Annotated in this window: 56 protein-coding genes and 1 riboswitch (2 of these 57 cut by a window edge); of the genes, 33 read left to right on the forward strand and 23 right to left on the reverse strand. The window is 71.2% G+C overall.

Going from position 1 to position 54389, the window contains the following annotated elements; all coding sequences use genetic code 11:
* Both ABZW11_RS15675 and thiD read right to left on the reverse strand, forming a co-directional pair.
* A protein-coding gene (locus ABZW11_RS15675) for a TenA family protein (protein ID WP_355417029.1) crosses the window boundary here: on the reverse strand, positions 1 to 436 show its 5' portion. Its footprint begins 239 nt before the window's first position; the window shows 436 of its 675 coding nt (coding positions 1-436); its start codon is at positions 434 to 436; its stop codon lies beyond the left edge, outside the window.
* Positions 437 to 464: 28 nt separating this feature from the next.
* Positions 465 to 1274: a bifunctional hydroxymethylpyrimidine kinase/phosphomethylpyrimidine kinase gene (gene thiD / locus ABZW11_RS15680; protein WP_355417032.1), complete on the reverse strand. Its 810-nt coding sequence runs from the start codon at positions 1272 to 1274 to the stop codon at positions 465 to 467.
* A riboswitch (TPP riboswitch) is annotated at positions 1262 to 1357 on the reverse strand. It overlaps the preceding gene by 13 nt.
* Before the next feature lie 57 nt (positions 1358 to 1414).
* On the opposite strand from thiD, the gene ABZW11_RS15685 reads away from it, so the two are divergent.
* Together ABZW11_RS15685 and ABZW11_RS15690 are read left to right on the forward strand one after the other, a co-directional pair.
* Complete coding sequence (locus tag ABZW11_RS15685; RefSeq protein ID WP_355417035.1) at positions 1415 to 2359, forward strand: ATP-dependent DNA ligase; 945 nt, start codon at positions 1415 to 1417, stop codon at positions 2357 to 2359.
* A gap of 172 nt (positions 2360 to 2531) precedes the next feature.
* Positions 2532 to 3131, forward strand: a complete 600-nt coding sequence (locus ABZW11_RS15690; RefSeq protein WP_355417038.1) for a PA domain-containing protein — start codon at positions 2532 to 2534, stop codon at positions 3129 to 3131.
* 41 nt (positions 3132 to 3172) lie between these two features.
* Here the strand turns inward: ABZW11_RS15690 and ABZW11_RS15695 are convergent, their stop codons facing one another.
* Both ABZW11_RS15695 and ABZW11_RS15700 read right to left on the reverse strand, forming a co-directional pair.
* Entirely contained in the window at positions 3173 to 4618 is a 1446-nt protein-coding gene (locus tag ABZW11_RS15695) for a M28 family peptidase (protein ID WP_355417041.1), read from the reverse strand.
* A 162-nt stretch (positions 4619 to 4780) separates the two neighbouring features.
* Entirely contained in the window at positions 4781 to 5395 is a 615-nt protein-coding gene (locus ABZW11_RS15700) for a hypothetical protein (protein WP_355417044.1), read from the reverse strand.
* Positions 5396 to 5602: 207 nt separating this feature from the next.
* Here ABZW11_RS15700 and ABZW11_RS15705 point away from each other — a divergent pair, with 207 nt between their 5' ends.
* Together ABZW11_RS15705 and ABZW11_RS15710 are read left to right on the forward strand one after the other, a co-directional pair.
* A complete protein-coding gene (locus tag ABZW11_RS15705; RefSeq protein ID WP_355417047.1) occupies positions 5603 to 6880 on the forward strand; it encodes a hypothetical protein in 1278 nt (425 codons plus the stop codon).
* Positions 6881 to 7211: 331 nt separating this feature from the next.
* Entirely contained in the window at positions 7212 to 7895 is a 684-nt protein-coding gene (locus ABZW11_RS15710; protein ID WP_355417050.1) for an HIT family protein, read from the forward strand.
* On the opposite strand, the gene ABZW11_RS15715 is transcribed toward ABZW11_RS15710, so the two are convergent.
* Positions 7877 to 8608 carry a class I SAM-dependent methyltransferase gene (locus ABZW11_RS15715; RefSeq protein WP_355417053.1) on the reverse strand — a complete coding sequence of 244 codons (732 nt, stop codon included), beginning with the start codon at positions 8606 to 8608 and terminating at the stop codon, positions 7877 to 7879. The genes ABZW11_RS15710 and ABZW11_RS15715 overlap by 19 nt on opposite strands.
* Before the next feature lie 332 nt (positions 8609 to 8940).
* On the opposite strand from ABZW11_RS15715, the gene ABZW11_RS15720 reads away from it, so the two are divergent.
* The 4 genes from ABZW11_RS15720 to ABZW11_RS15735 are packed head-to-tail and all read left to right on the forward strand — an operon-like array spanning position 8941 to position 12419.
* Positions 8941 to 9696 carry a hypothetical protein gene (locus ABZW11_RS15720; protein ID WP_355417056.1) on the forward strand — a complete coding sequence of 252 codons (756 nt, stop codon included), beginning with the start codon at positions 8941 to 8943 and terminating at the stop codon, positions 9694 to 9696.
* Entirely contained in the window at positions 9693 to 10775 is a 1083-nt protein-coding gene (locus tag ABZW11_RS15725; RefSeq protein WP_355417059.1) for a sulfotransferase, read from the forward strand. The genes ABZW11_RS15720 and ABZW11_RS15725 overlap by 4 nt, the downstream gene beginning before the upstream one ends.
* Complete coding sequence (locus tag ABZW11_RS15730; RefSeq protein ID WP_355417062.1) at positions 10702 to 11124, forward strand: NUDIX domain-containing protein; 423 nt, start codon at positions 10702 to 10704, stop codon at positions 11122 to 11124. The genes ABZW11_RS15725 and ABZW11_RS15730 overlap by 74 nt, the downstream gene beginning before the upstream one ends.
* Before the next feature lie 53 nt (positions 11125 to 11177).
* A complete protein-coding gene (locus tag ABZW11_RS15735) occupies positions 11178 to 12419 on the forward strand; it encodes a hypothetical protein (RefSeq protein ID WP_355417065.1) in 1242 nt (413 codons plus the stop codon).
* Positions 12420 to 12472: 53 nt separating this feature from the next.
* On the opposite strand, the gene ABZW11_RS15740 is transcribed toward ABZW11_RS15735, so the two are convergent.
* Together ABZW11_RS15740 and ABZW11_RS15745 are read right to left on the reverse strand one after the other, a co-directional pair.
* On the reverse strand, positions 12473 to 12598 hold the full coding sequence (locus ABZW11_RS15740) for a hypothetical protein (protein WP_355417068.1): 126 nt from the start codon (positions 12596 to 12598) through the stop codon (positions 12473 to 12475).
* Between the two features lie 65 nt (positions 12599 to 12663).
* Entirely contained in the window at positions 12664 to 13725 is a 1062-nt protein-coding gene (locus ABZW11_RS15745; RefSeq protein ID WP_355417071.1) for a ThiF family adenylyltransferase, read from the reverse strand.
* Positions 13726 to 14014: 289 nt separating this feature from the next.
* Here ABZW11_RS15745 and ABZW11_RS15750 point away from each other — a divergent pair, with 289 nt between their 5' ends.
* Positions 14015 to 14512: a sigma-70 family RNA polymerase sigma factor gene (locus ABZW11_RS15750; RefSeq protein WP_355417230.1), complete on the forward strand. Its 498-nt coding sequence runs from the start codon at positions 14015 to 14017 to the stop codon at positions 14510 to 14512.
* Between the two features lie 34 nt (positions 14513 to 14546).
* Positions 14547 to 15242: a zf-HC2 domain-containing protein gene (locus tag ABZW11_RS15755; RefSeq protein WP_355417074.1), complete on the forward strand. Its 696-nt coding sequence runs from the start codon at positions 14547 to 14549 to the stop codon at positions 15240 to 15242.
* Positions 15243 to 15271: 29 nt separating this feature from the next.
* Here the strand turns inward: ABZW11_RS15755 and ABZW11_RS15760 are convergent, their stop codons facing one another.
* From ABZW11_RS15760 to ABZW11_RS15780, 5 genes are all read right to left on the reverse strand, one after another.
* Positions 15272 to 17581: a hypothetical protein gene (locus tag ABZW11_RS15760; protein ID WP_355417077.1), complete on the reverse strand. Its 2310-nt coding sequence runs from the start codon at positions 17579 to 17581 to the stop codon at positions 15272 to 15274.
* The gene (locus ABZW11_RS15765; protein WP_355417080.1) at positions 17578 to 19278 is read right to left on the reverse strand and encodes an ABC transporter permease subunit; all 1701 of its coding nucleotides are present in this window, start codon (positions 19276 to 19278) and stop codon (positions 17578 to 17580) included. Before ABZW11_RS15765 ends, ABZW11_RS15760 begins: the two co-directional genes overlap by 4 nt.
* Positions 19279 to 19327: 49 nt before the next feature.
* A complete protein-coding gene (locus tag ABZW11_RS15770; protein WP_355417082.1) occupies positions 19328 to 20563 on the reverse strand; it encodes a hypothetical protein in 1236 nt (411 codons plus the stop codon).
* A complete protein-coding gene (locus tag ABZW11_RS15775) occupies positions 20547 to 21176 on the reverse strand; it encodes an ATP-binding cassette domain-containing protein (protein ID WP_355417085.1) in 630 nt (209 codons plus the stop codon). Before ABZW11_RS15775 ends, ABZW11_RS15770 begins: the two co-directional genes overlap by 17 nt.
* 97 nt (positions 21177 to 21273) lie before the next feature.
* Entirely contained in the window at positions 21274 to 21882 is a 609-nt protein-coding gene (locus ABZW11_RS15780; protein ID WP_355417088.1) for a dienelactone hydrolase family protein, read from the reverse strand.
* 98 nt (positions 21883 to 21980) lie between these two features.
* On the opposite strand from ABZW11_RS15780, the gene ABZW11_RS15785 reads away from it, so the two are divergent.
* Together ABZW11_RS15785 and ABZW11_RS15790 are read left to right on the forward strand one after the other, a co-directional pair.
* Positions 21981 to 23207 carry an aromatic acid exporter family protein gene (locus ABZW11_RS15785; protein WP_355417091.1) on the forward strand — a complete coding sequence of 409 codons (1227 nt, stop codon included), beginning with the start codon at positions 21981 to 21983 and terminating at the stop codon, positions 23205 to 23207.
* Positions 23208 to 23291: 84 nt separating this feature from the next.
* Positions 23292 to 23969 (forward strand): hypothetical protein, encoded by a 678-nt coding sequence (locus ABZW11_RS15790; RefSeq protein WP_355417094.1) that lies wholly within the window; start codon positions 23292 to 23294, stop codon positions 23967 to 23969.
* On the opposite strand, the gene ABZW11_RS15795 is transcribed toward ABZW11_RS15790, so the two are convergent.
* The 3 genes from ABZW11_RS15795 to ABZW11_RS15805 form a co-directional block, all read right to left on the reverse strand.
* A complete protein-coding gene (locus ABZW11_RS15795; protein ID WP_355417097.1) occupies positions 23947 to 24315 on the reverse strand; it encodes a hypothetical protein in 369 nt (122 codons plus the stop codon). The two genes, ABZW11_RS15790 and ABZW11_RS15795, sit on opposite strands and share 23 nt — an antisense overlap.
* A gap of 105 nt (positions 24316 to 24420) precedes the next feature.
* Positions 24421 to 27873 carry a tetratricopeptide repeat protein gene (locus ABZW11_RS15800; protein WP_355417100.1) on the reverse strand — a complete coding sequence of 1151 codons (3453 nt, stop codon included), beginning with the start codon at positions 27871 to 27873 and terminating at the stop codon, positions 24421 to 24423.
* A 116-nt stretch (positions 27874 to 27989) separates the two neighbouring features.
* Positions 27990 to 28697: a response regulator transcription factor gene (locus ABZW11_RS15805; protein WP_345395235.1), complete on the reverse strand. Its 708-nt coding sequence runs from the start codon at positions 28695 to 28697 to the stop codon at positions 27990 to 27992.
* A gap of 176 nt (positions 28698 to 28873) precedes the next feature.
* Between ABZW11_RS15805 and ABZW11_RS15810 the strand changes: the two genes are divergently transcribed.
* The 9 genes from ABZW11_RS15810 to ABZW11_RS15850 all read left to right on the forward strand — a co-directional run bounded on the left by ABZW11_RS15810 (position 28874) and on the right by ABZW11_RS15850 (position 33575).
* On the forward strand, positions 28874 to 29125 hold the full coding sequence (locus ABZW11_RS15810; protein WP_355417103.1) for a MoaD/ThiS family protein: 252 nt from the start codon (positions 28874 to 28876) through the stop codon (positions 29123 to 29125).
* An 84-nt stretch (positions 29126 to 29209) separates the two neighbouring features.
* Positions 29210 to 29875, forward strand: coding sequence for a DUF2993 domain-containing protein (locus ABZW11_RS15815; RefSeq protein WP_355417106.1), 666 nt, complete (start codon positions 29210 to 29212; stop codon positions 29873 to 29875).
* A 37-nt stretch (positions 29876 to 29912) separates the two neighbouring features.
* Positions 29913 to 30425: a sigma-70 family RNA polymerase sigma factor gene (locus ABZW11_RS15820; RefSeq protein ID WP_355417109.1), complete on the forward strand. Its 513-nt coding sequence runs from the start codon at positions 29913 to 29915 to the stop codon at positions 30423 to 30425.
* Complete coding sequence (locus ABZW11_RS15825; RefSeq protein WP_355417233.1) at positions 30425 to 31336, forward strand: zf-HC2 domain-containing protein; 912 nt, start codon at positions 30425 to 30427, stop codon at positions 31334 to 31336. The genes ABZW11_RS15820 and ABZW11_RS15825 overlap by 1 nt, the downstream gene beginning before the upstream one ends.
* A 129-nt stretch (positions 31337 to 31465) precedes the next feature.
* A complete protein-coding gene (locus ABZW11_RS15830) occupies positions 31466 to 31837 on the forward strand; it encodes a thioredoxin family protein (protein WP_355417112.1) in 372 nt (123 codons plus the stop codon).
* A 79-nt stretch (positions 31838 to 31916) separates the two neighbouring features.
* Positions 31917 to 32000, forward strand: coding sequence for a putative leader peptide (locus ABZW11_RS15835; RefSeq protein WP_350668905.1), 84 nt, complete (start codon positions 31917 to 31919; stop codon positions 31998 to 32000).
* A gap of 59 nt (positions 32001 to 32059) precedes the next feature.
* On the forward strand, positions 32060 to 32440 hold the full coding sequence (locus ABZW11_RS15840) for a DUF4395 family protein (protein WP_355417115.1): 381 nt from the start codon (positions 32060 to 32062) through the stop codon (positions 32438 to 32440).
* Positions 32437 to 33276, forward strand: a complete 840-nt coding sequence (locus ABZW11_RS15845) for a sulfurtransferase (protein ID WP_355417118.1) — start codon at positions 32437 to 32439, stop codon at positions 33274 to 33276. Before ABZW11_RS15840 ends, ABZW11_RS15845 begins: the two co-directional genes overlap by 4 nt.
* Positions 33276 to 33575 carry a DUF1416 domain-containing protein gene (locus ABZW11_RS15850; protein ID WP_355417121.1) on the forward strand — a complete coding sequence of 100 codons (300 nt, stop codon included), beginning with the start codon at positions 33276 to 33278 and terminating at the stop codon, positions 33573 to 33575. The genes ABZW11_RS15845 and ABZW11_RS15850 overlap by 1 nt, the downstream gene beginning before the upstream one ends.
* A 52-nt stretch (positions 33576 to 33627) precedes the next feature.
* Here ABZW11_RS15850 and ABZW11_RS15855 read toward each other — a convergent pair whose 3' ends face one another.
* Positions 33628 to 34179, reverse strand: coding sequence for an XRE family transcriptional regulator (locus ABZW11_RS15855; protein WP_355417124.1), 552 nt, complete (start codon positions 34177 to 34179; stop codon positions 33628 to 33630).
* Positions 34180 to 34341: 162 nt separating this feature from the next.
* Between ABZW11_RS15855 and ABZW11_RS15860 the strand changes: the two genes are divergently transcribed.
* Positions 34342 to 35643, forward strand: a complete 1302-nt coding sequence (locus ABZW11_RS15860; RefSeq protein ID WP_355417127.1) for a hypothetical protein — start codon at positions 34342 to 34344, stop codon at positions 35641 to 35643.
* 9 nt (positions 35644 to 35652) lie between these two features.
* On the opposite strand, the gene ABZW11_RS15865 is transcribed toward ABZW11_RS15860, so the two are convergent.
* The 3 genes from ABZW11_RS15865 to ABZW11_RS15875 form a co-directional block, all read right to left on the reverse strand.
* On the reverse strand, positions 35653 to 36486 hold the full coding sequence (locus ABZW11_RS15865; RefSeq protein ID WP_355417130.1) for a hypothetical protein: 834 nt from the start codon (positions 36484 to 36486) through the stop codon (positions 35653 to 35655).
* A 790-nt stretch (positions 36487 to 37276) separates the two neighbouring features.
* On the reverse strand, positions 37277 to 37927 hold the full coding sequence (locus tag ABZW11_RS15870; RefSeq protein WP_355417133.1) for a hypothetical protein: 651 nt from the start codon (positions 37925 to 37927) through the stop codon (positions 37277 to 37279).
* Positions 37924 to 38589, reverse strand: a complete 666-nt coding sequence (locus ABZW11_RS15875; RefSeq protein ID WP_355417136.1) for a hypothetical protein — start codon at positions 38587 to 38589, stop codon at positions 37924 to 37926. Before ABZW11_RS15875 ends, ABZW11_RS15870 begins: the two co-directional genes overlap by 4 nt.
* A 170-nt stretch (positions 38590 to 38759) precedes the next feature.
* Between ABZW11_RS15875 and ABZW11_RS15880 the strand changes: the two genes are divergently transcribed.
* The 5 genes from ABZW11_RS15880 (at position 38760) to ABZW11_RS15900 (ending at position 46767) form a co-directional block, all read left to right on the forward strand.
* Complete coding sequence (locus ABZW11_RS15880) at positions 38760 to 40703, forward strand: hypothetical protein (protein ID WP_355417139.1); 1944 nt, start codon at positions 38760 to 38762, stop codon at positions 40701 to 40703.
* A gap of 212 nt (positions 40704 to 40915) precedes the next feature.
* Complete coding sequence (locus ABZW11_RS15885) at positions 40916 to 43780, forward strand: ATP-binding protein (protein ID WP_355417142.1); 2865 nt, start codon at positions 40916 to 40918, stop codon at positions 43778 to 43780.
* Positions 43781 to 43898: 118 nt separating this feature from the next.
* A complete protein-coding gene (locus tag ABZW11_RS15890) occupies positions 43899 to 45128 on the forward strand; it encodes a MurT ligase domain-containing protein (protein WP_355417145.1) in 1230 nt (409 codons plus the stop codon).
* On the forward strand, positions 45118 to 45837 hold the full coding sequence (locus tag ABZW11_RS15895) for a glutamine amidotransferase (protein WP_355417148.1): 720 nt from the start codon (positions 45118 to 45120) through the stop codon (positions 45835 to 45837). The genes ABZW11_RS15890 and ABZW11_RS15895 overlap by 11 nt, the downstream gene beginning before the upstream one ends.
* 138 nt (positions 45838 to 45975) lie before the next feature.
* Positions 45976 to 46767 carry a metalloregulator ArsR/SmtB family transcription factor gene (locus ABZW11_RS15900; protein WP_355417151.1) on the forward strand — a complete coding sequence of 264 codons (792 nt, stop codon included), beginning with the start codon at positions 45976 to 45978 and terminating at the stop codon, positions 46765 to 46767.
* A 5-nt stretch (positions 46768 to 46772) separates the two neighbouring features.
* On the opposite strand, the gene ABZW11_RS15905 is transcribed toward ABZW11_RS15900, so the two are convergent.
* Complete coding sequence (locus ABZW11_RS15905) at positions 46773 to 47135, reverse strand: DsrE family protein (RefSeq protein ID WP_355417154.1); 363 nt, start codon at positions 47133 to 47135, stop codon at positions 46773 to 46775.
* Positions 47136 to 47198: 63 nt separating this feature from the next.
* Here ABZW11_RS15905 and ABZW11_RS15910 point away from each other — a divergent pair, with 63 nt between their 5' ends.
* From ABZW11_RS15910 to ABZW11_RS15925, 4 genes are all read left to right on the forward strand, one after another.
* A complete protein-coding gene (locus ABZW11_RS15910) occupies positions 47199 to 47687 on the forward strand; it encodes an FABP family protein (RefSeq protein ID WP_355417157.1) in 489 nt (162 codons plus the stop codon).
* Positions 47687 to 47983 carry a DUF2470 domain-containing protein gene (locus ABZW11_RS15915; protein ID WP_355417160.1) on the forward strand — a complete coding sequence of 99 codons (297 nt, stop codon included), beginning with the start codon at positions 47687 to 47689 and terminating at the stop codon, positions 47981 to 47983. Before ABZW11_RS15910 ends, ABZW11_RS15915 begins: the two co-directional genes overlap by 1 nt.
* 304 nt (positions 47984 to 48287) lie before the next feature.
* Positions 48288 to 48701 carry a Fur family transcriptional regulator gene (locus ABZW11_RS15920; RefSeq protein ID WP_345395277.1) on the forward strand — a complete coding sequence of 138 codons (414 nt, stop codon included), beginning with the start codon at positions 48288 to 48290 and terminating at the stop codon, positions 48699 to 48701.
* A gap of 42 nt (positions 48702 to 48743) precedes the next feature.
* A complete protein-coding gene (locus ABZW11_RS15925; protein ID WP_355417163.1) occupies positions 48744 to 49682 on the forward strand; it encodes a glycine cleavage T C-terminal barrel domain-containing protein in 939 nt (312 codons plus the stop codon).
* On the opposite strand, the gene dtd is transcribed toward ABZW11_RS15925, so the two are convergent.
* Entirely contained in the window at positions 49679 to 50104 is a 426-nt protein-coding gene (gene dtd / locus ABZW11_RS15930) for a D-aminoacyl-tRNA deacylase (protein WP_355417166.1), read from the reverse strand. The two genes, ABZW11_RS15925 and dtd, sit on opposite strands and share 4 nt — an antisense overlap.
* A 62-nt stretch (positions 50105 to 50166) precedes the next feature.
* Between dtd and ABZW11_RS15935 the strand changes: the two genes are divergently transcribed.
* On the forward strand, positions 50167 to 51075 hold the full coding sequence (locus ABZW11_RS15935; RefSeq protein WP_355417169.1) for an asparaginase: 909 nt from the start codon (positions 50167 to 50169) through the stop codon (positions 51073 to 51075).
* On the opposite strand, the gene ABZW11_RS15940 is transcribed toward ABZW11_RS15935, so the two are convergent.
* On the reverse strand, positions 51072 to 52691 hold the full coding sequence (locus ABZW11_RS15940) for a DUF2207 domain-containing protein (RefSeq protein ID WP_355417172.1): 1620 nt from the start codon (positions 52689 to 52691) through the stop codon (positions 51072 to 51074). The genes ABZW11_RS15935 and ABZW11_RS15940 overlap by 4 nt on opposite strands.
* 27 nt (positions 52692 to 52718) lie before the next feature.
* Positions 52719 to 53795 carry an FAD-dependent monooxygenase gene (locus ABZW11_RS15945; RefSeq protein WP_355417175.1) on the reverse strand — a complete coding sequence of 359 codons (1077 nt, stop codon included), beginning with the start codon at positions 53793 to 53795 and terminating at the stop codon, positions 52719 to 52721.
* 109 nt (positions 53796 to 53904) lie between these two features.
* Between ABZW11_RS15945 and ABZW11_RS15950 the strand changes: the two genes are divergently transcribed.
* Positions 53905 to 54389: the 5' portion of a GntR family transcriptional regulator gene (locus ABZW11_RS15950; RefSeq protein WP_355417178.1), read on the forward strand. Its footprint extends 427 nt past the window's final position; the window shows 485 of its 912 coding nt (coding positions 1-485); it begins with the start codon at positions 53905 to 53907; its stop codon lies beyond the right edge, outside the window.

Consider the following 54389-nt stretch of genomic DNA (forward strand, 5'->3'; position numbering starts at 1 on the left):
CCTTGGCGAGCAGCGCGGTGCCGACGTCCTGGTAGATCCAGAAGCACGGCAGCACCGCCGCCGCGATCACGGGGTAGGGCGCCGACAGGGCCGTGGCCTGCAGGAACGACGAGTACGCCAGGCACGTCGGCGAGGTCGCGATGCCCTTGACGGCCGCGCCCAGCTCCTCGATGTAGCCGGAGTGCAGCTCGCGCTCGGCGACCAGCGCGGTGTGCGCGCTCATGGCCCAGAACGCCGCCTCGTCGGAGTCGTCGGCGCGGACGGACGCGGCGGCCAGCGCCTTCGAGAACGCCTCCAGGTAGCGGGCGTCCTGCACCATGTAGAAGGCGAACGTCTCACGGTCGAGCGAGCCGTCGCCGAGTGCCGTGACGAAGGGGTGCTCGTGGATGGCGCGCATCAGCTCGGACGTGCGCTGCCAGATGTCATCGCAGAACATCGCGTCTCTTTCGCGAGAGGGGGGCCGGTTACCAGGCGTTGTGGAAGTGGTGGACGGGGCCGTGGCCGTGGCCGACGCCCAGCGAGTCGGCGGCGCGCAGCGCCTGCGTCAGGTAGTCCTTCGCGGCGCGCACCGCACTGGGCCAGTCGTCGTGACGGGGCCGCAGCGCCGCGATCGCCGAGGACAGCGTGCAGCCCGTGCCATGGGTGTTGTGCGTCGGCACCCGCGGCGCGGCCAGCTCGATCGTGCCCTCGGGGGTGGCCAGCACGTCGACGCAGGTGTCGCCGTCGAGGTGGCCGCCCTTGAGCAGCACCTGCCGGGCGCCGAGCGCGCGCAGCCTGGCCGCCTGCGCGTGCATCTCGGGCAGCCCGCTCACCTGCGGCTCGCCGAGCAGGTCGGCCGCCTCGGGCAGGTTGGGAGTGATGAGGTCGGCGCGCGGCAGCAGCGTGCGGCGCAGCTCGCTCACCGCGTCGGCGGGCAGCAGCCGGTCGCCGCTCTTGGCGACCATGACGGGGTCGAGCACGACATGAGGCGGCCGGTATGTGTCGAGCGCCGCCGCCACCGCCTTGATCAGGTCGGCGTCGCCCAGCATGCCGATCTTCACGGCGTCGGCGGGCACGTCGGTGAGCAGGGTGTCGAGCTGCTGGGCCACGAACGCGGCGGGCACCTCGTGGATGCCGGTCACGCCCGTCGTGGTCTGCGCGACCAGCGCGGTGACGACCGTCATGCCGTACGCGCCGAGCGCCGAGAAGGTCTTGAGGTCGCCCTGGATGCCGGCCCCGCCACTCGGATCGGTGCCCGCGATGGTCAGGACCTTGGGAACGGCGTTCGCTGCCATGACGTCCCTTCGCTAGTGCGAACTAGATCAGGTTCGACGGGTGTAATCTCAGCCCGGCTTTCCGGGCACCCCGCGTCAACGGCTCACTCTAACAGGCCGGGTTGTTGACCACACGTTCGAGTGTGGGCATCGTAGGGCGGGTGGCCGCTGACGAGACGCGCGACGGGGTCTCCCTGACCAACCTCGACCAGCCCCTCTTCGACGGCGCCGACGCCACGAAGCGGGACCTGGTCGACTACCTCGACGCGGTCGCGGGCCGGATGGTGCCCGTGCTGCGCGACCGGCCGCTCTCGGTCATCCGGGTACGCCCCGGGCAGGAGCCGTTCATGCAGAAGAACCTGCCCAAATACGCTCCCGACTGGGTGCGTTCGGTGTCCGTGTGGGCGGATTCCTCCCGGCGGCGGATCACGTACGCGCTGTGCGACGACCGCAGGACGCTGCTCTGGTTCGCCAACCAGCGGGCCGTCGAATACCACCCGGCGCTCTACGCCGGTGAGCACCCCACGCACATGGTGCTCGACCTCGACCCGCCCGAGCACGACTCCTTCGCGCCGGCCGTCCGGGGCGCGCACCTCGTCAGGCAGGCGCTGGCCGACTGCGGGCTGGCCGGGGCCGTCAAGACCAGCGGGGCCAAGGGGGTGCACGTGTTCGTGCCCGTCGTGCCCGGCACCGCGATGGACGACCTGGCCGCCGCCACCCGGGCGCTGGCCGCCCGCGCCGAGCGGCTGGACCCGGCGCTCGCCACCACCGCGTTCATCAGGGAGGACCGCGAGGGCAAGGTGTTCCTCGACTCCACGCGGGCGGGCGGCGCGACGGTGGCGGCCGCCTACAGCCCGCGGATCCGGCCCGGCGTGCCCGTCTCGTTCCCCGTGGCGTGGGACGAGCTCGACGGCGTCCGGCCTGGCGAGTTCACCATCCGCACCGCTGTCGAGCGGCTGGGTGAGGGCGACCCGTGGGCCGAGCACATGCCGGAGCCGCAGTCGCTGCCCGCCGACCTCGTCGAGGAGGGGCACACGATCCCGGTGGCGCGCGCGCAGGCGATGCACGAGGGCAAGCGCCGCGCCCGCGCCCGCCGCGCCGAATAGCCGTCTGCGCCGCCGCGCCAGATAGCCGCCCGGCCCCCGCATCGGATAACCGCCTGCGGCGCCGGACTGCCGCCCGCGGAGCCGGGCCGTCACCCGCGGCCGGTGGCGGGGGCTGTGGGCGGCACGGCTGGCGGCGGATAAGTCCGGATTTATGGGTCTTAACGATGATCGGTTGGCGGGTTACCGTCCGGGGGCGGCGAACGGCCCCGCGGTGCTCGACCGCGTCTCGCCCGACGCGAAGTCGTACGTGCCGGGGGAGGACTTCCACACCTTCCAGCCCTCGCCGCCCGGTGACGTCACCGCGCAGGTGCAGGGCGTGGACCTGACCCTGCCACCGACCCCTGCGCCCAGCTCGACCAGCGGTTGCGAGGAGGCGGACTTCGCCGGGTTCGTGGCGGGGAACATCGCGCTCATCCAGCGCGGCACCAGCCCGTTCGCCCAGAAGGTACGCAACGCGGGCTTCGCGGGCGCGTCCGCGGTCATCGTCTTCAACGAGGGCCAGCCTGGACGTACCGACTCGACCCCGCTCGACCTCGGCGAGTGGCGGGCCGGCGGCATCTTCACCGGCGCGGAGGGAACCAAGACGCCGGAGGAGGCGGCGATGTTCGGCGGCACGGCGGGCGCGCCGTACGACCCGTGCTACCACCAGGCGTGCGACACCCTCGCGAACGTCAACGCGACGGTGTTCGACGTGAACGCCGACGCCATCGCGGACTCGACGGCCCGCTTCGCCTTCGACCTGCGCGGCATCCCGCCACGCACTGCCCCGTAGCCCGCTTCGCCGGGGCGAGGGCGCTCTCGCCCCGGCTGCGGTCAGCGGGTGATGGTGACGTCGTCCACGCCGGCCTCGACCAGGGAGGCGCCTGAGGCGTCGGCGGCGTCGAGGAGGATGCGAACGGTCTGGCCCGTGTAGGCGTTCAGGCTCGCCGTGGCGGTGGTCCAGGCGCCGTTGCGGTTGGTGGCGGCGCCGGGCTGGTTGAGCACGGTCGTCGTGGTGCTGCCGACGACGCGGACGCGCAGGTAGTCGGCGCTGGAGGCGTTCGAGCCGTGCGCCAAGTAGTACGAGAAGGACAGGTTCAGGGGGCCTGCCGAGGGGAGCGTGATCGGCGGTGACTGGATCGAGGTGACGCCGCCGTCGATGTCGTGGTCGCCCGCCGACGGGCCGGCCAGGCGGCCGGTCACCAGGTCGTTCGTGCCGCTGACCGTGGTGCCGAGCTGCTTGGCGCCGCTTGAGGTGGTGTCCTGCGGGTCGCCGCGCTCCCAGAGCCCGGTGCCGGCCGTGTCGGTGCCGTCCGGGTCCGCCGTCCAGCCCGTGGCCGTCTCGAACGTGTCCTGCCAGACCACGACCGGCGGTACGGCAGTGGCGAGGGTCCACACGGCGTGGGCGATGGCGTCGGCGTTCCTGTTCAGCGCGGTGTCGTTGATGTTGGCCGTGGTGTCGCAGGAGCGGTGGTAGCAGACGTCGAACGCCTGCCCCGCGGTGCCGCCCCACAGCGCGGCCTGCGCGCTGGACTTGATGCCCTCGGCCCCGGTGAACGTGCCACCGGCCGGGATGCCCGCCGCGATGAACGGCCCGTAGTCGGAGCGGCCGTCGAAGTCGGTGCCGCGGGTCTGCACGCCGATGGAGGTGAAGTAGTCCTGGAGGGTGCGCTCCAGGGCAGCGGACCCGGCGGGGCCCGGCCCGGCGCCCGTCCCGTCCGAGTTGTCGCCGTCGTACACGAAATATCCGGCGTTGGAGGAGCCGACCATGTCGAAGTTCAGGTACCCCTTGATCCGCGCGCGTTCCGCGGCCGGCAGGTTGTTCACGTAGAACCGCGACCCGCGCAGCCCCAGCTCCTCCGCGCCCCACCAGGCGAAGCGCAGGTGCTTGGCCGGCTGCAGCGCCTGGCGGGAGACTTCGAGCGCGGTCTCCAGGACGGCCGCGCTGCCCGAGCCGTTGTCGTTGATGCCGGGCCCCGCGGTGACGCTGTCGAGGTGCGCGCCCACCATGAGCACGTCGTTCGGGTCGCCGCCCGGCCAGTCGGCGATGACGTTGTAGCCGGTCGCGCCGTTGTAGGTGAACGACTGCAGGGTGGTGGTGTAGCCGGCCGCGTCGAGCTGCGACCTGACGTAGTTGGCCGAGGCGAGGTAGCCGGGCCTGCCGTGCGCCCGGTTGCCGCCGTTGGCGGTGGCGATGGACTGGAGCTGCGACAGGTGGGCCTTGACGTTGGTGAGGGAGATGTCCGGCGGCGCGGCGGCCCGCGCCGGCCCGGCCGGCATCACCGTGATGAGGGACAGTGCTGCGATCGCCGCGATGAGGGGTGATCTCGTTTTCCAGGACGTACGCCTAGATAAGAGCAAGGCGGCGCCTCCATCCGAGGTCGAGGGTGGAAGATCCCGAGATGGTGCTGAATGGACGGTAACGCCGCGAAGGTGGTTCGCCTAGCTGTTTGTACGAGTGGTGATGCCGGGTTTGAGCGCCGCCACCGCCGCCTCGGGGTCCTGGGCGAAGAACCTGATCGAGGTCACCTCGGCGCGGCGGCCCAGCGGGCGGACCACGGTGACCGGCTCGGCCAGCTCGACCGTCACGTTCGTCTGCGAGGAGACCGCCACGGTCAGCCGCCCGCCCTCGACCGTGATCATGCCGCCCTGGTGGTACGCCCGCCCGGTCCGTACGCCCGCCACCAGGTCACGGGGCACCCGCAGATCGAGATAGACGCTGTACCTGACCCGCAGCTCATCGGCGGTGACCACGTGTGGCCTGGTGGCGCAGCCGGCGGCCAGCATGAGGACGTACAGCAGGCCGTACAGGTCGGCGATCAGCACCCCGTACCGCAGCCAGGCGGGCACGCCCAGCGCGGCCAGCAGCAGGTCCACGACCACGGTCTCGACCGCCATCGCGAAGCCCATCAGGCCCAGCATGAACGCCTGCTCCTTGCCGTACGCGAGCGCCGTCTCCCCGTCCGGCACCCCGTGCCGCCGCCGCACGATCCACGCCGCGATGGCGGCCAGGCCCTTGACCTCGAACCCCACGATCCGCAGCACCGCTCTGACCATGTGCTTCCTTTCTCCGGCGGTTTCCCCGCTCATGGGACACGTTGACGTCGCGTCAAGGTCAAGCCCGCCAGACCTGCTCGGCATGGGTTGAACCCGTCGCGAGGTGCCGGCGTACAACCTGTCGGACCTGCGGCACCCGTCGATGACCTGCCGGAACGCGATCACCGGCGGTGCCGCCCACGCTGACCGGCCACCACGGGGACGGCGATGGAATTTCATGCATGGAGCGACGGCCTGGCTCTGCGGCCGCGCGATTACCTCGGCATGGGCGAGCCTCTGGCCGCCGTCGTCAGGGCGGCGGGCCCGCTGACGGGCGAGTGGCTCTACCTGTTCGCCCTCGGCACCGCCACCACGATGGCGCGCCTGCACCTGGGCGGCATCGCGGGGCTGCGGCTCAGCCCGGCGAACGTGCTGATCTCACCCCAGGGGGAGGCGATCTTCGCCCCGGGGCCCAGGGACAGCTTGTTCCCCGGGCACGACGTCGGCGACTGGGCGGGCGTCGTGGTGTTCGCGGCGACGGGGCGGCTGCCGGACGACGGCGCCGACCTCGACCGGCTGCCGCCCGCGTTGCGCGCGGTCATCGACGAGTGCCGCCGCCCGGATCCGGGTGCCCGCCCGTCGGCCGTGGACCTGGTCCGCATCCTGCTCGGGCATCCCGGGCGGCACCCTGGGCGGCATCCCAGGCGGCATGTTGGGCGGCGTCGTGGCGGCTCGGTGCACGAGCTGCTGCTGGCGGCCGAGCGGCGGACGATGCCGTACGAGCGGGTCCGGCATCCTGAGCCCCCGCCGCCTGAGCCGTTGTGGCGGCGGCGGGCCTACCTCGCGGGGCTGGCGATCGGCGTGCTCGCCGTGGCGGTGGCGGCCGGGGTGGTGATCCTGGTGTCCGGCGGCGAGCGGCGTGCCGCCACGGACGACCTGGTCGACGCGATGGGTGCGCGCACGGCCACGTTCCGGCACGTGAGCGGGGTGACCGTGGCCGAGGGGCGGCTGAGCTTCGACGGGGCCGCGTCCACGGCGTACGCGATGAAGCTGACCTGCGGGAACGCTCCCGCGCCCGTCGCGGTCTCGCTGGTCGGGAGCAGGGGCGTGGCGGGCGGTGCGGCGTTCGACACGGCCAGGCCGCCGAACGAGCCGTGCGCCCAGCAGCAGGCGCCCGGCGTGCGGGAGCTGAGCTCGCCGTACACGATCAAGGCGCTGCTCGACGCGGCGGGAACCGGCGTGACCAGCAGGCCCGCCGAGGGCGGCGGACGCGTGCTCACCGGCTCCGCGCTCGCGCACCGGGTGCGGGGCGAGGAGAACGCCGCGTCGTTCGCGGGCGTCGGCGCCGAGGGCCCGGTGCGGTTCACCGTGCAGGTGGACGACGCGGGGCTGCCGGTACGCCTGCGGCTGCGCATGGAGAGCCGGGCCGCCGGCCCCCGCGTCGTCGAGACCGTCTACCGCGACTGGCGCGCCTACGAGGACATCAAGGAGGGGCCGCATGGCTGAGGAGTTCAGCGCGAACCGCCAGGAGGCCACGAGCGCCGCCCACGACCCCAAGACCATCCTCGGCTCGCGTCACTAAGCGGCGGCGCATAGCCCGGCACCGATCACGCATCAGCGAGTGGACGGGCGGTGACCACGAGGCCGCCCGGCTGCGTTCCCGTCATGGCTCGACCGCGTGTCCCGTTCGGCGCAGTGATTCGAAGGTGTTTCACCCGGCCGCCACCATAAAATAGCGATCTTGCTACTGTTTTCCGTGATTAATTCCCCGTATCAGGAAAAGTAGGACTATCGGTAGTGGGACGGGCCAGACATTTCCGGATTCGGGTGGTGTCACATGAGCATTTTTGGCCGGACTCTTGAGTGTCCCTTCTGCGTCCTCGCGGTCGATGGGCGCTCGCCGGTATGGAGCCATTTGTTTCCTGCTGACACCGGCAATGAGGTCATCTGCGAGAACGGCTCCTTTCTGGTCGTTCTCGATACCGCGCCGCTCGTGGAAGGGCATCTGCTCATCATTCCGGATCGTCACATAACTGCGCTTGCGAGCCTGCCGGAAATCGAACGTGACGAGCTATATGCAGCGAAGCGGGAGGCCGAACTGAGGATGCGCGAGGCGTACGGACGATTCACGTACTTCGAGCATGGGGCGGAAAGTCGCGGGCGGCATGCCGGCGCGTGCATCGATCACGCCCATCTGCATCTGCTGCCCGGCGACATCGACCTGTTGCCACACGTCGCTCGCGATTATCCGGAAATTCAGGCTTTCACGGGTTATGGGGATGCCCTTGATGGCTTGGCCGGCCGCGCTTATGTGATGTTCGGCCGGGAGCCCGGGCCGGTCCACGGAGCACACGCCCCCGTCTGTGCCACGCAATACCTCCGACGTCTCGTCGCACGGGAGACCGAGCGCGAAGCTGTGTGGAACTGGCGTGACGCCGTTCGCTGGGCCGACACCCTGGCGGTGCGCGAGCGGCTACTCAGCGCGAGGACCAAGCTCCTCGGTCATCCTTCCCCTCGATGAGCGAGGCACTGGACGATGCTGGAGCGCTCGCTGTAGATGAGCTCATCGCGCCTGCTCAGGTCGTCGATCGTGAATCGCGGGCCGGCGGACAGAACCTGTCGCGTATACCACTCGCTGAAGAAATGCCTGACCTGTCCACCGCTTCGATAGAGCTGTGGACCCAGTTTTTCACCTTGGCCGTACAATGGATCATCGATCGACCTGCAGCTGAAAAGGATCAGGCCGCCAGGGCGCAGGACGCGATGTACCTCGCGGAAGATGTCGCGAGTGACACTGTCCGAAAAGTAGTGCAACGAGAGCCGTGCGTAGACGGCGTCGAAAGCACCTACGGGGAAGGCCAGAGGTGTGCGCAGGTCCTGGATGAGAAAGCGCACTCCGGATGTCCGCCACGCGTGCACATTCTCGCGGACGGCGAACTCCGAGAAGTCCGACGCTGTGACCGTGTGCCCGAGACTCTGCAGGTGTACGGCGTCTCTTCCACTGCCACACCCCAGTTCGAGTATTCGTCGGCCAGGACTCAGCTGAGCGGCGAGAAGGTGGGCGAGCGGTGTCGGAGTGGAGCGCTCTTCGCTGTGCCAGTATTTTCGATGGTGCTCATTCCACAGGCGCCTCTGATCGACCTCGGCGGCCAAGGAGGATGGCGTACCGTTTGATGCGCGATTGGGGTTGGTGTCCTTTATGTCGGCCGCTGAGCCCCTGGTCAGCTGAGTCATAGCTGACCTTACCAAGACATGGTATGCGCAAGCGAGATACACCGAGAATCTAAAGTCGCTTTACAGGTGCTGATCTGCTGCTACACTGCAAAAAGAAACACATTGTCCCAGATTTCACTAGTATGGCCTTTGGCTATAAATGCTCAGGACGTTGCATGTCCAGCGACCCCACGGCGACGTGGAGCCCAGTTGAACTGGAGTGGGTCTTCCGCGTGCCAGGCCGGCAGAACTTGGCACCCCAAGCCGATATTCGGGCCAACGGCGCCCCCCATACTGCGTGTCCGTTCTGTCGTAACGCGGACGGAGTAGGGACTGAGGGTGGCGTTCGGCTGGTGCCGAGCAAGCATCCGATGATTGGCACGGCAGGGTCGGGCTCTCCCGAGCAAGAGCAGCGGCACTGGGTGATCGTCTACGGAGACTCTCATTCCCGGAGGCTGGCCGACCTGCCGCCCGCAGTCACGCGAGGGTTCCTGGAGGCGATCTCCCAGGCGAGCTCCTGCCTTTTCGGGCACCCCTCGGTGCAGGCCGTGTTCGCCTTCGAATCGGTGGGGGACCACTTCGGGCCGACGGTGGCGCATCCACACGGGCAACTCATCGGGTTGCCCTTCGTTCCGAGGCGTCTGACCTTGACGCAAGCCGCCGCTCCGTGTGCCGTTTGTGACTGCGTCTCCAGGCGAGAGCTCGCGGTGATGGCCACCGAACTCGCCTTCGTCCAGGTGCCTTCGTGGTCCAGGCTGCCGTTCGAGATGATCATCGCTCCGGTGGCCCATCGGCCGGACCTCGCGTCACTGAGCGCTGAGGAGATCGCGGCCCTGGCCGGCTGCGTGCACACCGGCCTGCGATTGTGCCGGTCGACCTATGGAGACCAGATGCCTCCCTACCTGCTCAACGTGATGCAGGCGCCGAAGGGAGACAGGTCCCACCACCTGCGCGTCGAGCTCGTCCCGCTGCACAAGGACGAGAGGACTCTCAAACGGCCAGGTGGCATGGAGTTGGGGCTGGGAATCTATCTCAACCCGCTGCTTCCCGAGGTGGCCGCCGACATCCTCCGCGGAGTCCTCGCGCAAGCGAGGAGGAACCCGTCATGAAGCGAGTTCAGATTGTCGGAACCCAGCGCTCGGGGTCCAATCTGCTCCGCCTGGTGCTGGGCTCTCTTCCGGGTGTCTTCGCCCCTCCGTCAGCGCACAAGTTGCGGGACCTGCAAGGGCTGCTGCCTCGGTACGGTTCGCCGTTGAACAGCAAGCTCCTGGTCGACGACATGGCCACGCTGGTCGAGTTGAACGCTCTCACGTGGCCGCATCTCGAGGACCGAAGTCGTATCGTCCTGGCGGAATTACAGGGATCGACGCTTGCGCATGCTGTGTTGGCATTCTATGACGCCCATGCCCGATCTCTGCACAAGGACATCTGGGTGAGCAAATGCTTGGAGAATGCGCACTTCTTCGATCAGATAGTCGCCACGGATCTGCCGATGATCTGGGTGCATCTCGTACGGGATCCACGGGACGTGGCTCACTCGTTCGCCAAGGCGCCCATCGGCCCGAAAGATCCGCGAGCGATCGCTTTACGGTGGTTACGTGACCAGAAGGCAGCCATCGCGGCACGCAGTGCAATCCGTGAGGACTGCTGGTTCACCGTGCGATATGAAGATCTCGTAGCCGACCCGAAGACTGCTCTGAGTCCGTTGTGCGACAGCTTGGGGTTGCGGTGGTCGGCTGTCGCACTCGAATTTCATCGTAGGGAAGAAGCGCACCACGCTGCATCGCTCTCCGAGCTGTGGAACAATCTCAACCGGCCGATCAGGCGCGACCGTGTTTCCGCATATAAGAGGTCATCCGATATCAAGCTGTTGACGGCCGTCGAGGGCATCGACTACGAGATCATGTCCATGTTCGGCTATCTCCCCGAGCGTGTTACTGCGCCGACGGTCATCAGCGCCCACGAGGAAAACGACGCGCTCATTCGTGATCGCGAGATGCGTGCCGCGATGGCGGTGTCCCGTGATCCGGAGGCAGAGGCGGTGCACCTCAGAAGACTCCAGTTCCTGGAAGGTCTGAGAACCATGAGTTCGCAAGCGATGCTGGGAGGATCGGATGTGCGTGCAGTTCGCGCAGAAAGCCGTGATCGAGTGGCAGGGAAGACTGCTCCTGATCAAAAAGAGCGGTGAGGACCCTCATCAACCTGGGCGATGGGAGTTGCCAGGCGGACGGATGAAGACCAGCGATCAGTCCCCCGATGAGGCGCTCGTCCGCGAGATACGCGAGGAAGTAGGGCTGGAAGTGCGTCCCGGGCGCCCTCTGGCTCTCTGGTCATGGCAACTCGACGGGGAGCAGACCCCGACCGTCGTCGCCGTCGCACGGCTGTGCACAGCCAGCGACGACCGTGTGGACATGAGCGGGAACGACAAGCAGGACTTCATCGAGAAGTACGGCTGGTTCGAGCGAGAAGAGGTTCTCGGCCTCAATCTCATTCCCAGTGCCAGGGACGCCATCGAAACAGTCCTGGCGAGCCTGTGAAGACCCGTACACCTGAATGAGGCGTGCAAGCGCGTGGACCAGGGATGATGTAGGTGCTGACGCGTCAGATCCTCAAGGTTGCTCAGTCGGAGATGAAGCGGCGCATCGAGTTGCGTTTACGACAGGAGGCCGGCCGGCTGCCGGACCGTGCCCTGGCATCGGGTCAGTATCTCGATCACCCTGACTACGACCAGCGCGGCCTCTACGGGACCGCGGCCACCATTCACATGCTGGCTCGTCGTGCCACCGCGGACCCCGCCACGCAGGAGCAGGTGGCCAAGTTGATCTACTACGTGGCCAACCGCAGCCAGGTGGAACGAGCCACTGTAAGCCCGGCCGTGTATCGCGATCTGGTCGGACGGCGTATCCGCTTGCAGAAGACCGATGTGTTCCGGATGGCTGACATCGGTTACGCGCTCTCGTATGTGAGCCCGGTGGTGGCGCTGCGGTCCGAGGCGTTGGATCTGGTGCGAGCGGCTCTCGACGGCGCGCGGGCCGACCCGGCGGGCTACGCGGTGGGCGACGAAGGGGGAGAGCCGGATCCGCTGGCCACAGCGCACGCGGTGCGCTGCATGGCGGCGAACAACCTGCCCATCAGGCCTGAGGACTGGCGTTATCTCCGTGAATACCTGAAGAACGGCGACAACCCCTTCATCCGCTGTTTCGTGCTTCTGGTGCTCACTACTTACGATCTCGACGCGGAACGGAAGCAGCTGCAGGGCGCCTGGAAGGAGATGTTCTCCGCGCTCGCCCCCGCCTTCAACGGGCACTCGGAGGCGAACCATGAGTACACCCGGTACGGAGAACAGGATTATGTCCGGGTTCCCTGGCAGATCTACCTGGTCCAGTCGTGCGCGAAGCTGTTTCCCTTGACCAGGTTCAATGGATTCGCGATCCAGCGGAAAATGCTCGAACTGGCTGAAGCGGTCTCATCTCCGGCCGGGTTCAAGTACGAGGCGTCGGGGAGGCATCTCTCCACTCGCACCTATGCGTGCATCTGGCAGGCGATCGACGAGATTCTGGACTTCAACTTCAGGCAACCCCTGCCACACGTCGTCGTCCGCACGGTGTCCGCGGTGTCCCGCGTGCTGTCGAGCCGGCTCATCGCGGTGCTCACGTACTTCCTGCTCGTGGCCATCGCGGTGGGATCGCTGGTCGAGTGGCTGAACAGCCCGAACCGCTCCGTCGGTGAGCTCGCGCCCAATCTGCTGGCTGAAGTCCTGCTCATTCTCGCCGCGAGATTCGAAGTCCAGGTGAGGCGGGCGAAGTACCACAGGCCGACGCCGCATCGATGAGCATGGTCACGACATCGGTGTCCTGCCGCAACCGTGAGCAGGCTCTGCCGGGATCAGTTGGAGTTGCCGTGGCTGGGGTGGAGCACGCCCGGGGTCTCGGCCTTGGTCAGGCGGCGGATGGTGATCGTGGTGGGGGCCTTCCGCTCCTGCTGATTCTGCGGGGCAGGGGGGTTGCTCATGGCACTCCTTACCGGGCAAGTCAGGAAAACAGTGGGGTAACGGTATGATTCCCTTCGCATCCTCCTTAATAACAGAAATTACACCCGCTGCGGGTGGGATATCGCGCAAAAACATGCGTATCCGGATCGAGCAATGACAGGCCGTGGAAGTAGCCGGGCGGGGTGACCGACAGGCCGGTCAGCAGTTGCACCACGTCGTACGCCACGAGCTGGCCCGACAGCCCGGCCGACATGCCGGTGACGCCGGGCCAGGCGTAGCCGTCGCCGGGCTGTGGCGGGATACCGGCCCGTACGCACGCGAAACACGGCCCGCCAGGCCCGAAGACGCCCACGCTGACCAGCGGCCCGTTGTAGCCGCCCGTCACCCACGGGATGCCCGCCCGCGCGCAGGCCCGGTTGGCCCACGTCCTGATGCCGTCCGGCTCGCCGGGCCGGTCGGCGCAGAGGGCCAGCACGTCGAAGCCGTCGATCAGGCGGGCCAGCGCGTCGGGGCCGTCCACCGTGAGCGGTTCGCCGGTGACCGAGATGCCGGAGTTGACCCGGCGCAGCCGCTCCACCGCCGCCTCCGCCTTCGGGCGGCCGACGTCCGGCTCGGTGTAGAGGACCTGCCGGTTGAGGTTCGACAGCTCGACGACGTCGGGGTCCACCAGGTGCAGCCGGCCCACGCCTGAGGCGGCCAGCGACCAGGCGGCGTGGGTGCCCGTACCGCCGAGGCCGATCACCAGCACGCGCGCGGACTTGAGCCTGACCTGCGGCTCCCAGCCGTGGTCGCGCGGGGTGAGGTCCACCCAGCGGAAGTAGTCGCGGCTGCGGCTGTAGCGCTCCTTCTCCCGTTCGCTCAGCTCGTCGCAGGGGCCCGGCGCGGTCTCCTCCACGTGGCCCGAGGCCAGCAGCGCGGCCACCAGCTCGTCGGCCTCCTCCTGGGTGAGCGTGGCGAAGCCGGCGCGCAGCTCGGCGGCGATCTCGGCGGGTGCGCGGGTGCCGTCCATGAGCGTCAAGGCCGACCAGGCGCGGCCGTCGGTGTCGTGGATCTCCGTGGCCAGGCCGAACATCGCCCCGCCGAGCCGGATGGTCCCGTCGCCGAGCCGCTGCGGGGCGTGCTCGGGCTTGACGCGGGGAAAGCGCATGCCCCGATCGTGGTCAGCGGCCGGCTACAGGGTCAAGGTCGCGAGCTGCCCGAGGTCGAGGCGGCGGTACGCGGTCAGGTAGGCGCGGCCTGGCGAGTCTCCAGGGGACTGAAGCACGATTTAGCGGAATAATCTAGTTATGCGGCGAGGTTCGCAAAAAGCCCAACCCGCGCTGCGCGCCGTCGCTAGAGTGATATTTCCCAATATCAGCGTACCGAGTGCGGCATTTCATGATATCCGCAGCGCGAGGAGCCCGCCCGTGGTGAATCACCGCGTAACGGACGAGGCCATGGTCCGAGCCCTCTATCGCGAATACGGCGCCCCCCTGCTGGCCTTCGCCATCAGGCTGACGGGCGGCGATCGCCGCTGGGCCGAGGACGTCGTCCAGGAGACGCTCGTACGAGCCTGGCGCAACCTCCACGACCTGCGCACGGAATCCGGCTCGCTGATGCCCTGGCTCGCGACCGTCGCGCGGCGCGTCGTCATCGACGACCGGCGCCGCAACAGCGCCCGCCCCCTCGACACCGTCGAAGACCTTTCCGACCGTGCCCAGCCCGTGGCCGCCGAGGACGAACAGCTGCTGCGCGAGATCGTCGTGACCGACGCGATGATGTCGCTCTCCCCGGCGCACCGGCAGGTGCTCACCGAGACGTTCCTCCTGGATCGCACACTCCAGGAGGCGGCGGAGACGATCGGCGTGCCCGTCGGCACGGTGAAGTCCCGCGTGTACTACGCCATGCGCGCCTTACGGGTCGCGCTGGAGGAAAGGGGGGTGACGCTGCCGTGACCAAGGTGCGTCACGATGACAGGGGGGTGGCGCCATGACCGAGGTACATCACGAGGATGTGGCCGCGTACGCGCTGGGCCTGCTCGACGGGGATGAGCGGGCGGCCTTCGAGCGCCATCTGCACGGGTGCAGGACGTGTTCCGCAGAGGTGGGGTCGTTCGCCGCCATGGGGGAGCTCATCAAGGGGGTGCATCCGGACGACCTGCTGCCGCAGCCGCCGGATCCGCAGGTCGAATCGCTCCTCGTCCGCCGCGCCGCCACCGAGCGGCGCCGCCGCAGCCTGCACCGCGCGTTCATGACGGCGGCGGCCTGCGTGCTCGTCGCGGCCGGCGTCTATCTCGGCGTCAGCGCCACGACCGCAGGTCCCGATCCCGACAGCATCCACAGCCCGGCTCGCGCCCTGCTCATGACCGGCCGCACCTACGCGGTGACGGACCCGGCCACCGGCGTGACCGGGCTCGTCGGCGTGGAGGACAAGGGCTGGGGCACGCACGTCGCGCTGGAGCTCAAGGGGGTCAAGGGCCCGCTGCAGTGCCGGCTCATGGCGGTCGGCGACGACGGCCGCTCCGAGGTGGTGGCGAGCTGGGGCGTCCCGGACAAGGGGTACGGCGTGCCGGGCTCACCCGACCCGCTCCTCCTGCACGGCGGCACCAGCCTCCCGCAGGACGAGCTCAACCACTTCAGCATCCAGACCTTCGACGGCAGAACCCTCGCCACGGTGGCGGTCTGACGGGCAGGCCGGCCAACGATGCGGGCGGGTCAGGGGGCTTGCAACTGTTTGCGTAGCTCCTCGACCTGCTTCGGCTCGGCGATGCCGTCCCAAGGCTGGAGGGCCCTCAAGCCCTTCTTGCGGTGGTCGGCGGCCCGGTCCGGGCGGAGCCTGCTCAGGTGCAGGTGGGCGAGCGCGGTGCTGATGCCGGCGGCGGGCAGGCGGGACGTGGCCTGGTCGAGCAGGCCCGCCACCGTCCCGGGTTCGTGCGCCGGGTCCTCCAGCAGGATCCCGGCCCGGTGCACGAGGCAGCGCCCGCGGCCGAACTCGTCGGCGGTCTCGGCGTAGAGGCGTTCGGCCTCGTCCAGGTGCAGGCCGGCGTCGTGGCTCTGGCCCAGGTAGTGGTGGGCGAGCGCGAGCAGCTCGCGCGCGTGCGCCTCCGTCGCCTGGTCGCCGGCCTTCCGCGCCAGGCCGAGCGCCTCGAACAGCACCACCCGGGCGTTGGTGTGCAGGCCGCGGGCCTTGCCGGCGGCGCCCTCGTGGTCGTGCGCCTGGGCCTTGCGCATGAGCAGCGCGGCCACGTTCGCCAGCCTGATGGCCTGCCCGGCCACGTGCCCGCCGGTCAGCGCCTGCCCGTACCTGACGAGCGCGGACTCCACGGCCTCGTACTCGTCGCCGGCCGACAGCAGGATGGCCGCGTGCGCCAGGTGCAGGTCGGCGGGCCACGACTCGACCCTGACGCGCACCGCAGCCGCCCGGTCGAAGTGCCTGCGCGCCTCGCGCGGGTCGCCCGTGGTGAGCAGGATCGCGCACTGCCGCAGCTCGGCCGTGGCCTGCACCTGCTCGTCCCCGAGCGACTCGGCGGCCCGCGCCAGCTCGGCCGCCGCCCGCAGCCGGTCCTCGTGCCGCTGTTCGAGCCGGAACCAGGTCTCCAGCGCGTCGCCGATCTCGGCCAGCGCCCGGCCGGTACGCGGCGCGGGCTCCTCGCGGGCAAGCACCTGCAGCAGCACCCGGTCCTCCATCGCGAACCAGGTCCGCGCCTCCTCGGCGGGCAGCCGCCCGGCGTAGCCGGTGGCCTGCTCGGCGAAGTGCTCGACCAGCCGCCGCCAGGCCGCGACCTCCCTCGGCGGGCGCGCGGCCGTGCCGGTGCCGGGGTCCGCCGCGCCGCTGCCGCGGAAGGTCCCCGACACCCGGACCCGCGTCATCCGTACGTTCTCCACCAGCCCCAGCTCGGCCAGCTCCGCGATCGCGTCGGCGGCGGACGGCACGCCGAGCAGCGCGGCGGCCGCCTGGTGGTCGACCTCGGCGATCGGCAGCCCGGCCAGCAGCACGAACAATCGCTTGGCGGTCGGCCGCAGCTGCCTGACGCTGCGTTCGAGCACGAAGTCGAGGGTGTCGGGGATGGACAGGCTGCGCAGGTCGTCCACCAGCGACTGCAGGGAGACGCCCGGGTTGCCGGCCAGCCAGCGGCCGACCCTGACCAGTTCGAGCGGGCTGCCCAGGCAGGCGTCGGCGAGCAGTTCCAGCGCCTTCGGCTCGCGGGTGACCCGGTCGTCGCCGATGTGCCGGGCGAGCAGCGCCTGCCGCGCGTCGGGGGCGAGCGGGCCGAGCTGGATGAGCTCGATGTGCTGCGGCGGCTGGTCGGCGAGCGTGCCCGCGAGCACGATGTGCGCGCCGGGCACCCGGGTCGGCAGCCACTCGACCTGGCTCCACGAGCTGACGTTGTCCAGCAGCAGCACCTGGCCGGTGCCGATGAGCGCCTCGATGACCTCCTCGGTGGCGTCCCCGGGCTCCTGGATGCCGCCGGGCGGGCGGTTGAGCGTGCGCAGGACCCGCTGGGCCACGCTCAGCGGCGTCTCGGGGCGGGCCCGGTCGGCGCCGCGCAGGTCGGCGTAGCGCTGCTTGCGCGCCTCGCCCGCCAGCTCCCACACCGCCTGGACGGCGACGGTGGACGTGCCCATGCCGATGGCGCCGTGCACGACGACGACGCCGCGTTCGAGCGCCTCCGCCTTGATCCGCCGCAGCTCGGCCTCGCGGCCGATCAGCCCGTCGATCCGGTCGGGGAACGGCATCGTGGCCGGCACCGGCCGTGGCGGGCGGGCGCGGTGACGCCGGATCCGGTACGTGACCAGCCCGGCGGCCACGGGCACCACGACCACGAACACCGCGAGCAGCCCGATCACCGCCCAGATCGGCAGCAGCCCGACGAGCTTCTTGGCCAGCTCCTCCTGGAGGATGAGGATCGCGCCGCCCAGCGTCAGCGCCCCGCCGACCCCCAGCTCCGCCCAGTGCGCCGCGGCCAGCCGGTAGAGCCGCGACAGCCGGAAGCCGAGCCGCTCCCTGCGCGAGATGTCCGTCACCGGCGCACCCCCCGCGTCAGCCCCCGGTACAGCAGCCGCGCGGTCACGGCCAGCACCAGCACGGGCACCGCCGTCGCGAGCACCGCCTGGGCCGCGAGCGGGCTCGCCGCGCTCATGAAGTGGCGGGCCTGCTCCAGCAGGATCAGCGGCAGGTGGTCGCCGGACGGCCAGTTGAGCAGCAGCCCGACGATCGCATCGTTCCAGACCAGGACGAACGTCAGCACTCCTGCCAGCACCACCGCGGGCCGGGCCTCGCGGACGAAGTGGACCAGCTCCCACCGGTCGCGCGCGAGCATGGGCGCGGGCACCCGGACGAACGCGTTGTGCAGCACCAGCACCGCCAGTGGCAGCACCAGCGCCGCGTGCACGATGGTCAGCGCGGGTGCCGTGCCGATCGGGCTCAGCGTCTGCTGCAGCGGCACCGCGAACGCCTGCGGCGGCAGCACCGCCAGGGCCACCGAGACCAGCAGGACCGGCCGCCAGGTGCGACGCGGCAGGAGGTGCTCGTGGGCCAGCACGTACGCCGCCGGCACCGCGGCCAGCAGCACCACGCACACCACCGTGACCGCCCGCAGGAACGTGGTGCCGAGTGCCCCGGTGAACGCGCTGTCGGACAGCGCCTCCGCGTACGAGCCGAGCGTCCACGGCTCGCCGTTCCACCACCCGCTCCGCGCGGCGGCGACCGGGTCGCGCAGCGAGGTGATGAGCAGTGCCGCGAACGGCAGCAGCCACAGCACCGACACCGCGCCGCCGAGCGGCCAGAGCCGCCGGCCACTGGTGGCGGGCGGCTGCGCGGAAGGCGTGGAGCCGGCCCAGGTGACCCGCCCGCGCAGGCCGAGCAGGGCGGGCGCGGCCAGCCCCGCCACCAGCAGGGACATCAGGACGGCCAGCGCGGCGGCCCTGGCGTACCCCAGGTCGTCGTTGTGCCGCCACCAGTACAGCCCGCCGCCCTCGACCAGCGCCTGCATCGACCCGGGCACCCCCATGAGCACCAGGTCGAACACGCGGGCCGCCGCCACCAGCGCGAACAGGTACGCCAGCGCGGCCGGCCCGGCCAGCGCGGGCAGCACCACGGACCACAGCCTGCGCCCGCGGCCCGCGCCGAACGCCCTGGCCACGCGCAGCAGGTGCGCGGGCAGCCTGGCGAGTGCCTCGTGGAAGACCAGGAAGGCCACGCCCGCGTACTGCCAGACGAAGGCCAGGCCGAGCACCAGCCAGATCCAGCCGGGGCCGAGGAAGGCGGTGTCGCGGCCGAGCACGGCGGCGGCCATGCCGCGCTCGCTGCTCGTGTCGAACAGTAGCCGGAAGATCGCCCCCGTCGTCAGCGGCGACACCACGGCCGGCAGCACCAGGATGACCCGCATGACCAGGCCGAGCGCGGGGCCCGCGGTCCTGACCAGCCAGGCCAGGCCGAGCCCCACCGCGCACACCACCACGACCAGCACCCACCAGATGAGCGTGTTGCCGACCGCCTGCCACGCCTGCGGGTCGGTCAGCACCTCCGGCCACGCGCCGGGCCGCGAGAAGCTGATCAGCACGGTCCCGAGCAGCGGCGCCAGGATCACGCCCGCCGACAGCACCACCGCGAGCAGCAGATAGAGCGCCGCCCGCCACCGGCTGATCCCCCGCGCACTCACCGGCCCCCCGGCATCGTGATGCGGCGCCACCTCGAACAAGAACGCCTCACGCCCGCTCATGGCGCGCTCACCCCGGACAAGAAGGCGTGACGTTCGCTCGTCCGCCCGCTCATCGGCCGGTGCCCTTCGCGAGGCTGGTGACGATCTTCTCGCGGGCGGCCTGGGCGGCGCCGGCGGGGGCGGTGGTGCCGGCGGCGACGTCGCTGAACAGCTCCGTGAGGACGCGCCACAGGCCGCGGCCGTCGCCGCCCTCCAGGCGGCCGATCAGGCGGTCGGACAGGTCGTAGCGGCGGCCCTCGCGCCCGCGCAGCGCCAGCGCGGGCTCGCGCAGCAGCGGGTGAGATGGCTCGCGGTCGAGGGTGAGGAAGCCGCCCTCGTCCACCCAGTCGGTCAGCGCGTCGTCCTCGCCGCTCCCGCGCGGCCTGGTCAGCCACTCCACGAAGTCGAGCGCGTCCTGCCCGCCGCCCCGCATCGCCACCGCCACGTCGCCGCCGGCCACCAGGGGCGGCGGCCCGCCCGCGTGGCCGGGGAAGGAGAAGTGGCGGGCGACGTCCTTGCCGGCGTACCGCTCGATGACGGGCAGCGCGAAGTCGGGCGCGGCCACCACGTCGGCGCTGCGGTAGCGGAAGACGTCGAGTATCGAGTCGTGGAACTGCAGGGTCAGCGCCCGCCTGCCCTGGTCGGGGGTGAACGCCTCGCGCCAGATCAGCGCCAGCACCGTGAGCGCCTCGGCCACCTCGTTCCTGGCCCACCACTCCGGGCCGCCGCGCGTGGCCGCGGCGAAGAGGCCGTCGTAGACCTCGGGCGCGTAGGCGAGCAGCACGTTCTCGAACCAGTCGCTGAGCACCCACCCGTCGGCCGCGCCGATGGCCACCGTGCCGGGGCGGGGCATCCATGAGGTCAGGTTCGCGGGGGCGTGCCGCTCGTCCTTGCGGTGCCAGACGAGGGACTTGTTGGCGAGCTTGAACCAGGTGCCGAGCTCGGGCCCGCCCTCGTACGGCGTCACGAGCCCCCGCCAGAACGCGTCCTGCACGTGCCCGCCCGCCCTGGGCTGGATGCGCGGGCTCACCAGCGGGTCGAACAGCAGCCCGAGCCGGGGGATGACGGCCACGTCGGGGATGACGTTCTCGGCGGGGCCGCGCAGCAGCGCGCTGATGTTGTCGCCCGCCGAGTAGACGCTGACCGGCCGCCGGGAGCCGGCCGCGTACGCGTCCACCACCCGCAGGAAGCGCTGTAACTCCGCGCCGCTCCACACCACCGCGACCCGCAGCGGTGGCTGACCCGCGCAGGCCGCGGCGGCCAGTGCGGGCACCCCCAGCAGGAACGCCCTACGGCTGATCGGCATCTTTGATCTCCCAGACGCGCGCGGACGAGGCGAGGCTGGTCACCCTGGTGCCGTCGTCGGTGACGATGAGCACGGCCAGCTTGGTGTGCAGCGCCCGGCTCACCGCCGCGTGGCACGGCTCGCAGCCCGTACGGTCCTCGACCACCACCACCTTCGGCGGCATCGGCCGGCACATGACCCGCGCGAGCGCGACGGCGAGCCGCTCGTCGTGGGCCAGCTCGTGCGGTTTGGCGCGCATGAAGCCCTGGATGTCCATCCACCCCGACATGTACGCGACCTGCCCGTGCGACACCAGGGCCAGGTCCTTGCGGGCGGCCAGTTCGAGGTTGCGTTTGACGGTCAGGTGCGGCAGCAGCCCGCCGCCCGCGGGCACCAGCCCGATCTCGCGGTCCGCGGTGGGCAGCGCGGTGATGTCGCGGTCGTCCAGGCGGAGCCGGCCTTCGTGCGGCGCGTCCAGGCCGAGCAGGACGTCGGCGAACGCCTCGCCCGCCGCCGGGTCGCCGGCCACCACGACCGCGGCCTGCTCGGCGTCGAGGGTGAGCGGGCCGGGTGACAGTCGCTGCCGGACGCCGTGCGTGAGCCAGGTGAGACCGTCGATCTCCAGCAAGGGCACGTGTGCAACCATCCGTCACGTCGGGATGCCGTCCGCCACCTGACGTTCGCACAAACGACGATCTACTTCAACGCGGCCGGGCGACTCCCGCACGTGTTCATACGGCCGTACGGGCGCCGCTGAAGTGGGTGACGAACCAGCCGCGGGCATGCTCCGCCACGGCGTCCAGCGCGCCCGGCTCCTCGAACAGGTGCGTGGCCCCCGGCACCACCGTGATCCTGGTCTCGGCGCGCAGCCGCCGCGCGGCCTCCTCGTTCAGCTCCGTCACCACCGGGTCCCTGCCGCCCACGATGAGCAGGGTGGGGGCGCGTACCGCGGCGAGCCGGTCGCCGGCCAGGTCGGGCCGCCCGCCGCGCGAGACGATCGCGGCGACCGGGTCGTCCGGCTCGGCCGCCGCCCAAAGCGCCGCCGCCGCTCCCGTGCTCGCGCCGAAGTAGCCGACCGGCAGCCCGGCCGCGTCGGGATGCTCGCGCACCTGCGCCGTACGCTCCAGCAGCCGTCCGGCCAGCAGCTCGATGTCGAACACGTTCGCCCGGTCGGCCTCCTCCTCCGGCGTCAGCAGGTCGAACAGCAGCGTGCCGAGACCCGCCTCGTTGAGCGCCCCGGCCACGTACCGGTTGCGCGGGCTGAACCGGCTGCTGCCGCTGCCGTGCACGAAGACCACCACGCCCAGCGCGCCGTCAGGAACGACCAGATCTCCCGGCATGTCCACCCACTCCCCTCACCGCAGCCTGCCGCTACCCGGTCACGCCCGGCTCTATCCGCCTCTGAGCTGGGCAGTGGCCTGGGAAGGGGGACGGGGACATGAAGACGGAACCGGGGCGCGGGTTCGAGCCGGCCGGTGACCCGCTCGAACGCATCTTCGCGGGCGGGGCGTCGGCGCTCACGCTCGTCCGCACCATGGGCATCGGCCGCTGGCTGCGCATGGAACGCGAGGCGCTGGCCCAGACGGTCAAGGTGACGGCGGCGTGCGCGCTGGCCTGGTGGCTGGCCGCGTACGTGCTCAAGGTCGACCTGCCCGTGCTCGCGCCCATCGGGGTGCTGCTGACCGTGTCGGCGACCGCGTACAGCACGGTCGTGCGCGGCGCCCAGCAGATCCTGGCGGTGATCGTGGGCGTGGCGGCGGCCACCGCGTTCATCTGGCTCATCGGCCCGAACGTGGCCACGCTCGCCGTCCTCGTCGTGGCCGGGCTGGTGCTGACCAGGCTGCTCAACCTGCCGGCCCAGAACGTGCAGATCCCCATCACGGCGCTGCTGGTGTTCGCGCTCGGCAGCACGTACGGCTTCGCCCGCCTCGCCGACGTGCTGCTCGGCGCCGCCATCGGCATCGCGGCGAACCTGCTCGTGCTGCCGCCCCGCTTCGTCGACCACGCGGGCAAGGAGCTGTGCGGCCTGTCGGGAGAGCTGTCGAACCTGGCCGAGGACATGGCCGAGGGGCTGCGCGGCGAGTGGGACCACGAGCAGGCGGCCGAGTGGCTGGACCGGGCGCGTACGCTGTCGCAGCGCCTTGAGGACACCGAGGAGGCCGCCGAGCAGGCCGCCGAGTCCGTACGCCTGTCGCTGCGCCGCCGCCGCTACGACCGCCGCCTGCGCCAGGTCGCCGAGGCGGCCACCTGCCTCGACCACGCCTGCCACCAGCTCAGGGGCGTCGCCAGGGGATTGGTGGACCTGGTCGCGGGGGTCCGCGGGCTGCCCGGCGAGCGCGGCGCCGACCTGCCGGAACCGCTGGCCGACGAGCTGTCGGCCTTGTCGCGGATCTTCCGCCACTTCGGCCTGCTCCAGGTGAGCCCGGGCAGCCGCGAGGACATGGAGGACCTGCGCGCCGCGCTTGACGACGGCGAGCGCCAGCACCGGCGCATGGCGGGCGCCTTCCACCGCACGAGCCACCCTGAGCTGCGCTTCCTCCAGGGCGCGCTGCTGGACGACTGCGCCAGGATCCGCCACGAGTTCGACCCCGACGACGGCCCCCACCGCGCCGCCTTCCCGAAACCCGACCGCCCGGCGCATCCCGCCGCGACCACCTCCGACTGACCCCCGAAGAGCCGGCCGCGCGGCCCGCGGCTGATTCCCGCGATCACCCCGCCGACTTCGGAGGAGGTTTGGCATACTGCTCGGATGTCCGATTTCTCCGAGTTCCGCGAGCGGGGACGGGCGGCCCTGCTGGCCGGCGCGGCCACCCACGACGTGCCCATGGTGGAGGGCGGCGCCCGCTGGGGCGCGGCGGCCGTGCTGCGTCCGGCCGGGGAGGTCGTCGGGCGGCTGACGGGCCTGGCGGCCACCGTGCACGCCCCCGGTCACTGGGTGCACGGCGGCCCGGCCCTGCACGTCACGCTCAGGTCGCTGGAGCCGTACCGGAGCGTGATCCCCGGGGACGACCCGCTGCGCCGCGCGTACGCCGCGGCGCTGGCCGAGGCCGCGGACGGACTGCCGCCCGCCTGGGTCTACCTGGCGGGCGTCGCCCCGCACAAAGGCGGCGTCCTGGTGGGGGCGCATCCCGTGGACGAGACGCTGGAGACGCTGCGCAAGCGCTTCGCCAGGGGCCTGGAGTCGAGGGGCGTGCGCGACCTGGAGTACGGCAGGGTCCGCGACCGCTGGTACGTCAGCCTGGTCCACTTCGCCGGCCCACTGACGAACGCCGAGGAGATCGTGGCCTGGTGCGACGCCCACGCGGACACCGACTTCGGCCTGGCCGAGCTGCCGGTGGCGGAGCTCGTCCAGTTCGTCCACACCGGCGCGGCGATCAGGGTGGACGAACTGGACCGCGTCCCGCTCAGCTCATCACCAGCGCGGTGAGGAACTGCAGCAGGTGCCAGGCCACGTACGCGCTGAGCGAGCAGAACGCCCACTCCTTGCCCAGCCCGATGCGCGCGACCCAGCGCAGCTCCTCGGCCGGCTCGCGGCGCACCCGCAGGCTCCTGCTGACGAAGAACGCCGAGACGAGCCACGCGGCCCCCGACACCAGGACGAGCGCGGCCGAGAGCGCGAGCAGCACCGGCGACGGGTTCCCGCCCTGCACGTCGGAGAGCTGGCGGGCCCAGGCCGCGAGCAGCCCGCCGAGCACGGCGAGTGTGATCCGCCGGTCCTTGCGCGCCTGTCGCTTGAGCCATTGAAGGTCTTGCCGCAGATGGTTCTTGAGCATCCGGATCACCTCCGCTTGTGAATCGGCCGGTGAGTCCAGGAAACGAGAATCCGCGCGAAAGATCTGCGACCTCAAAACCGAGATTTCACGACTTTTATCGGTGTTTCACGCGAAAAGCCGGAGCTCCTCCGCGGCCCGCCGCGCCTCCACCAGATCGCCCACCTCTTCGAGCGTCCGCACGGCCTCCCGCAGATGCGCGACCGCCGCCTCCTGCCGCCCCAGCCGGGCCGAGACGAGGCCGAGCGCCCGCGAGGCGCAGCCGAGGTCGCGCCGCGTCCCGCACTCCCGGTGCACGTCCCTGGCCTGCCGGGCGTACGGCAGCGCCTCCTCGGCCCTGTCGAGGTCGAGCAGGATCATGGCGAGCGTGGTCAGCGCCGCCGCCCAGCGGTCGCGCGTACCGCTCTCGTGCTGCAGCTCGGCCGTCTCCCTCGCCGGCTCCAGCGCCGCCGCCGGCCGCCCTGCCGCGTGCAGCGCCTGCGCCACCGACAGCAGCGCGCTCGCCCGGTTGTCGCGCAGCTCCTCCCTGATCGCCAGCGCCGCCTCGGCCGCGCGCAGCGCGGGCCGGTGCTGCCCCAGCGACAGGTACGTGTACGCGAGCGTCTCCTGCACGTCCGCCTCGGCCCGCCTGATGCCCTTGCCCTGCACGATGTCCAGGGCCTCCAGCGCGTACGTGAAGGCCACCTGCGGCCTGCCCTGCCGCCGCCGCACCCGCGCCAGCCGGTTGAGCATGCGCGCCTCGACCGGCTCGTCGTTGATCACCCGGCTGATGGAGAGGGCCTGGTTGAGATAGTCGTCGGCGCGCCGGTAGTCGGCCAGCCGCCAGTAGACGAGCCCGATGTCGCCGAGCGTCTCCGCCCTGCCCTGCTCGTGGTGCAGCTCCACCTGGACGGCCAGGGCCTGCTCGTAGCAGGACAGCGCCTCGTCGTAGCGGGAGCCGTTGCGGGCGATGCGGCCGAGCGCGCACAGGGCCCGGCCGCAGCCGTACTGGTCGCCGGTCGCCGTGTAGCCCGCGAGTGCCCGTTCCGCGTCGCGCCGCGCGTCGTGCGGCAGCCGCAGCAGGTCGTAGATCTCGGCCAGGCAGAGCAGCGTCTCCGCCTCGGCGTGCTCGTCGCCCAGCTCGTGGCAGATCGACAGCGCCTCCAGGCCCTCCGACAGCGCGGCGTTCGGCTCGCCCAGGTTGCGCTGCACGGTCGCCAGGATGATCAGGCTCTGGGCGGTGCCGCGCCGGTCGCCGAGCTGCTCGCGTACGTCGAGTGCCTGGCCGGCGTAGTGCAGGGCCAGCTCGTGGCGCTCCTGTGACAGGTGCAGCCGGGAGAGCGTGTGCAGGCACCTGGCCACGCCCGCCTCGTCGCCGATCTCCTCGTACAGGGCGAGCGCCTCGGCGGCGTGGCGCAGCGCCTGCTCGCTGTTGCCGGCGATGCCGTGCACCTCGGCGAGGTCGTTGAGCGCCCGCGCCTGGCCCTCGCGGTCGTCCAGCGAGACGTGGTCGGCCAGCGCCTCCCCGATGAACCTCGCCGCCAGCGTGGACGGCCCGATGTCGCGGTGGATCGAGCCCAGGTTGCCGCGCATGAGCGCGATGGCCCTGCGGTTGCTCACCTGCATGGCCGAGGCCAGCCCGCCCTGCTGCACCTCCAGGTCGTTCTCGTAGTAGCGCAGCCGCCTGAACGGCTCGAACACCGCCGCCGCCAGCCGCCACGCCATGCCGTGCGCGCCGCTCTCCCCGGCCATCCGCACGGCCGAGACCAGCGAGCGCCGCTCGGCCTCGAACCACTCGCCGGGCGTCGCCGGGTCGGCGGCCACCGCCAGGTAGTGGTCGAGCAGCCGCGCCCTGGCCTCGCGCACGCCGGCCTCCGCGTGCCTGCCCAGCTCCCTGGCCAGCCGCTTGACCAGGTCGTGCACCCGGTAGCGCGACCCCGGCAGCGGCTCGACCAGGTACGCCCTGTGCAGCCCCGCCAGCGCGGCCACCGCGTCCTCGACCGGCGCGCCGAGCGCCGCCGCCAGCACCTCGGGCGTGAAGTCCCGCCCGGGCAGCAGCCCCACGTGACGGAACGCCCGCCGCTGCGCCGGGCTCAGCGACTCGTACGCGAGGTCGAGCGCCGACCTGAACGCCTCCTCAGGGTCGCCCACCAGCAGCCGGTCGGGCCTGCGCAGCTCCTCCACCCGCCCCTGCACGCTGAGCCCAGGGTCCTCGGCGAGCTTGGCGGCCGAGATCCGCAGCGCGAACGGATGGTACGAGCACACCCGCGCCAGCTCGGCCAGCGCGTCCCTGCCGGCCGCCCTGGGCGAGTCCTTGCCCAGCACCGCGATGAGCAGCGCCACCGCGTTGCCCGGGTCGAGCACGCCCAGGTCCATGAGGTCGGCGTGCCCGGTGGCGCGCAGCGGGCCCATCCGCGTCCTGCTGGTCACCAGCGCCACGCAGTCCTTGCTGCCGGGCAGCAGCGCGCGTACCTGGGTGGCGTCGGCGGCGTTGTCGAGGACGAGCAGCAGCCGCCGCCCGGCGATCCTGCTGCGGTAGAGCAGCATCAGCTCGGCCTCGTCCGAGGCCGGCATGTGCTCGCCGACCCCGAGTGAGCGCAGGATCTGCCCGAGCGCCTCCGCCACCGTCATCGGCGGCTGGCTGGGCGACTGCCCGCGCAGGTCGATGACGATCTGCCCGTCGGGGAACCGGTCGGCGTGCTGGTGCGCCCAGCGGGTGACCAGCGCGGTCTTGCCCACGCCCGGCAGGCCCTGCACGACCATGGTGTTGGTGCGCCGCGGCCGGTCGAGCCAGTCGGTCAGCAGGTCGAGGCTCTGCTGCCGGCCGGTGAAGTCGGAGACGTCGGCGGGCAGCTGGCGCGGCTTGGGCATCTCGCGTACGGGGACGGCGCTGTTCGGAGCGGGCCCGCCCGGCCGGGTCAGGAACGGCGTCACCCGCCCCTTCCACGGCGCCGACAGGTGCTCCCAGCTCCCCGCGGCGGCCCGCAGCGCGACCGGGTCGGCGATGCGCAGCCGCCGGTAGCCCGGCCTGACCAGCCAGCCCCGCTGCGTCCACTGGGTGAGCTGGCGCTGCACCACGTCGGGTGAGCTGCCCACCAGGTCGGCCAGCGTCTCCATCGACAGCGGCGGCGCCGACTCCGAGGCCAGCCCGTAGCGCTCGTCGAGATGCAGCAGCCAGACGGCCAGCCGGGCCGCGACCGGCGCGCGGGCCAGCGCCTCGTGCCTGCGGGCGGCGAGGTTGCGCGCGAACAGCTCCTGCACCAGCGCGGTCGCCACGGCGGGCGCCGCCGCGGCCTGCTCGCGCAGCCGCCGCAGGTCGATGGGCCAGGCGCGGACCTCGGTGAGCGCGTCGACCTTGACGCGGTCGGCGGGGCTCCAGAAGGCCAGCTCGCCGACGATGTCGCCGTCGCCCCGCAGGTCGTGGACGGCCTCGCGGTCGCCGGCCGGGGTGTACTCGCGGGCGTAGCCGTAGTCGATGAGATAAACGCTATGGGCCGGCCGCAACGGCGAGCACATCGTCTCGTTGCGGTGGAACACGTGGGGGCGGGCGCCCTCGTCGACCAGTGCTTCGAACAGACCCACCGTGCACACCACCCCTGGGTGGGACGGCGGTGTCCCTGACATGACAGGCATCAACGGCCTGTGCGACGACCTGTCACATCAGTTGACGACAGCGGGCTGCCGCTGTCAATCGGGGATCAGACGCTCGCGGTGTCGGCCTTGTCGGTGTCGGCGCGGTCGGGGACGAAGCGGTAGCCGACGTTGCGGACCGTTCCGATCAGCGACTCGTACTCGGTGCCGAGCTTGGCGCGCAGCCGCCGGACGTGCACGTCGACCGTCCTGGTGCCGCCGAAGTAGTCGTAGCCCCAGACCTCCTGCAGCAGCTGGGCCCTGGTGAAGACCCTGCCGGGGTGCTGGGCGAGGTATTTGAGCAGCTCGAACTCCTTGAACGTGAGGTCGAGCACGCGCCCGCGCAGCCGCGCGGTGTAGGTGGCCTCGTCGATCGACAGGTCGCCGCTGCGGATCTCGTCGGGCACCTCCTCGGCCGCCGCCTGCGAGATGCGGCCGGTGGCCATGCGCAGCCGCGCCTCCACCTCGGCCGGGCCCGCGCTGTCGAGCAGGACGTCGTCGACGCCCCACTCGGCGGTCATGGCGGCGAGCCCGCCCTCGGTGACGATGACGAGGAGCGGGCAGTCGATGCCGGTGGTCCTGATGAGCCGGCACAGGCTCTTGGCCTGCACGAGCTCCTTGCGCGCGTCGACGAGGACCGCGTCGGCGGGCGGGGTGTCGATGAGCGCGGACGCCTCCGCGGGCGAGACCCGGACCGAGTGGAGCAGCAACCCCAGCGCAGGCAGCACCTCGGAGGACGGCTCGAGGGCGTTGGTCAGCAGCAGCAGGTTGCTCATTACGGCCTCCTCAAACACGCAAGGACCCGGGGGCTACGTCGCCCGAGTCCATGTGAGTGAGGATATCCCACGGGTTAGTCGCGTCCATTGCGCGTCCAGCAGGTGAACCGCGCGTCTCCTGAAACAAGCTTGTTAAGGAGAACGCACAATAGGGTTGAAACGATTGTGAGGCAGGCATGGCCACGGGAAAGATACGTTATTGGGCGGCGGCGAAGGATGCCGCCGGAGTCGCGGAAGAGTCGTTCGACGCGGTCACTCTTGGTGAACTCATGACCAAAATCACACGCGATCGTGCCGAACTGGCCAGGGTGGTCCTGCGCTGCTCGTTCCTGGTGGACGGCTCACCTGTGGGAAAGCGCGCGCACGATCAGGTGGTGCTCGCCGACGGCTCGGTCGTCGAGGTGCTGCCGCCCTTCGCCGGCGGCTGATCCGCTGGTGAGCAACCGCTTTCCGGGGGAATGAGTCATGCCGGATCGATAGGCTCTTGACCCCCGCCCAAGACAGGGAGCCCCATGCGCAAGCTGATCGTTTCGCTGATCGTGCTCGTCATTCTCCTTGTCGCCGCCGACCGGGTCGCCGTCGCGGGCGTCGAGCGCGATCTCGCCAATCGCATCGCCGCCTCCGCCGACCTGTCCGGCACCCCGACCGTCACCATCAAGGGCATCCCCTTTCTGACCCAGGCCTTCTCCGGCCACTATCCGGAGGTGCGGTTCGACCTCGGCACGTTCACCTACGGCGGCGTGCCCGTGCGCGACCTGCACGGCGCCGCCTACGACGTGACCGCGCCGCTCGACGGCATCCTGCAGAACCGCCCCGACATCAGGGCCGGCCGCGTCACCGTCGCCGGCACGCTGAGCAGGGCCACCATCGACAAATACGCGCCCCAGGGGGTCAAGATCGGCGGCAACGGCGACAGGCTCACCGCGTCGGGCGAGGTGACGGTGGGCGCCCAGAAGGTGAAGTTCGACGCCGAGATGCGGGTCGAGCTCACCGACGGCGGCATCAGGGTCCAGGCAGAGAAGATCGAGGGCGTGCCCGACCAGGTCGCCAGGCTGGTCTCCTACACCATCCCGTTCAAGGGCAAGCTGCCCTTCGACGTGAAGGTGACCGGGGTCAGGAGCGTGCCGGGCGGGCTCGAGTTCTCGGCAGAAGCGTCTGACGTGCCGATCCGTGGATGAGCGTGAACCGTCGCGTCGCCCGCTACGTGATGAGGACGTGACAGCAGCGGACACCGCCGACGAGGAACTCGTGAGGACCCTCTTCGACGAGCACGCTGGGCCACTCTACGGTTACGTGCTTCGCATGACCGGCGACTCGGGCCGGGCCGAGGACGTCGTCCAGGAGACCCTGTTGCGGGCCTGGCGGCATCCCGAGGCCATGTCCGGGCGGCCGATCCGCGCGTGGTTGTTCACGGTGGCCCGTAATCTCGTCGTGGACCAGCATCGCGCCAGGAAGGCCAGGCCGCCGGAGACCGGCGACGAGGCCCTGGCGGTCCTGCCGGCCGACGACGAGCTCGAGCGCGCGGTCGAGTCGTGGGCGGTGGCCGAGGCGCTCGCCGCGCTGCGGCCCGAGCACCGTGACGTGCTGCTGGAGGTCTACTACCGGGGGCGATCGGTGAAGGAGGCGTCGGCGACGCTGGGCATACCGCCGGGAACGGTCAAGTCCCGTACGTACTACGCGTTGCGCGCCCTGAAGCTGGCGCTCGAAGAACGGGGGCTGGCGCCGTGATGACGTGTGAGGAGGTCCGGATCGCGCTCGGCGCGCACGCCCTGGGCGCACTCGACCCGGAAGAAGCGCTGGAGATCGACCACCACCTGGCCACCTGCGAGGCGTGCGGCGCCGAGCTGGAGGAGCTGGCCGGCCTCACGTCGTTCCTCGGGAAGGTGTCCGAGCGCGACGTCGAGGTGGTGACCAGCCCGCCGCGGCAGGTGCTCGACCGGCTGCTCAACGACCGCGCCAGACGGTCGCGGCGCGGCCGGATCCTGACCGCGGTCGCGGCGTGCGCGGCGGTGCTGGTGGTGGGCGGCACGGTCTGGACGTCGATCCAGGTCACCTCGAGCCACGAGGCGACGACCGCCCAGGCGCCCGCGGCGCCTTCCCAGGAGTCCGGTCCGCGGGTCATGTCCGACCAGGGCGCGCCGGAGCAGAGCGCCGGCGACCGTCCCATGGTCGAGCAGCGCCGCTCCGACCAGTCCGACGCCGCCGAGCAGGCCCCCACCGAGCAGCCGTACGGCGCGGTGGCCACCCCGAGCCCCAGCCGAGCTCTGAAAACCCCGGCCCCGTCCGACGCGGAACCACGCGCTTCTTCCGCGCCCCGCAAGGCTCAGGAAGGACGCGAGTTCACCGGCACGAACCGCGCGGACGGCTACCGCGCCACCGTCCAGGCCCTCCCCGCCGAGAACGGCACCGAGCTGGGCGTCCGCGTCACGGGCATCCCCGTCGGCACCACGTGCGGCCTCGTGGTGGTCGCCGCCGACGGCCGCCGCGAGACCACGGAGACCTGGAAGATCGCCCCCGACACCTACCGCGAAAGAACGGTCTTCTCCCGCCGCACCTCATTGGCGCTATCGGAGATCACCCACTTCGAGGTGGTGGACGAGTCAGGCAAGCCCCTGATCGCCATCCCCGCCCCCAACTGACCCGGGGTCTCGGCCCGCACTCCGGCGGGCCGTCGCGGGGGTGTGGGTCCTCTCCCCGCCCCAGTCACCGACGGCGGGAAGGAAACGTGAGGGCGGGGGGTTGCACGGGTGTCAGGGTCGCTGCTTGGCATGAAGATCGGGGTGAGTCACCTGCGTCGCGACGATCGCGCACATGAGGCCGTCCCCGAGCGTCTTTCCGCGGAGGAGCTCGGGGAAGGGCTGGGGGAGCGGGCGACGCTCGTGCAGTTCTCGACGGCGTTCTGTCAGCCGTGCCGGGCGACCCGCAGGATTCTGGCCGATGTGAGCGCGCTGGTGCCGGGGGTGCGGCACGTCGAGGTGGACGCCGAGTCGCGGCTGGAGCTCGTCCGCAGGCTGGGAATCACCGGCACGCCGACCGTGCTGGTCCTCGATCCAGCGGGGACGGTGGTGACAAGGGCTTCTGGGCTGCCCAGAAAGACCGAGGTGCTGGCGGCGCTGGCGCGGGCCGTACCGGAGCAGTGAGGATCGAGGCGTCTCACGTGTCGTCTCACCAACCGGACGAGATGTGACAGATGACGAGACGCCGAGTAGTGTCTTGCTCATGAACCCATCGACAGAGCTGCTGACGAAGCGGCGCGCGGTTGATTTCTGCCGCGTCGCCACCGCGCTCTGTCGCGCTGCCTGAGGACGATCTCGCGCGGATTCGCCATCCGCCTCAAATCGACCCTTCAGGAGCATCCTGCGATGCGTGCCGATCCCAGAATGCTGCGCTTCGGCGCGGCCGTCACCACCCAGATCCTCGCCTCCGCCCTGATCTCCGAGAGCCTCCGGCTGCTCGCCGTCAGGGCGCTGAGTCGCGCACTGGGTGCGTTCCGTCGCTCACCGCACCCGATGCTCCGCCCGGCGCCCGGCGCCGGGAAGGACCCCGGACTCTTCCGGCCGGTCCTCGCGGTCGTGGGGCCGGCCGGATGCGCCGCCGTGATCACGTCGCAGGCCCTCTCGGCCTCGGCCGCGGCCACCCTCGCCGCCTTCCTCATCGCAGCCTGCGGATTCTGCCTTGGCTGCGCGATGTACCTGCTCATTCGCCGACTACTGCCCGCCGCCAACATGGAGGTATCCCAATGAGCCGCTCCGCCGCCCTGGTGGACGCCGACTGGGTCGAGGCCAACCTCGACACGCCCGGAGTCGTCCTCGTCGAGGTCGACGAGGATGTCAGCGCCTACGACAAGGGCCACATCCGTGGCGCCGTGAAGGTCGACTGGCGTCAGGACCTGCAGGACCCGGTGCGACGCGACTTCGTCGACAAGACCGGTTTCGAGGCCCTGCTGTCCGACCGTGGCATTTCCAACGACGACACCGTCGTGCTCTACGGCGGCAACAACAACTGGTTCGCCGCCTACGCCTACTGGTACTTCAAGCTCTACGGCCACGCGAACGTCAAGCTGCTCGACGGCGGCCGCAAGAAGTGGGAGCTCGACTCCCGCGAGCTGGTGCGCGACGTGCCGCAGCGACCCAAGACGCAGTACGTCGCCAAGGAGCAGGACACCGCGATCCGCGCCTTCCGCGACGACGTGGTGTCGGCGATCGGCAAGCTCAACCTGGTCGACGTGCGCTCGCCCGACGAGTTCACCGGCAAGCTGCTGGCCCCCGCCCACCTGCCGCAGGAGCAGGCACAGCGCGGCGGCCACGTGCCGACGGCCCGCAACATCCCGTGGTCCAAGGCGGCCAACGACGACGGCACCTTCAAGTCCGACGACGACCTGCGCGCCCTCTACCAGGAGGCCGGGGTCGACTTCGGCAAGGACACCATCGCCTACTGCCGCATCGGCGAGCGGTCGGCGCACACCTGGTTCGTGCTCCACGAGATCCTGGAGCAGTCCAACGTGAAGAACTACGACGGTTCGTGGACCGAATACGGCTCGCTCGTGGGCGTGCCGATCGAGCTGGGGGAGGCTCGCTGATGAGTGCACAAGGGTGCGGGGCGCCCGAGCAGACCGTGGCGCTGCCCGCCGGCATCGATCTGTCCAACCAGGCCGTCATCCAGGGCGTCGTGACCGGCGCCGGCACCGCCTACGCGCGGCTGCTCGACCACTCCGGTGAGTTCACCGGCGAGGTCGTGGTCTCCGACGACGGCGTCTTCCGATTCTTCGCCGCCCCCGGCGACTGGACCGTCCGCATCATCGCGGGCGGCGGCGTCACCCGTGACGTCCAGGTCCAGGCCAAGCTGGGTGAGGTCGCCCAGCTCGCGGTGGCCGTCTGACACATGACGAAGGGCCCGCGTCCGGCTGACGGACGCGGGCCCTTCGCCTGCCTCACGGCGGCCGGGTGGGGTAACGCATGAGGAGCGTGGCGCGTACGACGTCGGGACCGTGCGCGCGGTAGCCGTGCGGCACGTCGGACCGCCACGAGATGTGGTCGCCCGGGCCGGCCGTGAGCGGCGCGTCGACGGGGCCGGCGCTCAGGGTGCCGGTGAAGACCGTGACGTGCTCGCTCACCCCCTCGTGATGGGCGGGTGAGGTCTGGGTGAGGCCGGGCGGGACGCGTACGCGGTAGAGCTCGTACGTGACCCGGTCGTCCTCGAAGACCTCGAGCAGCTCGGCCTCGATGGCCGTGCCCCGCATGACCTGCGGCTCCGGCGGCGCGTCGAGGATGGCCCCGATGGGCACGCCCAGCTGCGCGGTGATCGCCCACAGGGTCTCGAGCGTGGGGTTGCGGGTGCCGGTCTCCACGCCCGACAGCGTGGCCTTGCCGATGCCCGCCCGTTTGGCCAGCTCGGAGAGCGAGACGCCGCGCGCCTGTCGCAGCCGCCGCAATCGATCGCCCACCACGCGGGGATCGGTGTCGATCGCGGGTCGCGGTTTCATACCGCAATGGTGCCGTACGGGAGGCGGGTCGTGACCCCGTTCGCCGGGGGGAAACCTATGTCACCGCCGGGGGGGAAGGCGCCGCTCACCTGGCTCTTGATCGCGCAGCGTCTTCAAGGGTTGCGGCTGCGTCACATGGGACAGAACGCTACGATTCCACAGATGTCCGGTTCGACAGGTGTGACGGCGCCGCCGCAACCAGGGCCCACACCGGCTCAGCAGATGCCGTCGCCGTACTCACTGCCCCTGCACGCCCTCCGCCTGGCGGGCAAGTGCGCCGCGCCGCTGATCCTCTGGTACGCCGCGGGCGAGCTCGTCCGCTTCGTGCTGCTCTACGCCGCCTCCGAGGTCGCGTACGGGGACTACCGCCAGGTCCGCCTCGTCGCCGTCATGACCCTGCTGACGCTCATCGTGCTCGCCGCGATGACCGTCACCGCCGGCATGCTGCACAGCCTGCGCGGCGCGCTGTGGGAGGTGCGCGCACGAGCCGGGGACGGCGTCGGGGAGGAGAAGTTCTTCCGCACCCTCGACCGCATCGCGCCCGCGTTCGCGGTGCTCTATCTGGCCTGGGGCTTCCAGACGGAGGACGCCAGGGACGTCTACCAGATGGACATCTTCCATCACTTCTTCGAGCAGACCGAGGCGTCCTGGTTCGGTGAGCAGAGCGACGTCGGCCGCGGGCTCGTCGACCTGGACTGGCGGGTGTCGCTCGGCGCCATGGCCGTCGCCTTCGGGCTCAAGTGGCTGTTCTCCAAGTTCGTCGAGCAGAACAAGGGCAGGTTCTTCGGCTTCCTGGCCGCCTTCTCCGAGTTCGCCTTCGTCTTCTACGGCCTGAACGCCACCGTCGCCTTCAGCGACGCCCGCTCGGAGTGGGTGCAGCACCGCAAGGCCATCGCCGGCACCGAGGAGCTGCTCACCCAGGCCAAGGAGAACGTGCCGCTCTGGGACACCGTCACCGGCTGGTGGGGCGAGGTGTGGCCGCTGGTCCTCGACGGCGTGGCCGTGCCGCTCGCCTGGCTCACCGTGGCCATGCTGGTCTTCGGCGCGTTCTCCGACGAGGCCCGCACCCTGCTCAGGGGCACCCGCCTGGAGCGCGGCATCGACCGGCTGGAGACCAGCCATGACCTCACGCAGAAGTCGTTCGACCAGCTCACCGGCGGGTTCAGGGACCGCTGGGTGCCGCTCGCCAACTCGCTGCGGATGATCTTCAACGGCGGGATGCCGCTGTTCGGCATGATGTGCCTGTGCTACGCGGCCCTGGAGATCGGCGGCCAGTACGCGCAGCGCGGCGTCATGATGCTCATCGGCGCCCGGGACGAGTGGGTCGGCGTCTACCAGGCGGTGCCCGTGTCGTTCGTCCGGGACATGGTGGTGACCGTGCTCACCATGGCGCTGCTGGCGGCCACGTACGATCTCGCGGCCACCCGCGCCCGCCTGGCCGGCCGCCCGCTTGAGGAGGGGTGACCGGCCGGCTCAGCGGCGCCTGAAGCGCAGCACCTCCACGTCCGGCACCAGCTTCTCCGCGCCCTCGCGGGTGAACAGCTCATCCGTCGGGGTGTCGGAACGGTAGTTGCTGGGCCGGAACGACAGCTCCACCTCGTTCGCCACCGGCGTCGGCACGATCGCCAGCCCCTGGATCTTGTACTCCTCGCCCACCACGAGCCGGTCCGTCGGCCGGTCGCCCACCGCCTCGATGGGCGCCGTCCAGATCCGTCCCGCGCGGTCCTGCACCTGGACGTCAGTGGGCTCCGCCACCATCGTGGCGCTGCCCTTGTCCACGACCTTTCTGGTGATGTCCACCTTCAGCCAGGTCACCTCGGGGCCGTGCTTGCTGTTCTGGGGCGCCTCGGTGCGCGACACGGCGGCCTTCCACTCGACGCCGTTCACCTTGCCCGCCTGGCCCGCCGCGACGATGATCTCCTTCGTCTCCTCCTCGGAGACCTTCTCGTAGAAGGCGTGGCCGTCGTAGGTCTGTGCGGCGGTCGTCAGCAGGCACGCCAGCACGGCCGCCGCGGCCACCAGCGCCGTACGCCGCTTCGACCTGCCCCCGCCCTGGGGCCCGGTGCCCTCCGCAGGCCCCTGCCCGCTCGCTTCGGGGCCGGGGAACGGCTCGGCGCTTGGGGCGCCCTGCGCGAAGGACTGCCCCTCTCCGGCCGCGAGACCGGGCGCTCCCGCCGCCGTGGGCGGGGCGACGGGCGGTTGAGCCGGGGCGCCCGGCCGGTACTGCGGGGGCGGACCGGCCGTCCTGACGGCGGGAATGGGCTGCGTCGCACCGCCGACCGGCTCCCGGGGAGCGGGCGGCCACACTTGCTGATCACTGATGGCCCGCCGCCCCCGCACGTCACCGACCTGCGGCCCGGCCCCCGGCCCGAACCGCCGCCCACGCCCGGACCCTTGACCGGGCCCCCGCTGGTCGCCGGGCCCTTGACCGGGCCCCCGCTGGTCGCCGGGCCCCTGACCGAAGCCGCGCCCGTCGCTCTGCCCGAACGTCGCCTCAGGACCTTGCTCGCCGTAAGCGGGCCCACCGGAGTGCCTGCCGGCGCTCTGCCCGGCCCAGCCTGGTTGAGGGGCGTCGGGGTGTGGGGCGCTCCAGGCTTGGTCTGAGCCGTAGGAGGGGCCGTCTGGCTGAGGGGGCCGGGGGGCTTGTGCAGGCGCTTGTGCGGGGTCGTAGGCGCCTCTGGGAGCCCAGCCGGCGGGTTCGGCCGGGTGGCCGTGAGGCGCCGAGGGGTCAGGGGCGGCGTGGCGGCGGCGGGGCCGGGGTGCGGGCGCGTTCCCGGGGGCCCAGTCGTGTTCGGACGGAGACCAGTCGTAGGCGGACGGGGCGCCCTGGCCGGACATGCGGCCGGGGACGCCACCGCGCATGCCGGGACCCGGTGGAAGGCCCTTGCCAGGGGCCTGCTCATGGGCCGACTGCGGCGGAGCGGCGGACTCGGGCCCGATGCCGGGTCCAGCGCCGGATCCAGCGCCGGGGCCGACGGCGGGGCCTGTGTCGGGGCCGACGGCGGGGCCTGTGTCGGGGCTTGCGGCGGGTTCTGCGTCGGGGGCGCGCTTGGGGTCTCTGCGCGGCGAGAACCAGTCGTTCGTGCTCATCCTGAGATCACTTCTCAACGATCGAGTAGACGTCCTGCGGCGAGCCGGCGAGCTTGCGCGCCGCCGCCTCGTCCAGGCCGAGATCGATCTCGACCTCAGGCCGGTACGGCTCCTGCGGCCCCGCCTGTGGCGGCAGCCCGAAGACCACGCGCGCCCCCGGCAGCGCCTTCGCCGGGACCTCGAAGAAGAACGGCCCCTTGACCCAGATGTCCGGCTGCACCCATACGTTGGCCAGCGTCTGCTGGCTGTCCACCCGGTCGGTGGCGGCGTAGCGCACGCCGTCGGGCGTGAGCAGCACGGGCTGCCCCAGGTGGTACGGCTTCATGCTGGACTTGGCCGACGCCTGGACGATGAGGAAGATGTTCCCGGTCTCGATGGTCTCGGTGTCGGAGAGCTGAATCTTCCTGGCGGTGCTGAACGCGTCGAGCCGTACGGTGAACCGCTGGGCGTCCACGATCTCGCCCTTGCTCCCCGTGTAGCTGAGCGGGTCGCTCAACGAGCCCTCGCCGAGCGCCTGGGTCTGCAGCCCGACGGCGGCGAGCAGCATCACGAGCCCGGCGGCGACGCCGGCGATCCCGGAGCCGCGGCCCTTGCGGCGGCCGCCCCGCCGGGACTGGCGGCCGGGGGCGACCTCCGAGCGCTGGTCGATGAGGGTCATGCCGTGCCGCCCTTCTTCACCGGCAGGGTCACGCGCGCCTTGATGACGGGCCGGAAGGATCGCTCGCCCGCCTCCTCGGCGACCATGCTCCATTCGAGCGCGGCGTTGTTGAACGCCTCGGTCTCCTCGAAGGAGGCCACGTCGAGGGTGACCTTGTCGGGCGGCTGCTCACCGTCCTTGAGCCGGTACCTGACGATGACCTCGCTGGTCACGCCGGGGTGCAGCTGCCGGGTCTCGCCGCCCTTGCTGAGGGCGTACGCGAACGGCCCCGACTCCCGGTCGAACGCCGGCGTGATCTTCACGAGGGACCCGGCGAAGGTCGTGGACGTGAACGCCTGCTCGATCTTGGCGGGCGGCAGGCCCACGGGGAGGGTCTCGTCGCCCTTGTTGGTGACGTCGAAGACGAGCTCGAGGAAGCGCTTGTCCTCGTCCCACGTGTTCTGGGCCCGCTCGACCCGGACGCGCGACTCGACGAACTTGGTGTCGTACAGGCCCTGGTCGAGCACGGCGCCCTGGCTCAGCGGCTCGACCTCTTCCGGAGCCTCGCCGAGGCCGCCCAGCAGGGCGGTGATGCCGATGACGGTCAGAGCCGTCAGGGCCATGGCGGGCACCACTACCGGGCGTCTGGGCTTGTCAGTGCGGTCGCCGGAGGGTTCCGTCATGGATAAGGATGGTAATAGCTCCCGTTCGTCTCATCTGCCGCAATGCTCCCATCGGACTGGTCAAATTGCCGATAACCCTGCCGCTACGGTGGTTCCAGCTCATACGCTGTCACGGAGCGGGAATGGGCTGAGCCCTACACCTCATGACATATCGGCGGCCGGAGGGTCACGTGGCGGACGTGCATCCCGAGCATGCCCAGCTCCAGGCGGACCGCATCTACCTGGGCTGGCAGTACATCCTGCTCCATCCCGAACCGGGGCCGCCGCCCAAACGCCCCTCGCCGGGCGAGGAGGCGGCGCAGGAGCAGCCCGACCCCGCCGCGTCCGAGTTGCTGCGCCGCGAGCGGCAACTGGAGGACATGCTCAACCGGCCGGTACGCCACGTCCGCCTGTTCATGCTCGTGCTCACCGTGCTCATCCTGGGCGCCGCGCTGTCCGGCTACCTCGCCTGGCCCTTCGCCCTGCTGGGACTGGTCGCGGCCGGCGGCGTGGCGGGCATCTGCAGCTACGCGCTGCTGCAGGGCGACCGCGCGGTCAGGTACCGGGTCCTCGAACAGCAGGCCAAGGACGAACGGCGACGTCAGGAACGTGACAAGGAGCTGTTCCGCGCGCAGGAGGAGCACGCCCAGCGCTACCGCGAGTGGCAGGAGTCGAAGGATCGCCACGACAGGCAGCTGACCTGGTACGCCGTCTCGGTGCCCGACGAGATCGACCGCATCGACGTGGCGGGCGGCACCTTACCCGGCTGGTCGGCGCTGGTGACGCTGATCGGCGCGACCCGGCTCTACAGCGGCGGCCACCTCACGGTGCTCGACCTGTCGGAGGGCGCGATCGCCAAGGACCTGATCGAGCTGGCCCGCAAGGGCGGCGACGACCCGCTGGTGTGGGTGCTGCCGGTCGATCTGCCGCGGCTCGACCTGGGCGCCACGCTCAAGCCTGAGGCGTTCGCCGACGTCCTGGCCCACGTGGTGAGCGTCAGCGAGGAGCACCGCACCACCCGCGACCTCAGCTTCGACAACGCGATCCTGGAGCGGGTGCTTGAGGTGCTCGGCGAGAACGCCACCATCAGCCAGGTCACCGCCGCGCTGCGGGCCCTGGCGCAGGTGGGCGACCCGCGCGACGACCTGCGGTTCGGGCTGATCACCGCCACCCAGCTCGAACGCATCGGCACGCTGTTCGGGCGCGGGGTCAGCGACCGGGTGGTGATCGAGCGGGCCTGGGCGCTGGAGTCGCAGCTGCGCAAGCTGGAGTCGCTCGGCACACAGGCCGTGCGCCTGCCGCCGGCCCGGCTGCGGGTGGTGAGCATGGACCGGCAGGCGGGCGTGTTCGGCAACCGGGTGCTCGGCACGTACGTCGCGACGGCCCTGACCCACATCCTGCGCCAGTCGCCCGCCTCCGACCGGCCCTGGTACCACACGATCATCGTCGCGGGCGCCGACAAGCTCAGGGGCGACGTGCTCGACCGGCTCATGGACGCCTGCGAGACCTCGCGTACGGGACTCGTCCTCACCTACCGGTCGCTCACCCCCACGGTCAGGGAGCGGCTCGGCAGGGGCCACGCGGCGGTCGCGTTCATGCGGCTCGGCAACGCCGAGGACGCCCGGGTGGCCAGCGAGCACGTCGGCACCGAGCACCGGCTCGAGCTGGCCCAGCTCACCGAGACGATCAGTGACTCGCTGCCGGGGCTCGACGGCGGCTACACCTCCACGATCGCCCAGGTCGACGACGAGCACGAGGACCGCGACGAGCACGCGCCCGACCTCGCGGGCGACATCACCGAGTCCACCGAGTGGGGGCGCACCGCCGACAAGATCTCCGAGAAGGAGCGGGTGCTGCAGCGCTCGCGCGAGTTCCTCGTCGAGCCGCACCAGCTCCAGCAACTCCCCACGACGTCCGTGATCGTCACGGACGCCACCGCCGAGGGCCGCCGGGTCCGCCTGGCCGACGCGAACCCGGCCATCCTCACCTTCCCCAAGACCACGCTCGGCGAGCTGGAGGACGTCCGCGAGGCGGTGCTGGCACTCGACCCCAGGGCCGGCGACGGCGACGGAGAGCCGCCGCCGAACCTCGGGCCACCACCGCCACGCCTGGACTGGCGCAAGGGCAGGCAATGACATGGTCAATGTCAAGGTGACGGGCTGACGGTTGGCGGAATTTAACTACGAACCGTCTGTGGGGGATTGAAATGCAGCCGAGCGTCGCGTTGAGCGGGCCCTGGTATCGAATTCAGTCGATCGCAGCACCCTCGCGAAGCTCGTCGGCGGAATGGGATTTCGTCACCGTGCTTCCCGCGGTGTTGTCGGCGGCGCAGCGTGACCGTCCTTTCGTGATCGGGTGGTTGTCGCGTGGATCGGGGGCGCCGCTTGAGCTGATCACGAACGCGGGGCCGCTGTCGCCGCCGCGCCAGCCGCGCAGGTCCACCGACCTGCCCGACCATCCGAGCGGGCCGCAACCGCTGCTGTTCCCAGGGGGAGCGCGCGGGATGCGGCTGGACGAGGAGTACCTGGCCGACCTGGCCGACCTGGTGTGGACGCCGTGTCCTGGACGCCAGGCGCCGCCGCTGGGCAGCAGGGGGCGCGAGTTCGACCCCGACGAGCTCAGGCGGCCCACGTTGTTCGAGTCGACGCTGGTCACGCTCATGTCGCGGCCGTTCGCCTGGCTGGTGGTCGCCGAGCCGACCGACCTGCTGGACGCCGAGGTGGCGCACCTGCGTACCCAGCTCAACGTGCTGCGCCAGTACGGCGACGCCTCCGAACGCTCCCGGTTCGACGCGGAGCGGGCCGAGCGGCGCATGCAGGAGCTGGACGCCTTCCGCGAGGCGGGCCTGTGGAACGTGCGCGTGCTGGCCGGTGGCGCCACCGCCGAGGAGCTGCGGCAGATCGCTCCCGTGCTCGTGGGGTCGGTCGAGATGAGCCATCATCCGTACCGGCTGCGCAGCTCGCACGGGGCCGCGTACGCGCTGCCCGAGGCGCTCGCCATCACCATGCAGGACCCGGCCGACGGCGCCGCGGCCCCCTTCGCCGCGACGGCGGGCGCGCTGGCCGCGCTGGCCGGGCTGCCGCGGCGCGAGGTGCCGGGCGTGCGGGTGCTGGAGTCGGGCTTCTTCGACGTGACCTCCGAGTCGGACGGCGGCGTGGACGGCGGCGAGCTGCTGCTCGGTGAGATCCTCGACGGGCAGGACAGGGGTGTCGGCTCGTTCCGTGTGCCGCTCGCCACGCTCAACCGGCACGCGTTCGTCACCGGCGCGACCGGCTCGGGCAAGTCGCAGACCGTACGCCACCTGCTGGAGCAGCTCAGCCGAGCCCGCATCCCGTGGCTCGCGATCGAGCCCGCCAAGTCCGAGTACGCCGCCATGGCGGGCCGCGTCCCCGACCCGGTCACCGTGATCAACCCGTCCGCCCCAGACGGCGTGCCGTTCAGCGTCAACCCGCTCGAACCCGAGCCCGGCTACCCCGTCCAGGCCCACATCGACATGGTCAGGGCGCTGTTCATGGCCGCGTTCGACGCCGAGGAGCCGTTCCCGCAGATCATGTCGCTGGCCCTGCAGCGCGTCTACGAGGCCACCGGCTGGGACGTCGTCACGGGCGGCGCCGTGCCGGGCTCCGACGTCCCGCCCAGCGTCCCCACACTCGAACAGCTCCAGCAGCACGCCATGGACGTCATCAAGGAGATCGGCTACGGCCGCGAGGTGCAGGCCGACGTCGAGGGCTTCATCTCGCTGCGGCTGCGCTCCCTGCGCGTCGGCTCCGCCGGGCGCTTCTTCGAGGGCGGTCACCCCGCCGACATCGGCGGCCTGCTCGAACGCGACGTCGTGCTCGCCATCGAGGACGTCGCCAACGACGAGGACAAGGCGTTCCTCATGGGCACGCTGATCATCCGCATCGTCGAGCACCTGCGCATGCGCGCCCGCCGCGAGCGCTCGACCGGGCTGCGGCACGTCATCGTCATCGAGGAGGCGCACCGGCTGCTGCGCGACCGCGGCCACGGCCGGGCCTCCACCCACGCCGTCGAGCTGCTGGCCGGGCTGCTCGCCGAGATCAGGGCGTACGGCGAGGGCATCGTGGTGGCCGAGCAGATCCCCACCAAGCTCGTCACCGACGTGGTCAAGAACACCGCGCTGAAGGTCGTGCACCGGCTGCCCGCAGAGGACGACAGGCGGCTCGTCGGCGCGGCCATGAACCTCAGCGACGAGCAGTCGCGCCACGTGGTCTCCCTGCAGCCCGGCTCGGCGGCGGTGTTCGCCGACGGCATGGACCGGCCGCTGCGCGTGCGGGTGCCGCTCGGCGAGTCGCGGGAGAAGGTGCTGCCCGGGCCGCCGCCGCCCATCAGGGGGCGCAGGTCGGCCGCGTGCGGGGCGCAGTGCCGTACCGGGCAGGCGTGCACGCTGGTCGAGCTGCGCGAGGCCGACGTGCTCGCCGGGGCGCAGGAGTGGGCCTGGCTGCGGATCTGGTGCGACACGGTCGTGCTGGCCTTCGTCAGCAACCGGCCGCTGCCCGGCGTGCCGCGCGCGCTGTCGGCCGCCTGGGGCGAGCTGCCCGCCCGGCGCAGGGAGTGCCTGCTCGCCACCCTCATCGAGCGCGGCGTGCAGCGCCGCGCCTGGTCGCTGCGCACGTGGTTCGACCCTTCACTGCTCACCGAGAAGGCCGCGGAGGCCGCCGGCCGGCTGCTCGGCGGCCTCGACAGCGGCGGCGAGCGGCCCGGCGCGTCGTGGGTCATCCCGCAGGTGCGCTGGCTGCACGAGGTGGAGCGGCTCTTCCCGTACGGCCACCCCGCCCCGAACCTGCGCAGTCCCGCGCCGCCCATGGAGTACGCCCTGTTCCGCCCGTCCGCTGGCGCCGGCGACCTCGGCCACACCGAGCTGCTCGGCCACCGGGCCAAGGCGCTGCGCCACCACCCGCTGTCCATGGAGGTGGACCACAACAGGGAGCTGGCCTGGCGGGTGATCCTCGGCGACGACGAGCACGAGAGCGTGCAGCGCGACATCCTGACCGTGGCCATCGGGGTCGAGGCGGCGGGCAGGATCCGGCACGTCGGGCAGACCATGGGGGCGGGCTGGCTGGAGGGCGTGCTGTCGTGGCCGCGCCGGTTCGTGCTGCCGTTCGAGCAGGGCGGCGCGCCCGAGATCACCTTCGCAGAACCGACAGGTCCTGCGGTGAACGCCACCCCCGCCTACAGCACCCCCTCGGCGTGACGCGTTCACGGCACAGCGGAGATCGGGTGGGGTGAACCTTCGCTCGGGCGGTCAAACCGGGCGGGGTTTTCGCGCGCCCCTCCGAACCAGGCGGTAACCCGGACTAGGATCCATGCACATGACCCAGCTTCCTCTGCGGGCCCAGCTCGCCAGCGCCCTGGGACGCAGTGCCGCCACGCTGTCCAGGATGACAGGGCGCGGTGACGGATCGGTGATCGGCGGGCGGGTCGGTCTGCTCCTTGAGCCCGACCTCCTCCGCAAGCTGGCCCGTGACCGCAAGCTGGCTCTGGTCAGTGCGACCAACGGCAAGACCACCACGACCCGGCTGATCACCTCGGCCCTGCTGGAGCTCGGCGAGGTCGCCACCAACGCCTTCGGCGCCAACATGCCGGCCGGCCATGTCTCGGCGCTCTCCCAGCACAAGCGCGCCCCTTACGGCGTGCTGGAGGTCGACGAGAAATACCTGCCCGAGGTGCTCGACACGACGGGCGCGGGCGTCGTCTGCCTGATGAACCTCAGCCGCGACCAGATGGACCGCGCGGCCGAGATCTGGCTGCTGGCCCAGAAGTGGCGCAGGGCGCTGTCCGGCAAGCCCACCCACGTCATCGCCAACTGCGACGACCCGCTCGTCACCTGGGGCGCCTCCACGGCCGCGAAGGTCACCTGGGTGGCCGGCGGCCAGCGCTGGAAAGAGGACTCGTGGTGCTGCCCCGAGTGCGGCGGCCCGCTCGACCGCAAAGACGCCGACTGGGCGTGCCGCGAGTGCACGTTCCACCGTCCTGAGCCGCAGTGGGTGGTCGACGACGACGCGGCGATCGACCCGCGCGGCCAGCGGTGGCTGCTCGACATCCAGCTTCCCGGCCAGGCCAACCGCTCCAACGCGGTGATGGCGCTGGCCGTGGCGGAGGCGTTCGGGGTGCCGGTCGAGCAGGCGCTGCCCCGGCTGCGCGAGGTCACCTCCGTCGCGGGCCGCTACACCACGGTCGAGCGCGACGGCCGGCACGCCAGGCTGCTGCTGGCGAAGAACCCCGCGGGCTGGCTGGAGGCGTTCGACGTCGCCGACCCGCAACTGCCGATCATCCTGTCGGTCAACGCACAGGGCCCTGACGGCCGCGACACCTCGTGGCTGTGGGACGTCGACTACCGCATCCTGCGCGGGCGCCCGGTGTTCGTCACCGGTCAGCGCCGGCTCGACCTGGCGTTGCGGCTCGACGTGGCGGAGGTGCCGTCCACGCTGTGCGAGTCGTTCAACGAGGCCCTGGCGATGCAGCCGCCCGGCCGGGTCGACGTGATCGCCAACTACACCGCCTTCCAGCAGATCCGATCGGAGTTCGGCCGTGCCGTCTGACAGCGCCCTTCGCATCGTCTGGATCTATCCCGACCTGCTGAGCACCTACGGCGACCAGGGCAACGTGCTGGTCCTGGAGCAGCGGGCGCAGCGGCGGGGCATCGAGACGGAGACGATCCACGTACGCTCGGCCGACCCGGTGCCCGAGACCGGCGACATCTACCTCATCGGCGGCGGCGAGGACCGCCCGCAGATCCTGGCCGCGGGGCGCCTGCGCAAGGACGGCGGCCTGCACCGCGCCGTCGCACGGGGGGCGTCGCTGCTCGCGGTGTGCGCCGGCTACCAGATCATGGGCAGCACGTTCGGCGGCGAGGAGGGCCAGCCGGTCGACGGCATCGGCCTGCTCGACATCTCCAGCGTCCGCGGGCCCGCCCGTGCGGTGGGCGAGCTGGTGGCCGAGGTGGACGCCGCGCTCAACATCCCCACGCTGACCGGCTTCGAGAACCACATGGGCGTCACCCGCCTGGGCCCCGGCGTCAAGCCGCTGTCGAAGACGATCGTCGGCACCGGCAACGGCGACGGCTTCGAGGGCTGCTACGCCGGTCACGTCGTCGGCACCTACCTCCACGGCCCCGCCCTGGCCCGCAACCCCGGCCTGGCCGACCTGCTGCTGTCGTGGCGCGTGGGCGACCTCGCCCCCCTCGACGACACCCGCTACGAGGCCCTCCGCCAAGAACGCCTCACCACGGTCCTCCAGCAGCAACACTGAGTCATCAGCTCGGCGCTCGGCCCGGTTCCCGCTGTCAGGGAGCCGGGCCGTCGTGTGTCCCCCTGTTGACAGGCAGCCATTCGGCTGCCTATTTTGGCGATAGGCAGCCGGACAGCTGCATGTCAGGATGGCGAAACGATGGACGACGTGTTCAGGGCGCTGGCCGACCCCAGTCGCCGCCGTCTGCTCGACAGCCTCAACGCCCGCGACGGGCAGACGCTGCGTGAGCTGTGCGCGGGGCTCGACATGGCCAGGCAGTCGGTCAGCAAGCACCTCGCCGTGCTGGAGGAGGCCAATCTGGTCACCACCGTGCGGCGCGGGCGGGAGAAGCTGCACTTCCTCAACGCCGTACCGATCAACGCCATCGCGGAACGCTGGATCAACCGGTACGACCGCCACCGGGCAGGCGCCCTGGCGGACCTCAAGACGGCCTTGGAGGAACGTCCCATGGATCAGGACGTCGTCTACACGACCTACATCCGCACCACCCCCGAGCGCCTCTGGCAGGCGCTCACCGACCCCGCGTGGACCCGGCGCTACTGGGGGGTCGAGCTGGAGTCCGACTGGCGGGAGGGGTCGGCGGTCACCTGGACGTACAAGGGCGTCAGGATGGCCGACCCCGAGCAGGTCGTGGTGGCCTCCGAGCCGCACCGGCGGCTGGCGTACACGTGGCACTCGATCACGCCCGAGTTCGCCGAGCTCGTCGGCCTGAGCCCGGAAGGGCGGGAGGAGATGGCCAAGGAGGCGCGCTCGACGGTGTCGTTCGAGATCGAGCGGGCCGGCGAGCTGGTCAAGCTGACCGTCGTGCACGGCGGGTTCGAGCCGGGCAGCTCGATCAGGGAAGGCGTCGGCCAGGGCTGGCCGGAGATCGTCTCCAGCCTCAAGACCCTGCTGGAGACCGGCGAGCCCCTGCCGTCAGGCGATCAGTAGCCGATTCAGTAGACCAGCGCCTGCACGCCCTCGGCGGTGACCTCCTCGACGAACGCCGGCGCGCCGGCGATGCGGATGCCGTCGATGAGGTCGTCGACGGTGATGTTCCTGCGGGCGGCGCACTGCGTGCAGAGCGTCACCCGCCCGGCCGCGAGCAGGGCGTCGAGCAGGTCGTTGAGCGGCGCGGCGTGCGGCAGGCTGAACTCCTCGGCCCGGCCGGGCAGCGCGAACCACGACGACTCCCCGGTCAGCCACAGGGAGACGGGTACGCCGCTCGCGAGCGCTGCGGCCGCGACCGTGAACGCCTGGTTGCAGCGCTCGGGGGCGTCGGCCCCCGCGGTCACCTTGATCACCAGTGATCGTGCCATGTCCGCCACCCTAGCGCCCCGCAGCTCCACCGCCACCGGTCGCCGCCACTAGTCTTGGACACCATGGAAGAACCTGAGCTGCACCCCGACCTGGAGCCGATCGCGTTCCTGCTGGGGCGGTGGGAAGGCGCCGGCGTGGGCGGCTACCCGACGATCGAGAGCTTCAACTTCGGCCAGGAGATCGAGTTCGGCCACAACGGCAAGCCGTTCCTGACCTACGTGAGCCGCACCTGGCTGCTCGACGACGCGGGCAACCGCGTCAGGCCGCTCGCCACGGAGTCCGGCTACTGGCGTTCGCTGCCCGAGCGGCAGATCGAGGTCGTGCTCTCCCATCCGACGGGCATCGTCGAGATCTACATCGGCGAGGTCGTCTTCCACAAGATCGAGCTGCGCACCGACGTCGTCGCCCGCACCGCCTCGGCGAAGGAGTACACCGCGGGCCACCGCCTCTACGGCCTGGTCAACGGCAACCTCATGTGGGCCTACGAGATGGCCGCCATGGGCCACCCGCTCACCGACCACATGTCGGCAGAGCTGAAGAAGGTCGCCTGATGAGCACGCCGTTCGCCCCCGACGTGGTCGAGGCGATCAAGCGGCACATGAACGACGACCACGCCGAGGACGGCCTGCTCATCGTGCGCGCGCTGGGCGGCAGGCCCGATGCGGGCACCGCGGTCACGAGCGACGTCGACGCCGAGGCGATCACGTTCACGATCGACGGCGGAGAGCGGGTGCGGGTGCCGTGGGGCGAGACGCTGGCCGAGCGCGCCCAGGTGCGCAAGGCCGTCGTGCGGCTCTACCGCGAGGCGTGCGAGAAGCTGGGAGTGCCCGCCCGCGGGGAGCACTGAGGCTCCGGCCGAGGGCGGGCATGAAAAAGGGCCCCGGACAACACTCCGCCGCGCTGTGCGGGCGGGCCGGATGGACCAATGGCCGGGATCAGGCGTCCCGCCCTCCGGCTGTCAGGGGCCCCGGTGGTTGCCTCGTATTCGCTGACGTCACGAGACAACAGTCCGCGAGGTCAGCGGACAACCACCTCGCTAGCCCGACTATGACTAACCATTATTCGGACCACCTCCTTTCCGCGTACCAACGAAGCTATGCGGTCCGCCGCGAAACGGGCAAGTGAATATCGCCGCGGCATAGACTCGGTGCATGACGGAGACGCAGTGGCACGAAGAACTCCGCGCCAAGGGCTACCGGGTCACCCCGCAGCGTCAGCTCGTCCTCGAGGCCATCAAGGAGCTTGAGCACGCCACACCGGAGGAGATCTGCGTCAAGGTGCGCGAGACGGCGCGCGGCGTGAACATCTCGACCGTCTACCGCACGCTTGAGCTGCTGGAGGAGCTGGGCCTGGTCACCCACACCCACCTCGGCCACGGCGCCCCCACCTACCACCTGGCCGCCGAGGCCGACCACGTCCATCTGGTGTGCAGGGGCTGCGACCAGGTTTTCGAGGTGCGTCCCGAGCTGGCCGAGGGGCTGGTCAAGGGGCTCGACCAGGAGATGGGCTTCGTGGCCGACGTCCATCATCTGACCGTGTTCGGCCGCTGCCGCGACTGCCGCTGACCCGGCGAAAACGCGACCGGCCGGGTGGATAGCCTGGAAGGCATGCGTAGCCCTCTGCTCGATCTCCCCGGCGCAGTCGCCGCCGACGCGCCGGACTCCGACGTAGCCGCCCACTACGGCGACCTGTTCGCCGAGCAGCGCGCGCTGGCGAAGGGAGAGGCGGTCGTCGACCGCAGCAACCGCGAGGTCGTCCGCATCTCCGGCGCCGACCGGCTGAAATGGCTCAACGACCTGACCTCGCAAAAGCTCGACACGCTGCGCCCAGGCGAGTGGACACAGACGCTCGACCTCGACCTGCAGGGCCGCGTGCAGCACCACCTGACGCTGGTCGACGACGGCGAGGCCATGCTCGCCCACGTCGAGCCCGGCACCGGGCAGAGCCTGATCGACTACCTCGACCGCATGCGGTTCATGCTGCGGGTCGAGGTGTCGCGGGCCGACGACCTCGCGGTGCTCTCCACGGCGTCCGAGGACTTCCTGGTGCCGCGGTCCGAGCTGGCCGAGCATCTCGGGCGGCCTCTGGCGGGGCTGTGGGCGTACGAGGCGCTGCGCATCGAGGCGCATCGGCCGCGGCTCGGGTTCGAGACCGACCACAAGACGATCCCCCACGAGGTGGGCTGGATCGGCGCGGCCGTGCACCTCAGCAAGGGCTGCTACCGCGGCCAGGAGACGGTGGCGCGGGTGCACAACCTCGGCCACCCGCCGCGCCGCCTGGTCTTCCTCCACCTCGACGGCAGCGTCGACACGCTGCCCCCGCACGGCGCCCCGGTGATCTTCGAGAGCCAGGAGGTCGGCGTGGTGGGCTCGGCGGCCCGCCACCACGAGCTGGGCCCGATCGCGCTCGCGGTGGTCAAGCGCACGGTGCCGGTCGACGCGCCGCTGCTGGCCGGCGGGGTGGCGGCGGCCCAGGAGGTCGTCGTGCCGCCGGACGCGGGGCGCAACGTCAGCATCGACCCGTCGCTGCGCCGCCGCATCCGCTAAAACTCGAGGACGACCGTGATGGGGCCGTCGTTGACCAGGGACACCTGCATGTCGGCCCCGAACACCCCCGTCTCCACGTGCGCGCCGAGCGCCCGCAGCTCCTCGACCACGGCGTCCACCAGCGGCTCGGCCACCGGGCCTGGGGCCGCGGCCTGCCAGGTGGGGCGGCGGCCCTTGCGGGCGTCGCCGTACAACGTGAACTGGCTGATCACCAGCAGCGGCGCCGACACGTCGGAGCAGGACTTCTCGCCGTGCAGGAGCCGCAGCCCCCACAGCTTGGCGGCGAGCTTGGCGGCCTCGGCGCGCGTGTCGGTGTGCGTGACCCCCACCAGGACCAGCAGGCCGGGCTCCGCGACGGCCCCGACCGTGCGGCCCTCGACCTCGACCGAGGCCGACCTGACTCTCTGTACGACTGCTCGCATGGGATCCCATTCTGGACCAGGTCAAACCCCTCCATACACTCGTGTCGAAAGGGGTTAAGAACATGTCGATGGTTGTGGAAGTCGTCCGGTCCGGGTTCGTGGAGTCCACTCACCTGGCCCGCATGCTGACCGTGGACGCCGCGGGGCGCCCGGTCGAGACCAGGGGAGCGGTGCACGTGCCGGCCTCGCCACGGTCGTCGATGAAGCCGCTCCAGGCGCTCGGCATGCTGCGTGCCGGCCTGAACCTGGAGGACGAGCTGCTGGCGCTGGCCTGCGCCTCACACTCGGGCGAGCCGTTCCACGTGGAGGGCGTCAGGAAGATTCTGGCGGGCGCCGGGCTGGACGAGTCGGCCCTGCTGTGCCCTGAGGACTACCCGTTCGACCGCGCGGTGACCGAGCGCGGGCGGGTCTACATGAACTGCTCGGGCAAGCACGCCGCCATGCTGGCCACCTGCGCGCTCAACGACTGGCCGCTGACGACGTACCTGGAGCCCGCGCATCCGTTGCAGCGCGCGATCAGGGAGACCGTGGAGGAGCTGACCGGCGAGCGGGTCGCCGCCTCCGGCGTGGACGGGTGCGGGGCGCCGCTGTTCTTCGTCTCGATGCTCGGGGTGACGAAGGCGTTCCGCGCGTTCCCGATGTCGTCGCCCGACTCCTGCGAGCGCAAGATCTTCGACGCGATGCGCACCTACCCGGAGTGGACGTCGGGCACCGACCGGCCCGAGGCGAAGCTGATGCGCGCGCTGCCCGGCCTGATGCTGAAGGCCGGGGCCGAGGCGTTCGACGCGTTCGCGTTCGAGGACGGCAGGGCCGGCACGGTCAAGGTCGAGGACGGCTCGCCGCGCGCCCGCGTCGCGGTCACCGTGGCGGCGCTGCGTTCGCTCGGCCTCGACGCGCCCGAGCTGGCCGAACTGGGCGCCCCCGCCGTGCTCGGCGGCGGCCGCCCGGTCGGCGAGCTGCGGGTGCGCTAGAGGCTGCGGAACTGGCGGGTGGCGGAGATGGCCCCCGAGGTCGTCGTGGTGAACGTGCGCATCGACCCGGCGAACTTGGACAGGTCCCACTCCGCCGGCCCGTGATACCAGTAGAGGTTGTCGGCCCGCTGCCCGTTGCCGGTCACCGAGGCCACCACCCGCGACCAGTGCTCGACCCCGTCGAAGATCACGGCGTAGGGCAGGTAGCGGGAGAACAGCTCCACCCGGTGCTGCTCGGGCACGTCGCCCAGCTCGCCGGAGAACAGATACTGGCGAAAGCGCATCGTCTGGGCGAGCGCGGCCGAGCCCTTGGCGGTCTTCGCGGGCATGTACTGCCCGCCGGTCGCCAGCGCGCCGCCCGCGATGACGACGGCCAGGCCGAGCAGCCCGTACGTGGTGAACCAGGCCAGCGCGACGGTGGCCAGCAGCCCCACGCCGATGAGCACCACGCCGAGCGTCGTCCAGCGGGTGCGCTCGGTGTCGGGCCTGCGGGCGAACCAGCCCTGCCTGACCACGTCGGTGTAGAGCGCGTCGCGCACCTCGCCGAGGTGGCTGGCGAACGAGCCGGACAGCTGCGACAGCAGCACGTGGTCGCGGCCCTCGAAGACGGCGTCGTACAGCGCCCGCTCGTAGGGCAGGAGCGCGTCCACGGGCGCGCTGGGCAGCTTGACGAGCATCCAGTCGGGCGCGTCGTACGTCTGCCGCGGCTGCTCGTCGATGCGCAGGTAGCCGCGGACGGCGAGGTCGACGATGGTCGCGGTGACGTCGATGACGTCGGCCTGCTCGTCCACCAGCGTGCCGATCTGGCCGGGCCGCACGCCGTCGGGCGGGGTGAAGTGGCCGTTCTGCACCGCCGCCATGGGGCCGCCCTCGTGGCCCGCGGCCCTGGCGTCGCGCCCGCGCGTCCAGTAGAGCAGTCCGATGCCGCCGAGCAGCAGCACCAGCAGGCCGGTCAGGGCGCCGCCGGTGATGGCGTCGAGGGTGAAGGCGGCCGACAGCGAGAAGCGCCGGTCGAGGATGGGCGCGGCGCCCGTGACGCCCTCGGGGTAGCCGACGACGACGGTCAGCGTCTCGCCCGATGCGAGGTCGTCCTGCTCGAAGTCGGCCTGGGTGGCCTCGTGGTTCATGGAGGCCGAGGTGCAGCCGACGGCCGAGGTCAGCTCACCGGCGAAGCACGACAGGCTCTGGATCTGGCCCGGGCCTGTGACGTGCACGGTCGCCTTGGTGACGGGCTGGTTCCAGCCGCCGACCGCGAACCAGCGCAGCTCGTCGACGTCGCCCGAGGGGGTCACCGCGCCCTTGACGTCGTACTCGACGGTCTGGCCCGTCACGGTGAGCACGTCGCCCGACAGGGTGCCGCCCTTGACGTTCGCGATCTGGTAGAGGCGGTCGCTGGTGTCGTCGTAGCGGGTCCTGGTGAGGAACGTCCGCTTGAGGTCTCCCGACGCCCCGCCGATCTTCTCGACCACGTGCAGGGTGCCGTCCTTGCCGAGGGTCATCGTCACCTCGTCCGTGATCCCGGCCTGTGCCGCTGCGGCTGGGGCCGCGGCTGAGGCTGCGGTCAACGTCAGAGCGGTGGCCGCGAGGGCGGTCAACGTGAGTCTGAAACCCGTCATGGCGGGACATCGTAGCGGTTTGTACCGTCAGTCCAGCGTGATGGCGTTGGCCGCCCGCTGCACGCTCTCGGGGGAGGCGGGCCCGCCGGGGTTCTCCAGGGCGAGCGCCTGGTTCGCCGCGACGAAGGGCCGCAGGCGCCGCTCGTACCGCTCTCCGGCGCCCAGCGGGTCCGCGATCAGCTCCTCGGCGAGCACGTACGCCCCCACCATCGCCAGGCTCGTGCCCTGCCCCGACATCGGCGAGGCGCAGTAGCCGGCGTCGCCGACCAGCGCCACCCGCCCGGTGCTCCAGCGGTCCATCCTGACCTGGGCGATGGCGTCGAAGTAGAAGTCGCCGGCCTTCCACATGGCTTCGAGGAGCCGGGGCGCCTCCCACACGTGGGCGCAGCGCTCCTGCACCAGCCGCTTCTGCCCCTCGACGTCGCGGTGGTCGTACGGGAAGGGCTCGGCGGCGAAGCCCAGGTTGACCAGCATCCGCGCCGGGTCGCGGTCGCTGAACACCACGCCTCCTGCCCCGCCCTCGGTGAACCAGGTCTGCCAGCGGTCGAGGCCGAGGAAGTTGTCGGCGGTGAAGATGGAGATGTACTGGCCGAGGTGGTGCACGTATCGCGACTCGGGGCCGAAGGCCAGCGCGCGCACCTTCGAGTGCAGGCCGTCGGCGCCGATGACGGCGTCGTAGCGGTCGTGGCCGCCGCTCTCGTACGTCACCTCGCCGTCCTCGGTCAGGGTGGCGATCGAGTCGCCGTAGACGCGGCGGGCCGGGCTCGCGGCGCTGAGCACGGCGATCAGGTCGCCGCGCATGATCTCGACGTCCGGGCTGTCGAACCGGCCGCCGCTGACCGTCTGCTCGGTGTCGCGCATCAGCTCGGTGCCGTTGACGTCGACCATGGACATGCCGCGCATGGTCGTGCGCAGGCCCCTGATCTCGTCCAGCACCCCCATCCGGTCGGCGACGGTGAGCGCCGCGCCCCTGACGTCGATGGCCTGCCCGCCCTCGCGCGGGGCCGGCGCCCGCTCGACGACGGTCACGTCCGCCCCCGCGCGCCCGAGGAAGTGCGCCAGCACGGCACCGCCCACACCCGCACCGGAAACCAGGACTCTCATGGTGTTGCTCCTCGCTGTTGACGTTGTACGCAGAAGTGAATGTACGCAGTACATACAGCAGGTAGCAAGCTATAGTAGGGAGAATCTGTACTAGTACAGGAGGAAATCGATGGCCGACGCGGTCCCGCCCCACGCCCGCATCGCCGCCGACATCAAGCGGCGCATAACGGAAGGCAGGCTCCGTCCAGGCGAGCGCGTGCCCTCGACCAGGCAGCTCGCCAGAGACTGGAACGTCGCCCTGGCCACCGCCGCCAAGGCGCTCACGCTGCTGGCCAGAGAGGGCGTCGTGGTCGCCGAGCCCAGGGTGGGCACCGTCGTGGCCGAGAGCCGCACCCCCAAGCTCAGGACGGCCTCGCAGGAGCACGACCTGACCCGCGAGCGCATCGTGCGCGCGGCCGTCGAGATCGCCGACGAGGACGGGCTGGAGGAGCTGACCATGCGGGGCCTCGCCACCCGCCTGGGCGTCGCCACCATGTCCCTCTACCGCCACGTGGGCGGCAAGGACGACCTGGTCATGCTCATGGTGGGCGCGGTGATCGGCGACTTCCCGCTGCCCGAGGAGTCGCCCGAGGGCTGGCGGGCGGCGATGGAGAT

This window comes from Nonomuraea sp. NPDC004580 (genome assembly GCF_040609855.1).
Lineage (GTDB): Bacteria > Actinomycetota > Actinomycetes > Streptosporangiales > Streptosporangiaceae > Nonomuraea > Nonomuraea salmonea.

Coding starts and splice junctions, on each gene's coding strand:
- thiD (WP_355417032.1), bottom strand. CDS start 1,274: ATGGCAGCGAACGCCGTTCCCAAGGTCCTGACCATCGCGGGCACCGAT.
- ABZW11_RS15695 (WP_355417041.1), bottom strand. CDS start 4,618: ATGCCGGCCGGGCCGGCGCGGGCCGCCGCGCCGCCGGACATCTCCCTC.
- ABZW11_RS15700 (WP_355417044.1), bottom strand. CDS start 5,395: ATGGTCAGAGCGGTGCTGCGGATCGTGGGGTTCGAGGTCAAGGGCCTG.
- ABZW11_RS15705 (WP_355417047.1), top strand. CDS start 5,603: ATGGAATTTCATGCATGGAGCGACGGCCTGGCTCTGCGGCCGCGCGAT.
- ABZW11_RS15710 (WP_355417050.1), top strand. CDS start 7,212: ATGAGCATTTTTGGCCGGACTCTTGAGTGTCCCTTCTGCGTCCTCGCG.
- ABZW11_RS15715 (WP_355417053.1), bottom strand. CDS start 8,608: ATGACTCAGCTGACCAGGGGCTCAGCGGCCGACATAAAGGACACCAAC.
- ABZW11_RS15725 (WP_355417059.1), top strand. CDS start 9,693: ATGAAGCGAGTTCAGATTGTCGGAACCCAGCGCTCGGGGTCCAATCTG.
- ABZW11_RS15730 (WP_355417062.1), top strand. CDS start 10,702: ATGTGCGTGCAGTTCGCGCAGAAAGCCGTGATCGAGTGGCAGGGAAGA.
- ABZW11_RS15740 (WP_355417068.1), bottom strand. CDS start 12,598: ATGAGCAACCCCCCTGCCCCGCAGAATCAGCAGGAGCGGAAGGCCCCC.
- ABZW11_RS15745 (WP_355417071.1), bottom strand. CDS start 13,725: ATGCGCTTTCCCCGCGTCAAGCCCGAGCACGCCCCGCAGCGGCTCGGC.
- ABZW11_RS15750 (WP_355417230.1), top strand. CDS start 14,015: ATGGTCCGAGCCCTCTATCGCGAATACGGCGCCCCCCTGCTGGCCTTC.
- ABZW11_RS15755 (WP_355417074.1), top strand. CDS start 14,547: ATGACCGAGGTACATCACGAGGATGTGGCCGCGTACGCGCTGGGCCTG.
- ABZW11_RS15765 (WP_355417080.1), bottom strand. CDS start 19,278: ATGAGCGGGCGTGAGGCGTTCTTGTTCGAGGTGGCGCCGCATCACGAT.
- ABZW11_RS15770 (WP_355417082.1), bottom strand. CDS start 20,563: ATGCCGATCAGCCGTAGGGCGTTCCTGCTGGGGGTGCCCGCACTGGCC.
- ABZW11_RS15780 (WP_355417088.1), bottom strand. CDS start 21,882: ATGCCGGGAGATCTGGTCGTTCCTGACGGCGCGCTGGGCGTGGTGGTC.
- ABZW11_RS15785 (WP_355417091.1), top strand. CDS start 21,981: ATGAAGACGGAACCGGGGCGCGGGTTCGAGCCGGCCGGTGACCCGCTC.
- ABZW11_RS15790 (WP_355417094.1), top strand. CDS start 23,292: ATGTCCGATTTCTCCGAGTTCCGCGAGCGGGGACGGGCGGCCCTGCTG.
- ABZW11_RS15795 (WP_355417097.1), bottom strand. CDS start 24,315: ATGCTCAAGAACCATCTGCGGCAAGACCTTCAATGGCTCAAGCGACAG.
- ABZW11_RS15805 (WP_345395235.1), bottom strand. CDS start 28,697: ATGAGCAACCTGCTGCTGCTGACCAACGCCCTCGAGCCGTCCTCCGAG.
- ABZW11_RS15810 (WP_355417103.1), top strand. CDS start 28,874: ATGGCCACGGGAAAGATACGTTATTGGGCGGCGGCGAAGGATGCCGCC.
- ABZW11_RS15815 (WP_355417106.1), top strand. CDS start 29,210: ATGCGCAAGCTGATCGTTTCGCTGATCGTGCTCGTCATTCTCCTTGTC.
- ABZW11_RS15825 (WP_355417233.1), top strand. CDS start 30,425: ATGACGTGTGAGGAGGTCCGGATCGCGCTCGGCGCGCACGCCCTGGGC.
- ABZW11_RS15830 (WP_355417112.1), top strand. CDS start 31,466: ATGAAGATCGGGGTGAGTCACCTGCGTCGCGACGATCGCGCACATGAG.
- ABZW11_RS15835 (WP_350668905.1), top strand. CDS start 31,917: ATGAACCCATCGACAGAGCTGCTGACGAAGCGGCGCGCGGTTGATTTC.
- ABZW11_RS15840 (WP_355417115.1), top strand. CDS start 32,060: ATGCGTGCCGATCCCAGAATGCTGCGCTTCGGCGCGGCCGTCACCACC.
- ABZW11_RS15845 (WP_355417118.1), top strand. CDS start 32,437: ATGAGCCGCTCCGCCGCCCTGGTGGACGCCGACTGGGTCGAGGCCAAC.
- ABZW11_RS15850 (WP_355417121.1), top strand. CDS start 33,276: ATGAGTGCACAAGGGTGCGGGGCGCCCGAGCAGACCGTGGCGCTGCCC.
- ABZW11_RS15855 (WP_355417124.1), bottom strand. CDS start 34,179: ATGAAACCGCGACCCGCGATCGACACCGATCCCCGCGTGGTGGGCGAT.
- ABZW11_RS15860 (WP_355417127.1), top strand. CDS start 34,342: ATGTCCGGTTCGACAGGTGTGACGGCGCCGCCGCAACCAGGGCCCACA.
- ABZW11_RS15870 (WP_355417133.1), bottom strand. CDS start 37,927: ATGACCCTCATCGACCAGCGCTCGGAGGTCGCCCCCGGCCGCCAGTCC.
- ABZW11_RS15875 (WP_355417136.1), bottom strand. CDS start 38,589: ATGACGGAACCCTCCGGCGACCGCACTGACAAGCCCAGACGCCCGGTA.
- ABZW11_RS15890 (WP_355417145.1), top strand. CDS start 43,899: ATGACCCAGCTTCCTCTGCGGGCCCAGCTCGCCAGCGCCCTGGGACGC.
- ABZW11_RS15900 (WP_355417151.1), top strand. CDS start 45,976: ATGGACGACGTGTTCAGGGCGCTGGCCGACCCCAGTCGCCGCCGTCTG.
- ABZW11_RS15905 (WP_355417154.1), bottom strand. CDS start 47,135: ATGGCACGATCACTGGTGATCAAGGTGACCGCGGGGGCCGACGCCCCC.
- ABZW11_RS15910 (WP_355417157.1), top strand. CDS start 47,199: ATGGAAGAACCTGAGCTGCACCCCGACCTGGAGCCGATCGCGTTCCTG.
- ABZW11_RS15915 (WP_355417160.1), top strand. CDS start 47,687: ATGAGCACGCCGTTCGCCCCCGACGTGGTCGAGGCGATCAAGCGGCAC.
- ABZW11_RS15920 (WP_345395277.1), top strand. CDS start 48,288: ATGACGGAGACGCAGTGGCACGAAGAACTCCGCGCCAAGGGCTACCGG.
- ABZW11_RS15925 (WP_355417163.1), top strand. CDS start 48,744: ATGCGTAGCCCTCTGCTCGATCTCCCCGGCGCAGTCGCCGCCGACGCG.
- dtd (WP_355417166.1), bottom strand. CDS start 50,104: ATGCGAGCAGTCGTACAGAGAGTCAGGTCGGCCTCGGTCGAGGTCGAG.
- ABZW11_RS15935 (WP_355417169.1), top strand. CDS start 50,167: ATGTCGATGGTTGTGGAAGTCGTCCGGTCCGGGTTCGTGGAGTCCACT.
- ABZW11_RS15940 (WP_355417172.1), bottom strand. CDS start 52,691: ATGACGGGTTTCAGACTCACGTTGACCGCCCTCGCGGCCACCGCTCTG.
- ABZW11_RS15945 (WP_355417175.1), bottom strand. CDS start 53,795: ATGAGAGTCCTGGTTTCCGGTGCGGGTGTGGGCGGTGCCGTGCTGGCG.